This is a genomic window from Paraburkholderia sp. (assembly GCF_049581445.1).
GTDB lineage: Bacteria > Pseudomonadota > Gammaproteobacteria > Burkholderiales > Burkholderiaceae > Paraburkholderia.
The window spans coordinates 1-45,737 of sequence record NZ_JBAURZ010000062.1; the positions used below are offsets into that span (position 1 = coordinate 1).

Annotated in this window: 42 protein-coding genes, 1 tRNA gene and 1 pseudogene; 32 read left to right on the forward strand and 12 right to left on the reverse strand. The window is 57.7% G+C overall.

The genetic code is table 11. The features are described 5' to 3' along the window. A partial coding sequence (locus tag WCA85_RS04570; RefSeq protein WP_424061985.1) for a septal ring lytic transglycosylase RlpA family protein occupies positions 1-421 on the forward strand: 421 nt, incomplete at its 5' end. A 116-nt stretch (positions 422-537) separates the two neighbouring features. Here WCA85_RS04570 and rsmI read toward each other — a convergent pair. Then, positions 538-1,410, reverse strand: coding sequence for a 16S rRNA (cytidine(1402)-2'-O)-methyltransferase (gene rsmI / locus WCA85_RS04575; protein WP_424061986.1), 873 nt, complete (start codon positions 1,408-1,410; stop codon positions 538-540). Positions 1,411-1,645: 235 nt separating this feature from the next. Between rsmI and WCA85_RS04580 the strand changes: the two genes are divergently transcribed. The 6 genes from WCA85_RS04580 (at position 1,646) to WCA85_RS04605 (ending at position 5,656) form a co-directional block, all read left to right on the forward strand. Then, on the forward strand, positions 1,646-2,077 hold the full coding sequence (locus WCA85_RS04580) for a YraN family protein (protein WP_424062019.1): 432 nt from the start codon (positions 1,646-1,648) through the stop codon (positions 2,075-2,077). A 189-nt stretch (positions 2,078-2,266) separates the two neighbouring features. Then, positions 2,267-2,854 (forward strand): phosphoheptose isomerase, encoded by a 588-nt coding sequence (locus tag WCA85_RS04585; RefSeq protein WP_424061987.1) that lies wholly within the window; start codon positions 2,267-2,269, stop codon positions 2,852-2,854. A 20-nt stretch (positions 2,855-2,874) separates the two neighbouring features. Then, on the forward strand, positions 2,875-3,666 hold the full coding sequence (locus tag WCA85_RS04590) for a BON domain-containing protein (protein ID WP_424061988.1): 792 nt from the start codon (positions 2,875-2,877) through the stop codon (positions 3,664-3,666). Continuing rightward, the gene (locus WCA85_RS04595; protein WP_424061989.1) at positions 3,663-4,028 is read left to right on the forward strand and encodes a c-type cytochrome; all 366 of its coding nucleotides are present in this window, start codon (positions 3,663-3,665) and stop codon (positions 4,026-4,028) included. Before WCA85_RS04590 ends, WCA85_RS04595 begins: the two co-directional genes overlap by 4 nt. A gap of 65 nt (positions 4,029-4,093) precedes the next feature. Beyond that, positions 4,094-4,169, forward strand: a tRNA-Ala gene (locus WCA85_RS04600). Between the two features lie 668 nt (positions 4,170-4,837). Beyond that, positions 4,838-5,656: a replication initiator protein A gene (locus tag WCA85_RS04605; RefSeq protein WP_424062020.1), complete on the forward strand. Its 819-nt coding sequence runs from the start codon at positions 4,838-4,840 to the stop codon at positions 5,654-5,656. A gap of 271 nt (positions 5,657-5,927) precedes the next feature. On the opposite strand, the gene WCA85_RS04610 is transcribed toward WCA85_RS04605, so the two are convergent. Further along, positions 5,928-6,815: a hypothetical protein gene (locus WCA85_RS04610; RefSeq protein ID WP_424061990.1), complete on the reverse strand. Its 888-nt coding sequence runs from the start codon at positions 6,813-6,815 to the stop codon at positions 5,928-5,930. An 801-nt stretch (positions 6,816-7,616) separates the two neighbouring features. Between WCA85_RS04610 and WCA85_RS04615 the strand changes: the two genes are divergently transcribed. Continuing rightward, positions 7,617-8,051, forward strand: a complete 435-nt coding sequence (locus tag WCA85_RS04615) for an antitoxin Xre/MbcA/ParS toxin-binding domain-containing protein (RefSeq protein WP_424061991.1) — start codon at positions 7,617-7,619, stop codon at positions 8,049-8,051. A gap of 106 nt (positions 8,052-8,157) precedes the next feature. Here the strand turns inward: WCA85_RS04615 and WCA85_RS04620 are convergent, their stop codons facing one another. Beyond that, on the reverse strand, positions 8,158-8,571 hold the full coding sequence (locus WCA85_RS04620; protein ID WP_424061992.1) for a hypothetical protein: 414 nt from the start codon (positions 8,569-8,571) through the stop codon (positions 8,158-8,160). A 923-nt stretch (positions 8,572-9,494) separates the two neighbouring features. Between WCA85_RS04620 and WCA85_RS04625 the strand changes: the two genes are divergently transcribed. From WCA85_RS04625 to WCA85_RS04690, 14 genes and pseudogenes are all read left to right on the forward strand, one after another. Further along, positions 9,495-10,499 carry an HAD family hydrolase gene (locus tag WCA85_RS04625; RefSeq protein ID WP_424061993.1) on the forward strand — a complete coding sequence of 335 codons (1,005 nt, stop codon included), beginning with the start codon at positions 9,495-9,497 and terminating at the stop codon, positions 10,497-10,499. 593 nt (positions 10,500-11,092) lie between these two features. Next, positions 11,093-12,193 carry a DUF262 domain-containing protein gene (locus tag WCA85_RS04630; protein WP_424061994.1) on the forward strand — a complete coding sequence of 367 codons (1,101 nt, stop codon included), beginning with the start codon at positions 11,093-11,095 and terminating at the stop codon, positions 12,191-12,193. After that, a complete protein-coding gene (locus WCA85_RS04635) occupies positions 12,190-12,891 on the forward strand; it encodes an MAE_28990/MAE_18760 family HEPN-like nuclease (RefSeq protein WP_424061995.1) in 702 nt (233 codons plus the stop codon). Before WCA85_RS04630 ends, WCA85_RS04635 begins: the two co-directional genes overlap by 4 nt. Before the next feature lie 393 nt (positions 12,892-13,284). After that, entirely contained in the window at positions 13,285-13,539 is a 255-nt protein-coding gene (locus WCA85_RS04640) for a hypothetical protein (protein ID WP_424061996.1), read from the forward strand. A 243-nt stretch (positions 13,540-13,782) separates the two neighbouring features. Next, complete coding sequence (locus WCA85_RS04645) at positions 13,783-14,604, forward strand: TIGR04255 family protein (protein WP_424061997.1); 822 nt, start codon at positions 13,783-13,785, stop codon at positions 14,602-14,604. A gap of 118 nt (positions 14,605-14,722) precedes the next feature. Then, positions 14,723-15,286 carry a hypothetical protein gene (locus tag WCA85_RS04650; protein ID WP_424061998.1) on the forward strand — a complete coding sequence of 188 codons (564 nt, stop codon included), beginning with the start codon at positions 14,723-14,725 and terminating at the stop codon, positions 15,284-15,286. Positions 15,287-15,407: 121 nt separating this feature from the next. Next, a complete protein-coding gene (locus tag WCA85_RS04655; protein ID WP_424061999.1) occupies positions 15,408-16,187 on the forward strand; it encodes a hypothetical protein in 780 nt (259 codons plus the stop codon). 15 nt (positions 16,188-16,202) lie between these two features. Then, positions 16,203-16,437: pseudogene (locus WCA85_RS04660) on the forward strand (tyrosine-type recombinase/integrase); the annotation flags it as partial. Positions 16,438-16,678: 241 nt separating this feature from the next. Beyond that, positions 16,679-16,969, forward strand: coding sequence for a hypothetical protein (locus tag WCA85_RS04665; RefSeq protein ID WP_424062000.1), 291 nt, complete (start codon positions 16,679-16,681; stop codon positions 16,967-16,969). A 369-nt stretch (positions 16,970-17,338) separates the two neighbouring features. Further along, a complete protein-coding gene (locus WCA85_RS04670; protein ID WP_424062021.1) occupies positions 17,339-17,971 on the forward strand; it encodes a recombinase family protein in 633 nt (210 codons plus the stop codon). 52 nt (positions 17,972-18,023) lie between these two features. Further along, positions 18,024-21,221 (forward strand): helicase-related protein, encoded by a 3,198-nt coding sequence (locus tag WCA85_RS04675; RefSeq protein WP_424062001.1) that lies wholly within the window; start codon positions 18,024-18,026, stop codon positions 21,219-21,221. Further along, positions 21,218-22,006 (forward strand): DUF4391 domain-containing protein, encoded by a 789-nt coding sequence (locus tag WCA85_RS04680; protein WP_424062002.1) that lies wholly within the window; start codon positions 21,218-21,220, stop codon positions 22,004-22,006. Before WCA85_RS04675 ends, WCA85_RS04680 begins: the two co-directional genes overlap by 4 nt. Before the next feature lie 138 nt (positions 22,007-22,144). After that, complete coding sequence (locus tag WCA85_RS04685) at positions 22,145-24,031, forward strand: site-specific DNA-methyltransferase (protein ID WP_424062003.1); 1,887 nt, start codon at positions 22,145-22,147, stop codon at positions 24,029-24,031. A 9-nt stretch (positions 24,032-24,040) separates the two neighbouring features. Further along, a complete protein-coding gene (locus tag WCA85_RS04690) occupies positions 24,041-27,058 on the forward strand; it encodes a type III restriction-modification system endonuclease (RefSeq protein ID WP_424062004.1) in 3,018 nt (1,005 codons plus the stop codon). Between the two features lie 452 nt (positions 27,059-27,510). Here WCA85_RS04690 and rplI read toward each other — a convergent pair whose 3' ends face one another. The 7 genes from rplI to WCA85_RS04725 all read right to left on the reverse strand — a co-directional run bounded on the left by rplI (position 27,511) and on the right by WCA85_RS04725 (position 33,210). After that, the gene (rplI, locus tag WCA85_RS04695; RefSeq protein ID WP_424062005.1) at positions 27,511-27,963 is read right to left on the reverse strand and encodes a 50S ribosomal protein L9; all 453 of its coding nucleotides are present in this window, start codon (positions 27,961-27,963) and stop codon (positions 27,511-27,513) included. A gap of 27 nt (positions 27,964-27,990) precedes the next feature. After that, positions 27,991-28,266 carry a 30S ribosomal protein S18 gene (gene rpsR / locus WCA85_RS04700; RefSeq protein WP_035550554.1) on the reverse strand — a complete coding sequence of 92 codons (276 nt, stop codon included), beginning with the start codon at positions 28,264-28,266 and terminating at the stop codon, positions 27,991-27,993. A 2-nt stretch (positions 28,267-28,268) separates the two neighbouring features. Continuing rightward, positions 28,269-28,568, reverse strand: a complete 300-nt coding sequence (gene priB / locus WCA85_RS04705; protein ID WP_007182110.1) for a primosomal replication protein N — start codon at positions 28,566-28,568, stop codon at positions 28,269-28,271. Between the two features lie 50 nt (positions 28,569-28,618). Then, positions 28,619-28,993: a 30S ribosomal protein S6 gene (gene rpsF / locus WCA85_RS04710; RefSeq protein ID WP_074763847.1), complete on the reverse strand. Its 375-nt coding sequence runs from the start codon at positions 28,991-28,993 to the stop codon at positions 28,619-28,621. A 144-nt stretch (positions 28,994-29,137) separates the two neighbouring features. Further along, complete coding sequence (locus WCA85_RS04715; protein WP_424062022.1) at positions 29,138-30,277, reverse strand: site-specific integrase; 1,140 nt, start codon at positions 30,275-30,277, stop codon at positions 29,138-29,140. A gap of 273 nt (positions 30,278-30,550) precedes the next feature. Further along, positions 30,551-31,366 carry a restriction endonuclease subunit S gene (locus WCA85_RS04720; protein ID WP_424062006.1) on the reverse strand — a complete coding sequence of 272 codons (816 nt, stop codon included), beginning with the start codon at positions 31,364-31,366 and terminating at the stop codon, positions 30,551-30,553. Beyond that, complete coding sequence (locus WCA85_RS04725) at positions 31,363-33,210, reverse strand: restriction endonuclease subunit M (RefSeq protein ID WP_424062007.1); 1,848 nt, start codon at positions 33,208-33,210, stop codon at positions 31,363-31,365. Before WCA85_RS04725 ends, WCA85_RS04720 begins: the two co-directional genes overlap by 4 nt. Before the next feature lie 169 nt (positions 33,211-33,379). Between WCA85_RS04725 and tnpB the strand changes: the two genes are divergently transcribed. After that, positions 33,380-33,571 carry an IS66 family insertion sequence element accessory protein TnpB gene (tnpB, locus tag WCA85_RS04730; protein ID WP_424062023.1) on the forward strand — a complete coding sequence of 64 codons (192 nt, stop codon included), beginning with the start codon at positions 33,380-33,382 and terminating at the stop codon, positions 33,569-33,571. 145 nt (positions 33,572-33,716) lie between these two features. Continuing rightward, positions 33,717-34,898 (forward strand): GNAT family N-acetyltransferase, encoded by a 1,182-nt coding sequence (locus WCA85_RS04735; RefSeq protein ID WP_424062008.1) that lies wholly within the window; start codon positions 33,717-33,719, stop codon positions 34,896-34,898. Between the two features lie 152 nt (positions 34,899-35,050). On the opposite strand, the gene WCA85_RS04740 is transcribed toward WCA85_RS04735, so the two are convergent. Next, entirely contained in the window at positions 35,051-35,863 is an 813-nt protein-coding gene (locus WCA85_RS04740) for a mechanosensitive ion channel family protein (protein ID WP_424062009.1), read from the reverse strand. A gap of 447 nt (positions 35,864-36,310) precedes the next feature. Here WCA85_RS04740 and WCA85_RS04745 point away from each other — a divergent pair, with 447 nt between their 5' ends. Together WCA85_RS04745 and WCA85_RS04750 are read left to right on the forward strand one after the other, a co-directional pair. Next, complete coding sequence (locus tag WCA85_RS04745) at positions 36,311-36,649, forward strand: DUF190 domain-containing protein (protein WP_424062010.1); 339 nt, start codon at positions 36,311-36,313, stop codon at positions 36,647-36,649. A gap of 38 nt (positions 36,650-36,687) precedes the next feature. Continuing rightward, positions 36,688-37,071 (forward strand): hypothetical protein, encoded by a 384-nt coding sequence (locus WCA85_RS04750; RefSeq protein ID WP_424062011.1) that lies wholly within the window; start codon positions 36,688-36,690, stop codon positions 37,069-37,071. A 108-nt stretch (positions 37,072-37,179) separates the two neighbouring features. Here WCA85_RS04750 and WCA85_RS04755 read toward each other — a convergent pair whose 3' ends face one another. Further along, on the reverse strand, positions 37,180-38,847 hold the full coding sequence (locus WCA85_RS04755; RefSeq protein ID WP_424062012.1) for a hypothetical protein: 1,668 nt from the start codon (positions 38,845-38,847) through the stop codon (positions 37,180-37,182). Between WCA85_RS04755 and WCA85_RS04760 the strand changes: the two genes are divergently transcribed. The 6 genes from WCA85_RS04760 to WCA85_RS04785 form a co-directional block, all read left to right on the forward strand. Next, the gene (locus tag WCA85_RS04760; protein WP_424062013.1) at positions 38,846-39,166 is read left to right on the forward strand and encodes a hypothetical protein; all 321 of its coding nucleotides are present in this window, start codon (positions 38,846-38,848) and stop codon (positions 39,164-39,166) included. The genes WCA85_RS04755 and WCA85_RS04760 overlap by 2 nt on opposite strands. A 736-nt stretch (positions 39,167-39,902) precedes the next feature. Further along, positions 39,903-40,475, forward strand: a complete 573-nt coding sequence (locus tag WCA85_RS04765) for a TetR/AcrR family transcriptional regulator (RefSeq protein ID WP_424062014.1) — start codon at positions 39,903-39,905, stop codon at positions 40,473-40,475. A gap of 85 nt (positions 40,476-40,560) precedes the next feature. Further along, positions 40,561-41,511 carry an oxidoreductase gene (locus tag WCA85_RS04770; protein WP_424062015.1) on the forward strand — a complete coding sequence of 317 codons (951 nt, stop codon included), beginning with the start codon at positions 40,561-40,563 and terminating at the stop codon, positions 41,509-41,511. Beyond that, positions 41,508-42,221 carry an epimerase gene (locus WCA85_RS04775; protein WP_424062016.1) on the forward strand — a complete coding sequence of 238 codons (714 nt, stop codon included), beginning with the start codon at positions 41,508-41,510 and terminating at the stop codon, positions 42,219-42,221. The genes WCA85_RS04770 and WCA85_RS04775 overlap by 4 nt, the downstream gene beginning before the upstream one ends. 209 nt (positions 42,222-42,430) lie before the next feature. Continuing rightward, a complete protein-coding gene (locus tag WCA85_RS04780) occupies positions 42,431-43,942 on the forward strand; it encodes a sensor domain-containing diguanylate cyclase (RefSeq protein WP_424062017.1) in 1,512 nt (503 codons plus the stop codon). A gap of 571 nt (positions 43,943-44,513) precedes the next feature. Then, the coding region (locus WCA85_RS04785; protein WP_424062018.1) for a methyl-accepting chemotaxis protein at positions 44,514-45,737 on the forward strand (1,224 nt) is incomplete at its 3' end.

Sequence of the window (45,737 nt, forward strand, 5' to 3'; positions counted from 1 at the left end):
GTCTGACACGGCAGGCACCTCGCTCGCCGACGCCCAGCCGCTGTCGGATGGCAGCCCGAACGCGTCAGGTTTCCACGAAACCGGCCGCGCCTCCTGGTACGGCAGGTTCTTCCACGGCCGCCGCACCGCGAACGGCGAGCGCTATGACATGCACGCGCTCACCGCGGCGCACCGCACCTTGCCGCTCGGTTCATATGTTCGTGTGACGAATCCGTCCACTGACCGCTCCGTGATCGTACGAATCAACGACCGTGGGCCATTCGCGCGCGGTCGGATCATCGATCTGTCCATGGCCGCTGCTCACTTACTGGGCATGCAGCACGCCGGCACGGCAAGCGTGCAGATCGAGGGTTTGACCCAGCAGCAAGCCAAGGCTGAACAAGCCGAAATGGTGGCGTCGAACTCGGACGACAACAAATAATGTGACGGCGAAGGCGTCGCGCGTGCTGACGCGCCTGGCGCCGTTGCTCAAAGACGGTCCGGATTTCCGGGTCGCTCATACTGAAGGGCCGCTCTGTGCGGCCCTTTGACGTTTCTTTACTCTTCCTTCAGCGCCAAGGCTCGCGTGTACAACGCGTTACGCGAGGCTCCCGTTATCGCGGCCGCCACCTTTGCGGCGCTGCTCACCGTCAGTTCCTGCAGCAGGATGCCCAGCAGCGCGTCGTGATCGTGCTCGCCTGCGGCTTGCGCCTGCGCGCCTTCCACCACCAGCACAAACTCGCCGCGTTGCCGGTTTGGATCAGCGGCTAACCACGTTGGCCCTTCGGCCAGGGTGCATTGATGGATTGCCTCATGTAACTTCGTCAACTCCCGTGCGATTAACAACTTGCGGGGAGGGCCGAACGCTTCGGCTAGCGCCTCGACCGTTTCGACGATCCGGTGCGGCGCTTCGTAAAACACCATCGCATGAGGATGCGTCGCGAGCGCCTGGAGCGTCGCAGCGCGCTGTTTGGACTTGGGCGGCAAAAAGCCGAGAAAGGAGAAGGTCGCGACCCAGTCACCTGCGGCACTCAGAGCCGTGGCCAATGCGCTTGCGCCAGGCAGCGGAATGACAGGGAGCCCGGCTTCGCGTACGGCGTCGACGAGTTTGGCGCCGGGGTCTGAGATGCCTGGGGTGCCGGCATCGGAGACATACGCTACCCGTTCTCCCGCCTGCAGATGTTCGACGATGCGTAGTGCCGCAGCGCGTTCGTTGTGCTGATGCACCGCGACCAGCGGCTTTGAGATGCCAAAGCGCGCGAGCAGTTGGCCCGTGTTGCGAGTGTCTTCGGCGGCGATGCGGTCCACTAGTCCGAGAACATGCAACGCGCGCAGCGTAATGTCTGCGACGTTGCCGATCGGCGTTGCCACCACATAGAGCGCGGCAGCAGGGTATTGCTGTCCTTGCGCAAGTTCGGAGAGAGGGGTCATGAGGCAGAAGACGCAGACAGACAGGACAAGGCCGACATTGTGCCACGCGAGGGAGCGGGGTTTCGGTGGTGAGGGTGGTACGAGCAGCGATCGCTGCGACGGTGCTGGCAGTGACGCCGTTCGCGAGGGTGCCGCGAGGCGAACGCGTGAAGCGCAAGCCCCGAGCGGCCTACATGGCGTGAAAGAAGCGCTTGGCGAAGGAGCCGCGGCTAGGGCTAACGACGCGCCTCGCGCGGTGGACAACCGAGCGACCCCGCGAACGCCCGTCCGTGCATCGCCGTGGCCAGGCGCCGACAACTTTTCAGGACGGGGAGGGTCCAAAGACGTCGGAGCTGCATTCGAAACTCGTGCGCTGGTGTTTCTGCAGCGCCAACGCTTGCGCTTCGTTGCGCGCAACGTGGCTTGCCGCGGCGGCGAAATCGACCTCGTGATGCGCGATCGCGACGGCGCACTGGTGTTTGTCGAAGTGCGGGCCCGGGCGCGGCGACAGTTTGGCGGAGCGGCAGCGAGCATTGGCTGGCAAAAGCGGCAACGTCTGGTGCGCGCCGCACAGTACTACCTGTTGACGCGAGTCAGCGACGTCCCGGCCTGCCGGTTCGATGTCATTGCGTTCGAAGGCGGTCGGCTGGTGTGGTTGCGCGATGCCTTTCGGGTCGACGAAGTCTGATAGAGCGTGCGGAGATGGCGCTTGAGTGCGATAAACTTGCGCTCGCGTGCGGCTTGCGTGGCCTTGGGCACCTGGTGGTGCCGTCGGTCCGCGAACGCATAGGCGTTAGCTGTACCACTTGCCAACACAACTTGTCTTCACAACGCGGCCGCGCGCAGCGGCCCATACGCGGTAAAAGATAGAGAGTCGATGTCAGTCGAACGTATTCAACAGCACTTCCGCGACAGCGCGGCAGTGAAACTGGAAGCCCTCGAAACCCTGTCGATGCCGATTGCCGCTGCAATCGACACGATGTTCATGGCCCTCGCCAACGGCAACCGGATTCTTGCCTGCGGCAATGGCGGCTCAGCCGCCGACGCACAACATTTTGCGGCCGAGTTGATCGGCCGCTTCGAGCGCGAACGGCCGGGTCTCCCCGCCATTGCGTTGACGACGGATAGCTCTGTGCTCACCGCGATCGCCAACGACTACGGGTTCGAGCAGATTTTCTCGAAGCAGGTATGGGCGCTCGGGCAACCTGGCGACGTGCTGCTGGCCATTACGACCTCTGGAAATTCGGCGAACGTGCTGGCCGCGATCGAGGCTGCGCACGAGCGCGAGATGATTGTCGTAGCACTGACCGGCAAGAGCGGCGGAAAGGCGCACGAGGTTCTGAGCGACACTGACATCCATATTTGCGTGCCATCCGATCGCACCGCGCGTATCCAGGAAGTGCATTTGCTGACCATCCACTGTCTGTGCGACGGCATCGATGCCATGTTGCTGGGCGAAGACTGATTCCGAAGGAGAGCTAGTTGATGAGCGTATTTCGCATCAAGACGACGTTGGTGAGGACCACACTGGTGGTGGGGCTAGCGGCAGGGCTGTCCGCGACATTGCAGGGTTGCTTTTTGCTGGTGGCGGGCGCGGCCGGCGGCGGCGCGTTAGTGGCGACCGACAGGCGCACGGTTGGTGCGCAGACCGAAGACCGCGAGATCCAGGTCAAGTCGATCGCGCAGATCAACCAGAATTTGCCTGACGCGGCGCACGTCAACGTGTCCGTGTTTAACCGCCGCGTGCTGTTGACTGGCGAAGTGCCGAATGATGCGTCGAAGCAGCGGGCTGAGCAGATTGTGCGTCAACTGAATAATGTAAATGCGATCGTCAACGAGCTGACCATCCAACCGGCGAGCGATCTGTCGTCGCGCACCAACGACTCGTATCTTGAGACGCGCGTTAAGACCGCGCTGATCGCTGAGAAGAATATTTCGGCGAACAACTTCAAGGTGATTAGTGAGAACGGGTCGGTGTATTTGATGGGTCTTGTTACCCGTGATGAAGGTGCGACGGGGGCTGATGTGGCGAGCCGTGTGCCGGGCGTCGTGCAGGTGGTGAAGGTGTTCCAGTACATCCTGCCGCAAGATGTCGCCACGGCGAATGCGGCCGCGGCTAGCGCGTCGGCTGCGGCTGCGCCGCCGCCGACTACTGATGCGACGGTTGGGGCGGTGCCGGATGCTTCGGTGACGTCGCGTCCGTTGGATCAGCAAGCGCCGGCGCCCGTGACGAATTCGAACTCGGTGCATTCGGGTAATCCGGCGGCGCCGCAATGATTTCGGGTTTAGGTACCGGGCGCGGTTTGTTTGTTGGATTGGGTTTCAGCTTCGCGCTTGTTTTGTGCGGGCTGGTTTCGACCGCGCAGGCTGATGAGGCGCCGCGCGGTCCGACGATTGCGCGGGCTAATGCTTGTATGGGCTGTCACGCAGTTGACCGGAAATTGGTCGGGCCGTCGTTTCAGCAAATTGCTGCGAAGTACAAGGGTGACGCGCAGGCGCCAGTGAAACTTGCTCGCAAAGTGAAGGACGGTGGGTCGGGCGTTTGGGGGGCTATTCCGATGCCCTCGCATCCCGCTATGAGCGATGCGGATATTCGGACTGTTGTGGATTGGGTGCTGGCAGGGGCGCCTTCTAAATGACGGTTTTGGTGGCTTGGGCCGCTTGGTAATTTAGAAAAACCTTGTGCTAGAATCTTTTCGTCGTTGGGGGGGTAGCTCAGCTGGGAGAGCGTCGCGTTCGCAATGCGAAGGTCGGGAGTTCGATCCTCCTCCTCTCCACCAAGTTTTTCTTTAGAAACAACGCACTACGTCTTGCGATGTAGTGCGTTGTTTTGCATTTGGCTGCAGAGTTTTGCACTCTGGTTGTGGCAAATTTGTGGCGGACAGGGGCTTCTGCGCAGCGCGGCACTAGGTGGAAAAAAAACGATCGGAAAATACCGTGATCAGAACGGTCGAACCGACGAACCTTGCATGCATTCGCAACTCACTGCGGTCAAGTGCATGAATCGCCTTGGCCGAACCCTGCCCGCATGCAAGCGCTTCTAACCGTCGACCAGCTATCTGAATGCCTGCGAAAATCTGTCGCCAGCATTCGTAGTGACGCCACCCGCAATCCGGCTGCACTTCCTCCCATCTGTCGAATTCCAGGCACGAAGCGGCTTTTATGGCGAGTTGAAGATGTCGAACAATGGCTGGCGAGTCACGTAGCAGTCCACGGCGCTCTGCGCGGGACGCAGCCACCGGTAGAGCATGTGCGGCGGGGCCGGCCTACGAAGGCAGAGCAACTCGCAAGGAATAAGCGGCTCTCCGAAACGAAGTCCACGGATTTACTTCCCGCGGCGAGGGCCTAAAATTTGGGCCTGCGTCACGACACAATCGATCGTACAGAGCGACCAACCAGTCCCCGCGGTCCTCGCAATTTCTTTCTGGCCGATCTTCTCGCTTTTGCATTGAAAGCCGACGCGACCAGCATGGAAGTGCCAATCTTCTCGCTTTCCACTCGACCTGACCTTTCAATAGAACGATGGACGAGTCAAGACGGAAAACGTCAGATTACCGTCACGCCGAGCGTCTTGGGTCGTGCGACGCAACACGACAAGGATGTTCTCATTTATTTGACCTCGCAGCTTACCGCGGCAGTGGACCGCAAGTTGCCGGACGCGAACTACCGAACGATTCGCTTCATGGCGTACGATTTCCTCAAAACCACTGGCCGTGGAACGAGCGGCGCTGAGTACAGAGCACTGAAACTGTCATTGGGGAGACTGCACGGCACCACGATAACGACCAACATCTCCGCGGGTGGGGTCCAGATCGACGAAGGATTCGGGCTAATTGACGGATGGAGGACCATAGCGAGTAACGACCGACCACGGACGATGGTGTCTGTGGAGGTGACGTTGTCGGTCTGGCTATTCAACGCTATCCGCAACTTTGAGGTGTTCACGCTGCACAAGGATTACTTTCGGCTGCGAAAGCCCATCGAGCGGCGTCTTTACGAACTCGCACGCAAGCACTGTGGTCACCAGCGAACCGCGCTAATTGGACTGGATCTTCTGCGACAAAAAGCTGGTAGCAAGGCGACTTCGAAGGAATTTCGGCGGATGGTCCGCCAGGTGATGGTCGCGGACTCTTTGCCAGAATACCGGTTGCTATTGAGCCAAAACGACACGGTCACTATTTACCCCAAGGATCATCGCAAGTTAGCCCGTGCGCTTACCGGACATCTAGTGACTAGCACCCCTATCGTGTTATCACCCACCAAATAGGAACATGTCATTGTAAGGCACGTGTTTTCATCCACTGTTGCCTGTGGATAGGCACGTGTTTTCGCCCACCGGTGCATCGTGGCTTCACCCACCGGGCTAATTGAACGAAGGCCGACTACGCAAGGCGTTCGGGGCAGCCTTCTGCCCCGTAACGCGCGCGCGCGTTTATTAACTTTTATAATCTTTAACGAGCGCGAGCTTGTTGGGGTGTGCATGAGCGCATGACCGACTCATCCCCCTCCGGTTGAAGCTTGCCTGCGACTCTTTGAATCTATTGACTCTGGTTGACATATTTTCCAGCGGTTGGCCAGGTTTGCAGCGAGCGGTACCGTGGAGGAAGGTCGATTTGCAAGATTTCCATTCGCTGTCGGTCAGAGTAAAAGGTGCGCGGCCAGTTTGCGTATCGTTCAATGTCGCCGACACTGACGCCAACTGATTCGCGATACGAGGGTTCACCTTTCAGACGGCGAATCTCTGCTTCGGTGAGTTCGCGATTGATCGCTTCATACACGCAGAACGAGCTGAAGGTGTTGAACGCATCAAATTGATCCCACAGCGCCACAACGTCCATGCATAAACGAACGCATCTATATGCGCCGACACCGTCAGTTTTGGCGATTGAGTTGGCCGCTTGATGCAGCCGGTACATCGCGATCGCACAAGACAGGTCGAATAGATCGAGTTCTTTGTCGAAGTCGTCATAGGGCCGCAAAAGAAGGCCACGCTCGAAGTTATACAGTGATTCGGCGAAATTCAGACTAGGGCCGGTGTACGTTTTACCGACCAATGTCACTCCGGAATCAGGATCGCAATTTGGCCAAAAAGGGGTATCGTAGGTAGTGTTTTCACAGATGTCCCAAAGACCTTGAATCGGCCCCCAAAGCGCCTCGAACAATCGATCAGGTCCCTTGGCGAAATAGTGATACACATCGGGAAACAGCCGTGCCAGCTGCCCTAACGCCTTTTCAGAAAGGGCTTGCTGTCCCCTTACAATTCGATACCATTTTTTTTGCTCTTTTGTTGCCGTAAGCTGCTTGGTTTTTTTGTCCGGCCTGCGGTCTTGCGGATCCTCCCAAGTCCATGAAGCAGTTGCGTCATCAAACCATTGGGCGAACTGATTTGGATTTGCCGCGCCCGTCCGTCTCATCAGCTCATGCATCAGAACAACAGTCCTGATGCAGTCTCGCCGGGTGCGTTCCGTAGCAGATGGCCGAATATCGAATGACATATGAAGAAACGTCCCGTGGTTACAAAAGATGAATTCTTTTTGGGAGAGAGTCTACAGCGTGTCGCATCAGTCGACTGATCAGCGCATTCATGACTCATCCCTTAATGAGACCATCCGAGTTCCGTTCTGAGCGTCCAGACTGCTTGTCTTGTCGCCAGCATATAGCCCGCTCCAGTCTGCCGCGACGACACGATTTGCGAGACCGCATGTTCGCGGTAGTATGTAGTCAGGATAACTGAATTTCCTGCCCCAAAAACACAGCGATTTCTTGAACATGAATAATCGACAACGATCATTACTTGAGCTGCCGATCGACCTCGACGCGCTAGAGCAACAGGAGGAGCCAATTGACCTAAGTGCGCTAGAGCGAGAAGTGTTGAATCGAGGGCCGGAAGCGGCGTTACCGCAGAATCTATCAGACTGGTGGCTCCGAATTATCGTAAGGCGGCTGCTTCAGGGGGTATACGACGAGGAATGGGCGAAAGCCTACGGATTTTGCGCAGGCGCCGCACTTTTGGTCCGTGCAATCATGGATGCACAAGACTCGGCTGACGCAACGCCATCCGCGCGGAAACTGATCGACTGCTTCGTACGTTATAGGACGGCTCTGATCGAGGAGTTACTCGGGCGTCAAACGGGGGTTTTTCGACGGGAATACTCGGTAGCCGACATCTTTGCGTGACCCGATCGTCGTTTTGCGAAAATGGCCGCACACCCACTCAGGACGCCAACATGCTGACCGAACGTGAACTTGCCGAGCGCCGCTTAACGGTATCCAACGCGATTGCCACCCAGCGGCTCGAGGGGCTTGAGGTCGATCCCGCGACGATTGCTGATCTCGAGCGTTGGGCGCGCGGTGAACTTGAACTGACAACTGCACGTGAGCAGGCATTGGCCCGCATTGAAGCAACCCGGCTGCGCGACCTGGCAGAGACCGGGAAGCTCTCCGTTGAGAATGCATTTGCTGAGCATGCGAGGCACATTCTCAACGTCCAGACGCTGGCCGCAGAGACCTTCGGCGATCCCCTGCTTGCGATGCAATGGATGCTGCGCCCCAACGGAACGCTGAAGGGTGGCGGCCGCCCACTGGACGTCCTGACCACTCAAGCGGGCTTTGACCGCGTGTGCGATGTTCTCACTCGCCTGGAACATGGCATTGGCCCATGAACGAAGGCCACCGCAGAGCGTGAAGCGACGGCCTGGCACGGTCGTGTGCCGCCTCGTTGGCGCGTACCTTGCTGATCGCCGTTGCTGCCCGCAATTGTGCCCCGTTCTATTCGTCGAGATTGATTCGCTTACGGATATCTCGGGTAAATGTCGGCGGCGGATCCCTGAATCCATCCTCAGAAAAGACGGACGCCGGTCGAACAGCTGTTGGCCCCGGGGATGTTTGCACTGGCGTGCCACCTGTTGCGGAGGCTTTATTTTTTGGTGCAATCCCGGCTGGCCGCGTCGTCGACGCGGTTGAATCCTGCTTCCGTTCCGACCGAATGCGACCCAAAGCGTTTTTAAGGTAATCGACGCTCAGCTCCAACGATTGCCCGCGCAGGGCTTCCACGATGTTTTCCTGCCGCCAGCCCCTTGCCTGCGCCTGCTCGATCTGATTGAACAGCTCACGAAGACGTCCTACTTTCGTGCGCGCAGGGGAGGTGGCAGTGAAGACGAGCAAATCGGCAGACGAGGTCATGATTGTAGAGTGTTGCGGCTTGGCACTCAGCGGAGGTGTTGATAATCATACCCACGTCCCGACGAAATGGTCCCATTTTGCTCACTGAATGGTCACAGGATGCTCACGCCTTTATGCAATGGTCACAAAATGGTCCTGTTTTGCTCACGATATGGTCACGGCATGGTCACAGCATGGTCACAACCAAGGGCAGTGGAGAGACAGGGTAACGGAGTTCCGTCTTTTGGTCCCGATAAGCCATCGTCGAGCGCCTGATGACCCTACAAGCTGGGCAAATCCCGCACGTTTCCCCGGAAAACGGCGTAGATGCTCCGAAAACTATTTCTAGTGGAACATAAAGAGCGTATTACGCTAGAGGTGTGAGATTGGCTAATGTAGCTTCCGCGCAGGGGATTCCGCGTATTACGATACGGCTCGAAAACGGAGAAACGTATTACAAAGAGGCCTGCATGAAATCACTGACCGCCGCACGGTGCGGACGACGTCAAGGAGCAACTTGGGGGTGGCAACGGCGCGCCGCACCACGGTGTCGGCCATAATTGCAGTGCCTTGCGATCGCCTCCTTCGGAACGAGACTTTGCGTAGCGAGCTGGCAGAAATGGAAGGGTGGCAGGCCGCAACCACGGTTCGTACGCCGGAGGAAACGGCTCGCGTGGGGATGACGTCGACCTGGTGATCGCACAGGTGGATCAACTCATCCGCTCCATGTTTCAAGCCACCCCGGAGATATTTGACAAGGAAGCGGCAGCCATCGTTGGCTCACGCCGATATAGTGAATTCTTGGAATCGTTCGCGAAGGATTTTGTGGGGCGGAAGCGCCGGGCAGGTTGACGATGCCGTCGCCGGCGAGGACGGAAGCGACGAATAGGGGGCGATTGGTCCGCCGCAGTAGTCGACAAGGCCATTGATGGGGTACGCATGCCATGACAGTCAACACCGTTCTCTTCGACGCCTTCGGAACACTCTGCGACATCCGCATCAAACGTCGCCCGTTTGCCCGACTCGCTCGGTTTCATCCGGACCGTCGACGCGCGCGCGAATTGATCATGACCCGGGTGCTCTCGCTGCGGGAGGCCGCGCACGAACTGCAGGTGCAGGAAGTTGATCTGGCCATGCTGGACGCTGACCTTGCAACCGAATCGGCCAGCATCTGCCTGTACCCGGAGGTGCCCGAGGTACTTGGAACATTGCGCAGGCAGGGGTTCAGGATCGGCATCGTGTCGAATCTGGCCGCACCGTACGCCGAACCCCTGTTACGCCTGCTGCCGTTCGAGCCGGATGCCTGTGCGTGGTCCTTTGAAGTCGGCCATCTGAAGCCGGATCCGCGCATTTTTGCGTGGATCTGTGAACGGCTCGATGTTGCTCCGCTTGAAGCGCTGATGGTGGGGGACACGTTCGCCGACGACTATGTCGGCGCATTGGCAAGTGGCTTGAACATTGCATCTGGATCGACGGGCAGAGGTTCGCTCCAAGGCTGCCGCGACCATCCGGACGCTGGACGAGATTCTTCCCGCACTCCGCGTTCAGTCGGATTCCGTTTCCACGGGCCAAACGGGGTCGGTCGGGTTGCCGTAACGAAGGACCGAACCACGCAGCTTCTCGAGCCGCCTGTCGGCAGGGCTCGCGGGAGAGTCATATTCCTGCCCGAGCGGTTGCACGGCGGAGCACTCTTCGCCGGCAGAGGGCGCGGTCGGATCGCATTGCGCGAACACGTCATCTTGTTCGATTTTTCTGCGTGTCATCGGGAATCCATCACGCTGTCGAGCGTTTGTATTGCCACTTCAACCTTGCGGCGTTCCGATCTTGAAAAGACGATGCGCGCGAGCCACAAGGCCGCCCCCATGACGGTCGCTAGGTGGATCAGCTTGCGTTCAATCATGGCGCCAGCACCTATTACTTGTCGTCGCATGCGCCCTCCAACTGGTTGAGTGACACGCTGGTATGTAGCCCGAGCTGCTTCGCCGTTGCGACCGGCAGGCGCAGCACGACATCGCGCCACATTGCTCCCGCGTGCGCAGCTCAACGCTGACACCTTGCAGTTCCAGATACACCACGCCCGCTTCGAACACTTCTTCATAGAAGTGCCAAGATGGTTCACCGGTCTCGGAATGATGATGTGCGAGAGTCGCTTTGGTGCTCATGGCGGGCCTGTGAGCGTCTGGGGGGACTGCGGTCAGTGTAGCGGGCAACGCAGCGATCGTGTAACACCAAACGTTATTTCAGACACAGGCGACGTTGGAACGGCGCAAATGCGTCTAATCGGGCACGCTTCTGCGGTCGACTGAAGCTAGTTCGGGGACATTAAACGTCCGCAAGACATTGGCCAGGGACGTCTATCGCTGATGTAAGGCGTTTCGATGTCGGCCGGTTGCGATCGCTCGCACAATCGGCCAACTTGCTCAATATTTACCGAGTCACGGCGCGCAAGCGCAACGCCGGTGGCTTGACAATACAGTACTGAGTCTTGCTTGCGGGTGCTCAGTTAGAATAGCTGCGTCCGAAATGGAATCTAGGAAAACGCATGAATGATGAACGCCCACTGTTCGAGATCGATGCCGATGACGAGACCCCAGACCCGGATGAAATACCTGTCCGGGATCGCCGCGTCTTTACGCAGCCTTATGATTTGGTAGTTGAATCTTTAATGGAGCAAATCAAAGGGGAAACGATCTTTCTTCGACCTATCTCAGAGCGCCCGAATTTTCAGCGAAGATACGTTTGGTCGAATACGTTGGCGTCGAAATTGATTGAATCCATCCTCTTAAATGTTCCCATTCCGCCGTGCTACCTGTCGCAAAACGAAGAATTTGAACTTGACGTGATTGACGGGCAGCAGCGACTATTTTCAATCTATAGATTTTTGAATAATCAATTCCCTCTTTCCGGGCTTGAAGTTCTTACTGAACTCAATCAATCTCGATTTCACGAGATGCCGCTAAAAATGCAGCGTCAACTAAAAACGCATACGTTACGTTGCATTCTTATTACAAACGAGTCTCATCCGGAAATTAAATTCGACGTTTTCGAGAGGCTCAATACAAATACCGTTCCACTAAACTCTCAGGAACTCAGAAACTGCATTTATCGTGGAGCACTGAATGATCTTCTGGCCAATGTTGTCGCGTATCAACCTTGGCTTAAGATTTTGGGGAAAGTAAAGCCCGACATAAGGATGCGTGACGAAGAATTAGCTTTGCGATTCTTTGCATTTCACCTTCACGGTGTGGAGTCGTATCGCACGCCTCAAAAACATTGGCTGAACGAGGTGGCTAAAGCTGGCGCACGGTACTCGCCAGAAAAAATTCAGGACCTATCTGAGGTGTGGTACCGATCAATCGATACATCTCTTCAATTGTTTGAACCGAAGGAATGCTTTCGACGTGATCAAGGTGCAAAAGCCAAGGCGGTTAACCGCGCCCTCTTTGATTTGATTATGCATTTCGCCACGCAGGCTTCAGCTAAAAATGTTGCAACTATCAGGGATTCATTTCGCGAGCGGTATTATGCTTTATTGGAAAATGGAGAGTTCAGCGATTTGATCAATCGAGCCGTAGATCACACCAAGAGGACGAAACGGCGATTCGAGTTGTGGAATGATGCAATGGTGGATCTCCTTATATGACGGCACGCTATACCGCTGCATATCAAGCGCTACAGGGGCGGCTCGTTGAGGTGGAAATTCTGCTGCGATCGGCGGCCAGAAAGGAGCGGCGCTCGCCTATAAATTCCCGACACGAGATAAATGCGCTCTGCCGAGGCGCGATTGTTCTCTTGTGTGCACATCTTGAGGCTTATGTTAAGGAACTTGGTGAGTTGGCGATCGATTCGCTTCACGTTAATTCCGTGCCGAGAAAAAAAATAGCTTCGCAGTTTTTCTTTCATATATCAAAGAATTTTATCGAAGAATTGCGCGAGACGGGAGATCCAGAAAAGTCGGCGGAAAAAATTTTTCTGTTTCTTGAGAGCGATGCAGACCTTTGGTCGCGAGATGCACCATTTCCACGGCCAGTGCCTGTCGATCGATTCAATCGTGGCTTTGCAAACCCGGCTTTTTCAAAGATCCAGTCATATTTCGGCCGATTCGGATATGTAGTCTACGGCAATCAATTAGCGGCCCGGATGCGCGCGCACTACATGCCGACTAGGAACATGGTGGACCATCTTGTAGATACGCGGAACAAGATTGCTCATGGCGACCCTCTCGCAACCAAGACGCCGTCTGATGTGACCACCATGATAAAAATCGTTAAGGATTTTTGTCGAGCAACCGATTTCATTTTTTCGATTTGGTGGAGACAACATTTCTGCCCAATAAGGTGAATACCCGGCAGGCTTGGGCATACATTTTCGATATCAAAGTAATCCTTGCCATTTGAACAGGTACGTTGTCATTGGAAGTGCGGCAACTCTCAGAATGACGGCGTTCTCGCGAGAAGCTGTCAGATTCGACGACTTGCCACGCCTCGACGCGTCACGGGCCGTTCTCCCTCGGGGGCGGTCGCTGAGGCCAATCGGGTCGAACGGGTGCACCGACGATCTGACCGAGCTTGGACTACGTACGCAAGTTGCCCAAGGAAGGAGCGCACCATGGCGATCCTATCCGTTCGAGCGGTACGACAATCGATGAGATAGCGGACCGTATCTATCGCATCTCCACTCCAGTTGATATCGTCGGTGGGGGCGAATTTTCGTTCAACCAGTACGTGATCGACGATGAGCCGCTGCTATTTTCATACCGGTCTGCGCAGGCTGTTTCCGGTCGTCGGGGAAGCAGTCGAGCGGATAATACCGATCGATCGTTTGCGTTATCTCGGTTTGTTGCATCTCGGGGCCGACGAATGCGGCGCACGCAACGAGTTTCTGGCGGCCGCGCCGCGTGCAAAGCCACTGTGCGGCCAGATCGCGGCCATGGTTTGGGTTAGTGATTCCGGCGACCGGCGCCACGCGCGCTGGATGATGACGAGATGATGTCGCTCGGGCGGATAGATCCAGAAGAGACAGCTGCGGCGCCGCCAGAGTGCTAAGAGTTTTTCGCGATATGGGCCTTAGGCGCGACGCGCCTCCATCAGCGCCATAGGATCGACGGCTGCGAAAGGATGAAACTCAACGGGGGCTGGGTGACACTTTTCCCTTGCTTGAACAATCTCCCGGTGTATAGTTTGGTGTATAGTTTCGCGGTTTACTCCAAACTCGGGCAGAGAGACAAGTTAAATGAACGACCGCAGCGGGATCCTGAAGAACTCGCCTCTGAAGTACGCGCTTGCGTCCGTTCGGTTTGCGCCTCTGGCGTTGTTACCGAACCAAATACCGGAAATACATGGTCGGCTGCGCGAGACTTTGCCACTTTTGCAGCAGGTCCAACAGCAGATCCAAATCGTCGGCCTTATGGCGCCAAATTTTCCCCAAGCGTCGCACGCATGGCTCATCATGTCCAGCGACCGCTCTCTCGGGGCTCAGATCGGAACCGAACAGATCCTGTTCTTCACTACGACGTACAAGCGGTTCACAGACTTCCAAACGTTGATTCTCCAATGCCTTGAAGTTCTCTTTGACGTCGTGAAATTTCTGGACATCACCGCGGTCGGCGTGCGATACGTCGACCGGTTCAAGGCTGGAGATAGCGAAGAACTATCAAACTATATGTCGCCGTCCTTCTTGACTCCACGTGTCTCGTCGTTCGAGCCCGCGGGGGGGCTATCGCAGTATGCCTATCGCATCAATGATGAAAGGTTGGCTGTGCGCTTCGCGTATACCGCGGGAATACCATCGATTCCAGTCGACTTGATGGGCTTGATTGCAACGATACAAGGCCCTGCGCAGCCACTGCAGATCAAGGCGCTGGAAGAGAAAGAGATGCTCCTCGATATGGATGCGAGCAGGAACTTCCTTATCCCTCAGCGAGTGAACTCCGTAGTTGAAATCGATAAATTGCTCGATAGCTTGCACAAACGAGCCAATGCGTTCTTCCGGCACGATGAGGTGTTCACTGAACATGCCTTTTCAGTCTGGAAGGGGGAAAAACATGTGGCCTAGTCTCCCGCCCCTGTATGACGTCGCTCCAACCTATGCGCCGCTAGCAAGCTCGATGCCGATAGAACAGCCGGAATTCTACGGGTTGAGCGCTGGTAGTCAGAGTGCCGTGGAATCCGCCATGTGGATGCAAGTTGAAGGTGCATTTGCAACGAGTCCGGGCAGCTCCGCGCAAGGCCTTGTCTGGTATGTCAATGGGCGTCCGGTTGTTGTCGTGCGCCAGCCTTCAGAGTCGGATCGTCCCTCGGACGCTTCAACGGTTGAATCGGCGGTTCCTGGGCAGTTGGATTTAATCAAATCGCAGTTAGACATCTCCGTTACGCAACTGGCAGAGCTTTTCTCTGTAACGAGAAAGACGGTCTACGATTGGTATGAAGGACAAAGTCCGCGGAACGCGAAGAGCGATCAGATACAGGCGCTCGTCGACGCGCTCAATCAACATCACAAAATTGATCTCAAGCGGCTTAAAGCCTTCTGGAACATCGCGCTTCCCGGTGGCTCATTCCGATCGACGCTCCAAAGTGATACCCTCTCAGGCCCGGAACTAACGGCCGCACTGACGGCGAAACTTGATGAGCTTTCTGCGGAAATGTCTGCAAGTAGTAGGATTCCCCGCCGGGGGGGGGCACCTTTCGCCGGCGAGTCCACCCTCGCAGACATCGAACGCCGAAGCGATTCCTACTAAAGACCCCGCTACCATCGTTGCCCAGATAAGGGCGAAGGGATGGTGGCAGGGCTCGGTCATTTCCGCCGCGGATGTCGCCGTAGCCGGTCATGCATGTGACGGAGTCGATCACTGGATCGTCGTGTCCCAGACATGCAACCTCTACAACCAGTCCCTTGACCGCGTGCCCGTGTTTGAGGTGGTTGGAGCGGCGCTGCTGGATAGCTGCAGCTCTGCAAAGACCAGCGGGCATGATCCGCGCGTGCTCCATGTTCAGGCACAGGATGTAAACGGCAACGGCACGATATCGCTAAGCGTGAACATTCAGGTCCGCAAGTGGTTGCCACGCCCTTTTCTTTCAGACATCCCGAAGCCGCAGTATGCGGTCGTAGATCCGCCCAGACCAGACTGGTCCTCCAAGCCGACCTGGCTTGATAATTTGTCTGGTTGGATTGCGCGCGGCTACACGCGGGTTGCATTGCCGGATGAATTCAACACTGCGCTGGAGAACTCGAAACTGAAAACCGTTCTCGAAGACAAGGTGCCGAAGGACAAAGGCGATATTTACGGCATCTATCTCTCGATCCAGCAGGATTCGGAGAAACTCTGGGAAGATGCTTTGGGACTCATGCCGCCGCCTTACAACCTCGAGATCGTAATCATAGTGCAGGACGACCAACTGCGCATTCCGCTGAAAGAGCGGGTTGTTAAGCAGATCTTCGAGGACAAGGTCGAAGATCCAGAGAATCGGGGTGGAAAAATCACGCGCGCTGAGCTCGCGCGGCGCTATCAGCTTCGGCTTTCGCGTCACGGCATCCATGTGCGGGGGATGGCCGAAATCGATTTGCAGGAACTCAGGCAGCTGGTTCGATACTCGATGGTGGACCATCTGTCGAACTCCGAGTTTTCGGCGTTGGAATGAGGGTGAGCTAAAGAGACGCCCTTAACGCCGGCGAACGACCCACGCGATGGTCCGGCGCCGAGCTGCCGCAGCGAGCATCGCGACGAAAATCGGCCACCACACGTTTCGCGCGACCGGTATCACGACGTACGTGAAGAACGGCGGTATGCTGAAGAACGCGGCGGCGATGGCCAACCACGCGTCAACGCGCACCACGCAGCTCCATGACAGGCGTCACGAAGGCATCAGCTTGGACGAGGTGGCGCGTATTCAACGGTGTTCTGCGACGCGATCACTAGCTATGATGACTCTCGCGAGATACGCCAATCGCGTCTGGGTCTCGGGCGGACCCTGAGTGTCCCGTCATGGACGGCAGACTCCAACTGTACCTACATCACGCCGCCTGTCCTGAATTTGTGTTGGCGTTTTCACATGCTTTGAAGATGGATTGAAGACGTTCTTGAGCTGTGAACGAGTCCACCAAGCAATCGAGCCGTGCGCGCAAAAGGCCCATGATGAATTCCGAATTGGCCGCCGAATTGGCAGATGAGGCACAACTGAAAGCCGCTATACGCGAGTTGCGCAAGCTGAGAAAAGAAAGCCAGCCTCTTAGCCGTGCATGGTCCGATACACGGATTGCTAGACAGAGGTATGAGCGGGAATATGCGTTCGCGGTCAAGCAACTACAGCAACGGGAGGACCGTATTATGGATGAGCTATGGCCCTATCTCGCCAAGATCGACACACTAGAGAAGCAGGTGAGGAAGTTGGACCGCAAGATGCGGAAAACGCAGTCCGGCTAAGCTCACCCGACAGCTGTAAGAAGGCCGCGCGGCAGACGTTGCCTTTCAGAGCCTCACACACCGCCTTATTGAGATCAGCGCCGACGACCATACCGCTTAGCTGCGCAAGGACGCGGCCTGCCCGTGTCGAATCGGCGTCCAATGTCAGCGGGAGGATGGAGACCAATGAGAATAGGGACGCGGGCAGCCGCGCACCTGTTGGCGTCCAACAAACGGTGGTTTTCCGAACACAGACCACCCTCATGCGGAACTATGTTGGGAAAGTCGCCCGACTGTTAAAATTCGCGTCAATTTTTCCCCGTCGCGAAATCGTCCATGAATCAACCGATTGGCTATGCACGAACTTCGACGGATGACTAGAATTTGAACTTGCAGCGCGATGGGCTAAACGTCGCAGGGGTTCCCTCCATCTCTGAAGAAAAAGTGAGCGATAAGGCTGCTGGCCGCCCGGAACTTGGCCACTGCCTTAAGGCCTTGCGCGCGGGTGGTACCCTCGCGGTGTGGCGACTGGCTCGGCTTGAGCGCAGCTTGCCCGATTTGGTGCGAATCGTCGCCGAGCGGGAAGACGGGCCCATCGGCTTCGAGAGCATCACCGAAAAGATCGAGACCTCCAGCGCGGTTGGCAGGCGAATAGTCCATGTCATGGCGGCGTTGGCGGAGTTCGAGCGCAATCTGATTCGGGAACGCACGCAGGTCTCTTGTCGCAGCGCGCGCACGAGGCCGGGCTGGAGATCAAAAGCCGAAGCTGGATGCGTGACAAAAAGAGAGATCAAGCGACCAATGTCTGACCCGATCATCCCAGGCAATCAGATCGCGCAACGCTACAAGGTCTCACGGACAACCATTTACAAGGTGGCACCCCGGAGCCTAAAGGCGGCTGTCGGCGCGCAAGCGGGGTGCAGTTACACCGGCGAGATACCTAATGAACGCGGTAGAAATCGAATCCGCAACTCAGACACGCGCCCCATCCTTTTGCAAAATTGGTTCCGACGCCGGTGTTGATTGAGGTCGCATCGGGTCAAGGTCGCGCGATGTCACAGGGGAGTTAGAAGTCATGAAACTCGTAAAAAACAGCGGCTCAGACCGGGTCATTGACCTGATGCGCCCGCATCTGGAGCCGGGGCGGCAATTGGGATGCGTCACACCGTTATTCTCGTTGTTCGCTTTCGCTGAACTGCGCGATGTGCTCGCGAGGTTGGGACGGGTGCAGCTCATCCTTCCCCCGGCTGATGACGCACTGGACTTCCTTGGCGGTGAGGGCGACCGCGCTGCACGCAATCGGCTGCAAGCCCGTTGGCTGGCTACCCAGTGCGCCAGGTGGCTGGATGACCGTGTTGAGTTGCGACGCGCGCACGGCCGCGTGCCGCAGGGCGCCGCTGTCATGCGTGCACCCGACGGCACGGCTGGCCAGGGAGTGATGGGTTCGTTTGCGTTCAGTACAGATGGCTTGGGCCTGACGCCCGGCAACCCGCTGAATCTCATCCAAGCGTCTGAATCGGCCGACGAAGCGGCACAACTCTCCCGATGGTTCGATCAGCAATGGTCCACGCTACAGGCGCAGCCTGACAGCCGGGCGGCCCTGATCAAACTTCTGCATGGGATGGGGCATCACCGCGCGCCATCCACGCTCTACGCCCTGATCCTGAATCATCTGTTCGGCAATCGTGGCGAAGAGATGGACGAGGAGCGCATCGTCAAATCGGCCACGGGGATCCGCAACACCGTCGTCTGGAAGAAATTGTTCAAGTTTCAGCGCGACGGTGTTGTCGGCGCCATTGACAAGCTGGCACGCTTTGGTGGTTGCATCATTGCAGATAGCGTCGGACTTGGAAAAACCTTCGAGGCCCTGGCCGTCATCAAGTACCACGAACTGCGCAACGATCGCGTGCTGGTGCTGGCGCCCAAGCGTCTGCGCGACAACTGGACGCTCTACAAGGCCAATGACAAGCGCAACGCGCTCGCGGCCGACCGGTTTAACTACGACGTACTTAACCATACCGACCTGTCGCGTGACGGTGGCCACTCCGGCGATATGGATCTGAACCATGTGAACTGGGGCAACTACGACCTTGTGGTCATCGACGAGAGCCATAACTTCCGCAACAAGAAATCGCCACGCCAAGGTACGGAGACCCGGTACGACCGGCTAATGCGCAAGATCATCAAGGAAGGGGTCAAGACCCGCGTGCTGATGTTATCGGCCACGCCGGTCAACAACCGCCTGGCTGATCTGAAAAATCAGATCGCCTTTGTCACCGAGGGCGACGACACCGCGTTGGTTGATCACGGCATCGACAGCATCGAGCAGACTACGCGCAAGGCACAAGCCCAATTCAACCGCTGGCTGGACATGGACGAGGCTGAGCGCACACCCGGCCACCTGGTCGAGATGTTGGGCTTTGATTACTTCACGCTGCTTGATCATCTGACCATCGCGCGTTCACGCCGACACATCGAGAAGTACTACGGCACGGCCGAGACCGGCAAATTCCCGGGCCGCCTGCCGCCTATCAATATTAAGGCCGACGTGGATCTGGCAGGCCAGTTCAGCGCTATCAGGGACATCAACCTTGAGATCCGGCGCCTGAACTTGGCCAGCTACGCGCCGCTGCGCTACGTGCTGCCGAACAGGCAGGCCGCCTACGATGCCAAATACAGCACTGAAATCCGGGGGGGCGAGAGCTTCTTCCGCCAAGTTGACCGCGAAGAGAGCTTGATCCACCTGCTTCGGGTCAACGTGCTCAAGCGCATGGAGAGCGCGGTGTCCTCGTTCTCGCTGACTGTGCAGCGGCAACTCAAAGACGTTGACGCTGTGCTGGCTCGCATCGAGAATCACGCCGAGGGCATCGAGGAAATTGACATTGCTGATGTGGATATCGACGACCCGGCATTCGAATCACTGCTGGTAGGGCGCAAGGTTAAGGTGTTGCTAGGCGACGTGGACCTGATCCGGTGGAAGCAGGACCTCGTCGAAGACCGCAATCGCCTGGCCACGTTGCTGGCCGCCGCCCAACAGGTAGACGCAGCGCGTGACGCCAAGCTAGCCGAACTGCGCGATATGATCGGGCGGAAGTGCCGCGCGCCCATTAATGCTGGCAACCGCAAGATCATCATCTTCACCGCGTTCTCAGATACGGCGCAATACCTGTATGCCAACCTCGCGCCGTGGGCTAGGTCCGTTCTTGGTGTGGATGCCGGGTTGATCACTGGTAGTGCCGGCATCCAGACCACCTTGCCTGGCTTGCGCAAGAATATGAGCAGCGTGCTGTCGGCCTTCGCACCGCGCGCCAAGGAGCGCCCGGCAGATATGGCGGCGGAGGGAGAAATCGACTTGCTCATCGCCACAGATTGCATCTCCGAAGGTCAGAACCTGCAGGACTGCGACTGGCTGATTAACTACGATATCCACTGGAATCCGGTGCGGATCATCCAGCGCTTCGGTCGTATCGACCGTATCGGCTCGCCTAACCAGAACATCCAGCTGGTGAACTTCTGGCCCAATATGGAATTGGAGGAGTACATCAACCTGGAACAGCGCGTGAGCGGGCGCATGGTGCTCCTCGATATCTCCGCTACCGGTGAGGAAAACCTTATTGAGCAGCAATCCGGTAACCCGATGAACGATCTGGAATACCGACGCAAGCAACTGCTCAAGCTGCAGGATACGGTCATCGATATTGAAGACCTGTCCACTGGCGTCTCCATCACTGACCTGACGCTAACCGATTTCCGTATCGACCTCGCACAACACAGCAAGGCTTATCCTGACCAGCTGGAACTTGAGCCTCTTGGTGCTTGCGCGGTTACGACGAGCATCGATGCCGACACCCCGCCTGGAATCATTTTTTGCCTGCGGGCTGAGGGGGCGTCGGCGGTTGAGGCCAAGGATTCAGACTATCCGCTCGCGCCACACTATCTCGTTCACGTGGCTGACGATGGCGCTGTGCTGCTGCCCTACACCCAGGCAAAGCGCATTCTTGACCGACTGAAGCGCCTCGCCATGGGCCACGACCTGCCCAACTCCGACGCGTGTGCCTGTTTCGACAGAACGACGCGACAAGGAGAGGACATGCGTCACGCGCAGCAGCTGCTTGCGGCTGCAGTGGCTTCAGTGGTTGGAAAGAATCAGGAGCGGGCCGTGGCGAGTCTGTTTAGTCCCGGTGGTACCCATGCCATGAAGGGTGAATTTGCGGGCAACGATGATTTTGAGGTGGTGGCGTTCATGGTCGTCCTGCCCGAAGGCTTCGCGTGACAGCACAGGATCTCATCACCTCGCTCGATCTCCCTGGCGGTTGCCGGGTCGATCAACGCGTACCGAAGAAAATGCTTATCGACAACGGCGCGAGCACCGCCTCCGATAAACGTCAAATCAATGAAGGTATTGAAGAGATCCAGTGGGTGGCCGTGCTTAAACCCAACACCATCGGTATTTCCGCATATCGGGACGAACAGCGGGAATATACGGAAATCGCAGTGCTGGTTGTTTTGTTGCGGGGTACGAGCGAAAAACCGGTGCAATCTGCGAGACTGGGCGAACTGGTGCATCGGGCGGTGCCTTATCCCGTGATACTGCTGCTGGAGGCGAAGCAGTCGGTAGTGCTTTCGCTGGGGCACAAGCGTCATGCGCAGAATGAGACCGGCAAGGCGGTACTGGATGATGGCGTGGTAAGCATCGTTCTGCCCGACGACGCGCCGTCGCCGTCAATGCTGCAGGCATTCATGCATGGTTTGGCGTTAACGCGTCAGAGCCGGACAAATCTCTTTGCGCTCTACGATGGGCTCGTAAGCGGTGTGGAGGCATTGCAGGCAGCGAAGTTAACGGGCCTCTTCGAGAGGGCCAGCTCTCCAGAAGAGGTGGCCGCTCGCCGGTTAGGACTGGTTGCATGCCAGCACCTTAAAATGCACGTTGCGCGCGTGCGCGCGCAAGCGTCCAAGGAAAAGCAACTGTCCCGGAAAGTGGCGCTGAACCTTGAGCTCAAACGCCTGGAAGCCGCGTTGGCAGCAGCTTTAACAGGTTTGAGCGGGCGAGCGCCATGATAGGCCCTGAGGGTTTTGATCGCGTCGGTCGCGGCGGAGTAATCACGTCGGTTTCCGTCACATTTTTTTCGAGAGCTCATCGTGACAGGATTCCTGTTACAGGCGAGACCTTCTGATTTTCTGAATCATCCTATCCCCATGAAAAAAATCGACGCAGCCTCTGAACAAGCCCAATCGGTGGACTTCAAGGCTCACAACATCGCCACGCTCAAGGCGCTGTTCCCGGAGCTCCTGACGGAAGGCGCAGACGGTCCGGTCATCGACATCGAAGTGCTGAAAGAACTTGTTGGTGATGCCACTGCCATCCACACAGACGAAAAATATGGCCTCAACTGGCACGGAAAGCGCCGCGCACGGCAACTAGCACTGACGCCCTCTGTCGGTACCCTGCGACCCTGTCGGGAAGACAGCGTCGAATGGGATGCTACCCAGAACATGATGATCGAAGGTGACAACCTCGAAGTTTTGAAACTGCTGCAAAAGAGCTACGCGGGCAAGGTCAAGCTCATCTACATCGACCCACCGTACAACACAGGGAAGGACTTCGTATATCCGGACAACTTTCAAGACAACATTCGCAACTACCTTGAGCTGACCGGGCAGATGGAAGGTGGCAGGAAGATCGGCAGTAACACGGAAGCCAATGGGAGATTTCATACCGACTGGCTAAACATGATGTATCCACGCCTCAAACTCGCACGCGGTCTATTGCGCGAGGATGGCGTGATATTTGTCAGCATCGATGACGGAGAATTTGATAGTTCTCGTCGGATTCTTTCGGAGATATTCGGTGAAGAAAATTACCTTGCCACCTTCATATGGAAGAGAAAGGCGGGCGGCGGCGACGACAGCGGACACGTTGCCGCGGAACATGAATATGTAATCTGCTTTGCCCGAAACGCCGCGAAGGCGGGAATCGCATCGGTTCTACATGAAAGTCCCGCCATGACGGCGAAATACAATCGCGTAGAGAATGGCAGGAGGTTTTATCTCGAGAGGCTGGACAAAACAAGCCTCACCTATAACGAATCAATGGATTTTCCGATTGAATGTCCCGACGGAAGCTGGATCAACCCGCCCCAGCCCGACCCCTCCAACCCGACCACGAGCTGGCGGTGGGGGCGCAAGACTGTGGCTGAGCGACGAGACGAACTAACGTTTCAGAAAGACAAGTCGGGGGAATGGAGAATCTATTCGCGCACATGGGAATCGCTGGACGGCGTTACGCCGAGAAGCCTCCTCGTCGACAAGGCACATGCACGCAATCGTGATGGCACGCAGGAATTGGATGCGTTGCTGGGACCGAAGGTTTTCAACAATCCGAAACCAACAAAATTCTTGACACACCTTTTGAACATCGGTGCGAAAGAAACGGATGCGATCGTACTTGATTTCTTTGCGGGGTCCGGGTCGACCGGGCATGCACTTATGCAGATGAACGCAACGGACAATGGCCAGCGGCGCTTTATCCTTGTTCAATTCCCAGAGCCCGTAGGGCGCGAAGATTATCGTGACATAGCTTCAATCACGAAGGAGCGGTTGCGCAGGGCAGGCGCCAAGGTCAAAGCCGACAACCCGAATTACCTGGGAGAGGTGGGCTTCAGGGCGTTCAAACTGGATACGTCGAATATTCGCGCGTGGAACCCAGATCGCAACGATCTGGCACGCACACTGCACGACCATATTGAACATATTCTGCCCGGACGGTCCGAAGATGACATCCTCTACGAGCTGCTGCTTAAGCTGGGCCTTGACTTGTGCGTACCCATCGACGAGCGCCAGTTAGCGGGAAAGGCAGTGCATAGCATTGGCGCAGGCGTGTTGTTCGCCTGCCTTGCGTCCCACATTGACTGTGATGAAGCGGAACCTCTCGCGCAAGGCATCATTGGATGGCGCAATCAGCTTGCTCCCGCGGGCGACATAACCTGTGTGTTTCGCGACAGCGCCTTCGCCGATGATGTAACCAAGACCAATCTGTCGGCGATCCTCGCGCAATCTGGCATCCAGAATGTGCGCAGCCTTTAAGGAGCGGGTATGAAACTACACTTCGAGCCAAACCTCGACTACCAGCTTCAGGCCATCGAGGCAGTCTGCGACCTGTTCCGTGGCCAGGAGGTATGTCGAACAGAATTCACAGTGACGATGAAGGCGCTAGGCGGCGTATCCGATGACCCGTTTTCCGAAACCTCGCCGCAACTGACGCTGGGCATCGCAGAGTCGGATCTGGGCGTCGGCAACCGGTTGACCCTGCTGGATGAAGAACTGTACAAGAATCTCGCCGATATCCAGTTGCGTAGTGGCTTGCCCCCGTCCTCTAGCCTGGCTTCTGGCGATTTCACTGTCGAAATGGAGACCGGAACGGGAAAAACCTACGTCTATTTGCGCTCGATATTCGAGCTGAACAAGCGCTATGGTTTTACCAAGTTCGTGATCGTGGTTCCGTCGGTGGCGATCAAGGAAGGCGTCTACAAGTCCTTGCAGATTACTGAGGATCACTTCAAGGGGCTGTACGCGGGAGCACCCTTTGAGTATTTTCTATACGATTCCGGCAGGCTGGACCAGGTACGGACCTTCGCCATTAGCGCTACGATCCAGATTATGGTGGTCACTGTTGGCGCCATTAATAAGCGCGACGTCAATAACCTGTATAAGGACAGCGAGAGGACAGGCGGTGAGAAGCCCATCGACCTAATCAAGGCCACGCAGCCGATTGTTATTGTTGATGAACCGCAGACAGTGGATGGCGGACTGACAGGCGCGGGAAAGAAGGCACTGGAAGCCATGAATCCGCTCTGCACGCTGCGCTATTCGGCGACTCACATCGACAAGCACCACATGTTGTTTCGCCTCGATGCCGTGGACGCCTACGAGCGCAAACTTGTAAAACAGATAGAAGTTGCATCGGCCAGCGTGGAGGATGCACACAACATGCCGTTCGTGCGTCTGGTGTCAGTGAGCAACAAACGCGGAACAGTCACAGCCAATGTCGAGCTGGACCTGGCCACGCCAAGCGGTATCAAGCGGCAGGAAGTTACCGTTTATGACGGGGACGACCTCGAGCAGACCACCCGGCGCGCTACGTATGCAGATATTCGTATTGGTGAAATTAGCGCGGCCAGAGGCCAGGAGTTTGTCGAGTTGCGCTATCCCGGGGGCGAGATGTACCTGCAGAAGGGGCAAGCTCATGGTGACATCGATGCGCTGTCACTGCAGCGGGAGATGATCCGCCGCACGATCAGGGAGCACCTGGACAAGGAAAAACGCCTGCGTCCGCTTGGCATAAAAGTCCTCTCGCTGTTCTTCGTCGATGCCGTCGAAAGGTATCGCTGCTACGACGCTGAGGGCAGTCCCGTGAAGAGCGAGTACGCGCGCATTTTCGAGGAAGAATACCAGCGCGGGGCGCGCCTGCCCGCCTATACGAGCCTTTTTGCCGGGATCGACCTCGCGAGTGCGGCGGAGCAGGCGCACGACGGCTATTTTTCTGTCGACAGGAGCGGAGGCTGGTCGAATACGAGTGAAAACAACGCGGGCAACCGGGAAAATGCCGAACGTGCCTACAACCTGATCATGAAAGACAAGGAACGTCTACTTTCTCTCGACACGCCCCTCAAGTTCATTTTTTCTCATTCGGCGCTGAAAGAAGGCTGGGATAACCCCAACGTATTCCAGATCTGCTCGCTGCGGGACATCCGGAGTGAGCGAGAGCGCCGCCAGACTATTGGACGAGGATTGCGCCTATGCGTGAATCAACAAGGCGATCGCGTTCGTGGTTTCGAGGTTAATACGCTGACCATCATTGCCACCGAGAACTATGAGCAGTTTGCCGAAAATCTGCAAAGGGAGATCGAAGACGATACGGGCATTCGTTTTGGGGTCGTGGAGCAACACCAGTTCGCGGCCATCGCGATAGGCAGCACGGGTGGGCAGACGGTCGCTCTCGGACTCGAACGGTCAAAGGCACTCTGGGAATATCTCAGAGGCGGGAACTACATTGACAGGAACGGGAAGGTACAAGATTCGCTGAGGACTGCGTTGAAATCCGGAGCATTGGAACTGCCGGTGGCGTTCAAAGAGCAAAGCGGTCAGATCCTGGAATTGCTGCGCAAGGTGTCTGGGCGCCTGGACATCAAGAACGCCGACGAGCGCACACCCGTGCCCGTCCGCAAGGCCATCTACCTCAGCCCCGAATTTAAGAGTCTGTGGGACCGGATAAAACATAAAACCACCTATCGCGTGGATTTTGACAACGCGAAGCTCATCGCGGACTGCGTTGTAGCTCTAGAAAAGGCGCCGCCAATCGTCAAAGCTCGCCTGCGATGGCGCAAGGCCGACATCGGCATCGGCAAGGCGGGCGTCGAAGCCACAGAGAAAGCTGGGGCATCAACTGTCGTCCTGGAAGAGTTCGACATCGAGTTGCCGGACCTGCTCACCGATCTGCAGGATCGCACTCAGCTCACCCGCCGCACTATTGTCGAGATTTTGACCGCCAGCGGACGGCTCGATGACGTGAAGCGCAACCCACAGCAGTTCATTGAGCTTGCAGCTGAGATCATCAATCGTTGCAAGCGGCTCGCGCTGGTCTACGGTATCAAATACCAGAGGCTCGGCGACGAACATTTCTATGCACAAGAGTTGTTCGATCAGGAAGAACTGATGGGCTATCTCAAGAACATGCTGATGGATACAACGAAATCCGTCTATGAGCATGTGGTATACGACTCCAACACCGAGCGAGACTTCGCCGACGCTCTGGAGAAAAACGATGCGATCAAGTTGTATGCCAAACTGCCCGCCTGGTTCAAGGTGCCTACACCCTTGGGCACCTACAACCCTGACTGGGCGGTGTTGATTGAGCAGGATGGCGCGGAGCGTTTATATTTCGTCGTCGAAACGAAGAGCAGCCTGTTCACCGATGAACTACGCGACGGGGAAAATGCCAAGATCATCTGTGGCGGGGCGCACTTCCTAGCATTGGAGCGGGATGAATCTCCAGCTCGATATGTCAAGGCGCGTTCAGTTGATGGCGTATTGGCGGAGGTCTCGAAGGCCTAAGCGCACGCACGTAGCACGTAAAGCCTTCGCTTACGAAACCTGTGTTGGATCTGGCGCCAAGGCGACCAGCGGTTCAACTGGCGGTCGGGACGGACCACGAATGGGAGCGTCTCCGTGGAAGATGACGGATCATGCAACAGTCAACCTGCACGCTGAACACCTGAACATCGGACGTTCTTGCTCCAGACCTTCTGGACACCATTCCGTGCTATTCGTCATGTCCAGCGACGTCTACCGCGTTGCTCACCTGGTTTGCTAACGCAGGTCATCGCGATGAGATGGATATCAAGTGAACAACGACGCGGGCGAAGCATCGCAAGACGACAAAACGTGACTCCATATCGCTCGGTGACGGCGATTGCGGACAAAAAAAGGCAGAGGCCAGTTGCCTGGCCCCTGCCCCTCGTCGCCGGAAATACCCCGGCGACCTGACTTCTTTTGATGCCTGATGCTTAGACGTGTTCGCCGATCACAGCCACCGTCACATCGACGAGAACGTCGGTGTGCAGCGAGATCTGGACTGCGTGCTCGCCAACCAGCTTCAGCGGGCCTTCCGGCAGACGCACTTGCGCCTTTTCCACTGCGAAGCCTTGCTTGGCCAGTGCTTCAGCGATGTCAGCGTTCGTCACCGAGCCGAACAGACGGCCGTCAACGCCAGCCTTCTGAGCGATCTGCACCGTCGAACCGGCCAGCTTTTCGCCTTGGGCTTGAGCAGCTGCCAGCTTTTCAGCAGCGACCTTTTCGAGGTCAGCGCGGCGAACTTCGAATTCAGCGATCGCGTCTTTCGTTGCGCGGCGAGCGCGCTTGTTCGGGATCAGGAAGTTACGTGCGTAACCGTCCTTCACCTTGACGATATCGCCCAGGTTGCCCAGATTGACGACTTTTTCCAGAAGAATGATTTGCATTCAGATGCTCCTTATCGCGTCGTCGGGTTAGGCCTTGTGCTGGTCGGTGTACGGCACCAGCGCGAGGAAACGTGCGCGCTTGATTGCCGTATCCAGCTGGCGTTGATAATGCGACTTCGTACCCGTGAGACGCGCCGGCGTGATCTTGCCGTTTTCGCCGATGAAGTCCTTCAGCGTATCGAGGTCTTTGTAGTCGATGTGATCGACATTAGCGGCCGTGAAACGGCAGAACTTCTTGCGCTTGAAGAGCGGATTTTGTTGCTGACGACGCTTGTCGAATTTTTTACCAGTCGGGCGGGGCATGTTCAGTCCTTTCCAATGTCCTGCAATGCTGTGATGTGAAATACCAGAGTTCTTGCGTTGCGGTGCTTTTTAGCCAGGAAGCCTGTGAAGAGCGTTTCCACGCCCATCTGACAGCTTTCCAGCTTACCGCTCGCCTCGCCTGCGGCTACCGCCTGCATGGTCAGTTCGACTTGCCGGGCAATGCCGGCTTCGACGACTTCCGTGCGGTGGTGCAACGTGCAGCCTGCAATCGGAACGCCGGCGGGTGTGTACCGCACCGGTTCGCGTTCGACGACGCTGGCCGTGAGTTGCAGCCGATTCATGTAGCCTTTGGCGAGAACGACGCTTTTTCTGGCAGCTTAAATAATGTGTCTTAAGCCTGCGCTTCGGACGGTTGCGTAGCAGCCGACTTCTTGGCTTCTTCGCGCTGCACTTCCTTCATCATCGGCGACGGGGCCGTTTCGGCCTTCTTCAGCTTGACGATGAGGTGACGCAGAACTGCGTCGTTGAACTTGAATGCGTGTTCCAGCTCGTCGAGCGTGGTCTGGTCGCATTCGATGTTCATGCAGACGTAGTGAGCCTTCGCGAGTTTCTCGATCATGTAGGCCAGCTGGCGGCGGCCCCAGTCTTCGATACGATGGATCTGGCCACCGTGCGAGGTGATCGTGGACTTGTAACGCTCGATCATTGCGGGCACTTGCTCGCTTTGATCCGGATGCACGATAAATACGATTTCGTAATGACGCATATTCACTCCTTGTGGATTAAAGCCACCCGGGCGTCGGAACCGGTGTGGCAAGTGTGCAACCCTATATTATAGGCAGTGGTGGTTTGGCGCGCAATAGCTCGCGGTCGCTTCAGCGAGTCGTAAACTGCGCCACGCAAATCGGTTTCATGGAAGTTTTTTCGCCAAATCTTCGGCGCGTGGGTGGTAATAGCGCATCAGCATGCGCGGATCTTTGTGGCCCGTGATCTTTGTTAGCTCATGTAATGGAAAGATCGACGCTAAGCGCGACGTGGCTTCGTGCCGGAGATCATGGAAGCGGAGGTCTGTTAGAAATTTGACGTCCGGCCGTCGGCTAACTTTTCTGCACTCTTCAATGTAGCTTTTGCGCGCACGCGCTACCGCACGCTCGAAAGCTCTCGTAACGGCGTCGCTGCGAATTTCAAACACTCTTTGCTTATCGTCGCCTACACCCTCGTTCATGGGGGCGACTTTTGAGTCGCGCTCCGCGCAACTGTCTAGCAAGGCTTGGAGAACTGCGATGGCTCGGGAGGATAACGGAACGTCCCGGGCGTTACCGTTTTTCGTGGCTGGCAGGTGGGCGACTCGGCGCTTGAGATCCACATGCTCCCATCGCAGCGATACGATTTCTCCCCGTCGCATGGCCGTTTCAACGGCCATCCAGATGATGGGGGGCAGAAGCGCAGAGTTGCTAGCCGTCACAACACGCTTGAGTTCGCCGTCAGGCGCGCCGCGCGCTGATTCAGCGTCGTCGGCGTTTGGAATTCCTACTGGAGGCTCCCCGAGAGCAATGCGTCGCGTCCGTGCATTGTTCGGCAGCGGCTTCCGAATTAGCTCGACCGGATTCGACAGGCTCTCCATGCCCCATTCCTTGCGGGCAACGTTGAACACATGCGAAAGAACAGCCAGGCGACGCAGTACCGTGGCAGGCTTGTAGTCCTTCAGCCAGACGTCCCGAAGTCTCGCAATGTCGGCGCTCCGTATCGTGGCTAGCGGCCGTCTCGCCAAGTGAGCGGCTTGGAAGGTCTTCAAGACGGAAGCCTCTTGTGCCGCTCCCTTCTTTGAGAGCGAGATGTCTTCCTCGTACCGTTTCAGCGCTTCATAGAGCGTTGTTGCCTCCGCTTCGCTCCGGCTAACCCATACCCCGCGCGACATTTCCGATTCGATCATGTTGGCCCAGGCGTCCGCCTCGGCCTTGGTAGTGAAGGTCTTGCTTTGTGCGGGGTAGCCGCGCCGGCGTACCTGCGCCTCCCATTGGTACTGCCCACGCTTTCGAATGGTCGGCATGTTGCAACGCTCGCTTGAATGAGGTGTGGCAATATTGTGGCAAATAATCACACAGGGCGCCAGAAGCACGATATTAGTTGGGTTGGTTTTTACATTCGCAATGCGAAGGTCGGGAGTTCGATCCTCCTCCTCTCGATCACGCGGCATCGCATACGATACCTTCGTCGTCCGCTCGCTTATGCCCAAGACGTAACTAACAGGACGCAGCCGGGGATCAGCGAACGCGCCCGAGGCGCCTGTCGATCCCGTCGCCCCCTAAGCTTGATCTACACACTAGAGCAACGCCAACGTTCTAACGTCGCGCTCCCTGTCCGTCGTTAGAGGCGGAAGTTCCTTTAGTAGCGCTGTTATCGCTGCCACGCTGCGATCAAGCGCTTCCTCCTCTATTTGCAGCATGTCCACAGCGGCGGTGTTCACCGCAGAGTTGCCGAGTCGCGCGGCGACTCCATCCAGGACTTTGTGCCACGCATCATTTGCTATCTCAAGCGCCTGCTCGCGTTCCTGTAACGCACGTACGATCTGTTGCGCGATTTCGTCTTGTTCGGTCGACGTCGGAACGGGGATCAACGTCTTGGCAACATCCTCATCGAGTATCGCCGGGTAACTTGACCCGGTACTCCATTTTCGAAACTGCTCCAAGGTGCTCGGTAGCCGCAATGCATAGTGGAGATAAAACGGATTTATTCCCGGCTTAGCGCGAACAACCGAAAATCCAGTCGAAGCTATTTGGTTGTGAAGCTTTGGCGGCACCACGGCTACCGCGCCTCGCGTGGGGCGGCAGGTCGATATCAGGATGTCGAACGCGCAGACAACCTTTCGCGCCCGTGAAGGTGCGTCTGAGCCCTCGACCTCTTGGGCAGTAGTTATGCCGCCCACCATTACGTCGACACTCGATATGTCGATGTATTGGAAAACATCGTCCGGGTTTCTTGAAGGATCTCGCTTGTCCTTTGTGATCGTCGCCACTTCATCCACGCGTTTAAGCAACGCTGCAGGAAACTTGCTGATTTCCTCAGGCGGCAAATGGAAATCAATATCCCATCGGCCTGCGGTTTGGAGCTCGGAGCGCTTTTTAATCAGAGTCTTCATTGCCAGCTCACCTCGCCCAGGAACGCTTCGACAGCCTCTTGCACATCGCTTCCAGGCTTTGCTCTGCCGGTTGCGTCGTACCCAAGATTAGACACTTCGCAAAGAAGCGTCTGATCATTTACGTGCGGCGTCTCTCCGGTAGCGAGCTTCTGGAAGATGCATAGGCACGTTTTGACAAGTGCACCGTACGGTGCAAAAGCGTCTTCAGGAAAAAAGAAGAGCGCTTTCACCTTTACGACATTTTCGAGCCACTTTCGCACAAACAGGCCGCTCTTACCCTTCATCATATGCTCCGGCAAAACAATAGCCATTCGCCCTCCAGGGCGAAGGAATTGTATGCTTCGCTCTAGCCCAAGGACTTCCAATGGGAGAGACTTTTTCTTATGACCGAGTTCAAATCGACCCATGATTTCCATGGTCTCCTGGCGCATGATGCTACCAAACGGCGGATTGGTAAGTATCACGTCAAACACGGCCGGATCATGTTTTCCATCATCCCGTAGCGCCGTGATATCGGGATAATTCTCGAAGCTCAGCAATGCGTCCAGATTCCGGATATTCGTATGGCCGTCGTCATTCAGCATCATATCGGTCATCGCAATACGGACCATCCGATCGGATTTCTCAATCCCATGTAGATGGAAGAATTTGAATTCGCGTAGGTCGCGATCGGTGATCGTGTTACCTTGATGTTCGGTCACATATTGCGACGCTTTCGTCAAGAAGTGCCCTGAGCCGCAAAACGGATCAAGAATATGCTCGCTTGCCTTCGGTTGAATAATGGCAACAGCGAGCTCAACGATTGGGTCAGGGGTGAAGTACTGCCCCATTCCAGCTCGAATGGCTGGACCCAAAATCTTTTGAAATGCCCGGCCTTTAATGTCTGCGTTGCTGTCGATAAGGGAAAATTCTTGTAGCCGTTCTACGACCCTAAACAGAGCAGCATCTGATAAACGGATCTGCGTTTTGAATACGCCTCGCGAGCGCTCGTAACCCGGGATTTTTTTTGTGTATGCTTCGATATCCACCAGTCGAGCCTCTTCATACAAGACGCGAATGTTGGAAGCGACTTCGGATGCGTTACTTGCACCGTAGGCTTGAAATCGGAATGCTGCGCCTACCGGAAGCCCTGTCGTTTGCCGTTCGTCATATATTTTCGTGTAGATGACTTTGCAGATTTCATCTAGTGCCTCGTCGGCGTGAAGCCCGTCGATGTCGCGGGCAATGCTGTGACAATCGAAAAGAACGCGGTCGTATTCGTTGTCCAGGAGCTTCAGTCCAGCTGCTCTGCCGCTCCCGTCCGCGGGCAGCTCGCGAACGAGCTGAACGCGAACGCGTGTTTCCAGCCCGTACGCAGGCAGGTCCGGTATGTACTCAAAATCATTGGGGGCGATCTTTTTGCGGATTGTTTTGACCCGGTCTCCATCCGTAACTAGTCCAATCGTGGCAGTGTGCGTCGACGCAAGATAAGTTTCGAGTTGACGTTCTGCTTCTTTGAATTCGTCCTCGGATGAGCCTCGTTTTTTTGTTTCAACGTAAAGAAACGTGCGCCTACTCGCATTCTTTATGGATATGTCTGCTTGGTTTTCCGTTGACCCCATTTTTACGGGCTCTTCAATAATTATCCGCTCGCCCAACCATTCAGAAGGGTAGCTATAGGCGTCAAGCAGTTGCGCTAGAGACCACTGGCGAACGAATTCCTCAATCGTGTACTCTGCGCCTTCATAGGTTCCTCTTGTGGCGAACCACGCTTGGGCGCGCCGGCGTGCCTCAGTCACATCGCCGTGAGTGGCCATAAGCCATTGATCGGGAGGGATGAGGCGAAACTTTCCGAGTAGGGCCATTGAGTAACTTGCACCTGCATAGAAGAGGGATCGTATTTTGTCACGACTCGCTCGCATGCAGACTGGATCGGGCGGTGCGTGCTAGATAGTTCAAAAATTTCACTCTAAGGCGCTGAGCAAAACACTGGACGCGACACCTTGTGGCAGCAAGGAGTGTCGATGTTTCGGGCTGACGTGGCTAGCCGCAGGCGTGACGGACATGCGTCCCAGATTCAACGGTCTCGCGGCGAAAGTGCAAACGGTATTCGAACGCGATTCATTCTTCGATCACGTGATTGTGTTTCGCGGCAAACGCGGTGATCGCCGAGGAGATGTCGTAACCGCATCAACAACCCCGCAGGACTTAATGACGACCGTATGAACACCTCAAAGATGTGCGTCTGAACCACATCAAATCGGTCTCCCAAAACGCGCTACTTTTGGCTACACCTCGGCCAATGGTAGTCTTACCCTGACGGGTAAACAGCGTTGCGCGGGTTTACGACCCGTGATGCGGGGGTAACGATATGTCGGTCCCATTGCCACACCCGGCCCAGTGCGGGCTAGAGGTGCGCGGGTTGCAGCACGACGTCAAAACGATCACGGATCTGGACGCTTTCAAGGCTATGCGTCGCGAGTGGGATCAGCTCATCGCCACTGCTCACGCGTATTCGTTTTGCATCACCTATTCCTACTGCGAAGTGGCGGCTTCACGCGTGTTATCGGCGGGTGGCATCGTCAACGTCATTCGGGTGTATGACGAGCGCGGATTGTGCGCGCTATGGCCCGTGGCGATTCAACGCAAGGGCCTGTTTCGTGTCGCCAGGGCACTGAGTTGTGGCGCTGACGAGGAGTACGGCGGCCCGCTTATTCGCGACGAAACCAACTTCGAGGTGTTGACGCTTCTGATGCAGGCGACCGCTGAAATCCGTGCGGACGTTCTGCGGGTGCGATTTGTCGTGCGCGATAGCACGTTGCATCGGGCGCTCAACTCGCGACGGCAATCCTGGTTTCTGCCGATCGTTCCCAAAGGACTGCGGGACGACGTGCCAGGATACTCGATCAACTTGCGTCAATATCCACGCTGGGATGACTTTGCGGCGACGCGCTCAAAGTCGCTATTCAGCGACTCGCGTCGCAATCTGAAACGGCTCAATACCAAGGGCCAAACAGAATTCGGATGGTGCAAGACGGCCGAGGATGCCGAAGCGGTCCTAAGTTGGCTTTTCGCCAACAAGCGGCGCTGGGCCGAGTCACGCCAGTTCGATACGAAATACCTGATGGGCGACGAGGTCCGCGACTTTTTTATCGAACTGGCTCGTCGAGTTGATTTGCCTACGACGCCACTTGTCACCTTTCTGAAGGTCGATGGTGTGCCGGTCGCGGCGTCGGTCAACCTGGTGGGGCAAGCATACTTCGAGGGCTTCATCACGACTTATGATGAAGCCTTCGGCGCTTGCACTCCCGGCAACCTGATGCACGAATTTTGCATGAAGTGGGCGCATGAAAATGGCCGTGATTTCGATTTCCGTCCCGTTCACACCGCGTACAAAGCTCGTTGGGCAAACCGCGAAACCAGCCACAGTACGGTTTCCATTTTTCTGACTGTACGTGGCCGACTCGCGGAATTTGCGCTGCTGGCCGGCTACTGGGCTCGTGTGAAGGGAAGGCTCCGTGAGAGTCTGGCTCGCCGGCGACGCGAGAAATGACTCGCCGTTGGTACGCGATTGGTACACGGTGCCAATCGTGCCAACCGTAACATCAGGTATCTAAACGGAAAACACTCTTTTCCATCGGTTACTTGCAGACCTGCCAGGCCCAGACCTGGGTTGATCGAGCCCATCCGAAAACACACAGTCCATCACTGCACGGCCACCGCACAACCTGCTTGCGTCAACGCATCCCGCGCATGACTGCGCAGATCGTCACGAGCCAGGGGCGCATCCGGACTGCGCACCCACGCTGCGATCCTGAGTTTCACGCCGCCTGACTTCGGATAGCTCGTCACCGACACCACCGGCGCCAGCGTCGTGCCCGTCAATACGCGCGGTTCATCTGCGACCAGCTTTTTCAACTCGCCAATTGCCGCATCGACATCCTTGCGTTGCGCCAGGTCGACGTCGACTTCAATTCGCTCGGTGCCGCCGCTGCTGTAATTGATAACCGGATTGCTCCAGATCAGGCTGTTCGGCACGTACACGGCGTTGCCGTCGCTACGTTCGATATGCGTCGTAAAGAGGCCAACCTCGCGCACGATGCCTGCGGCAGCGCCGCTACCTTCGATAATGTCGCCGGCGCGAAACGGCCGCAGCATCAGTAGCATGATGCCCGCCGCGATGTTCTGCAGCGTGCCCTGCAACGCCAGTCCAATGGCGAGGCCGGCGGCGCCGAGCACGGCGAGCACGCTGGCAGTCGCAATGCCGACTTCGCTGAGCGCGGCGATGAATACCACTGCGCGTACCGCCCATGTGCCCATCGCCTGGAGCATCGGCCCGAGCGTGGGATCGGCACGGGTGTGCGCAAACGCTTTGGCAAACACCACGCCGATCCGGTTGGAGAGCCACCAACCCACGGCCAGGATGGCGGCGGCGACGATCAGATGCAAGACATCGTGCGCCACGGTCGCGAGCAGGGCCGGCTGGAAGTGCAGGAGTCGTGTCAACAGGTCGTCCATCGTTGGATCTCGCTTTCTTTATGCGGGGATATCCCTACGGACGCTCTGCAGACGAATATGTTCCCGCGTATTCGCAACGGTGTGCAAACAAGGGCCAGGTTGCGGGTGCGTGCATCGTGTATCGCCCGAGAGATGCGGCGACCGAACGCACCGGGCCGGTTAGAAAGTTCCAGCCGGTAGGTATTGCGCGTCAAAATGACCGCACGGTAAATCCGTCGGATTATCCCGGTTTCTTTTGAATCTCCGCCGAATGATGCAGCACAGCACAGAGATTTACCCCGTAGCGGGGACGATTTCCTATGCTTATCATCAGCAGCACGAGCCAGTTAGCGCTCAACATGAAGCACGCTATTCCGTGCCCGGTTTCCATGCCCTGTTGCTGGATATGTCGAGTGGGCAATGAGCGTGCTGATCCATGCCTGATTCGTGGATTAGCTGGAGGTCTTCATGAAAGGCAGTCAGTTGATGCTGTTCGCCGACAACCCGAGTCACCGTAAGGGTCACCGGACCCTCGTTGATTGGATTCTGGACGAGACGAAACGGGCGGGCATCGAGGGCGCGACGGTCACTAAAGTCAGCGAGAGTATCGACAACCGCGGGAAGTATCACGCAGCGCGCTTTTTCGAACTGGTGGATCAGCCGGTGGTCGTGACGGTGGCCTCAGAAGATGAACGCATCGACGCCCTGGTCGACATGTTGCGACACGCTGGCGTGCGTCTCTTCTATACCCGCAGTCCGGTCGAATATGAAGTGCTTGGGACGAGCGATGTCGAGGACGGCGTTTAAGCGCTACCGGCCCGCGCGTTAGGTTCAGGAGAACATCCATGGAGACGGTCCCCAGGCTGTTGCATGATCGGGGCTTGTTTGATGTCGCTTTTGCGCAGGTCCACGATCGCGATCCTTCGGTCCACGAGGGGGCGATGTTCGGCTGCCCGGCCGCGTTTGTCGGGGCGCATATGGCGTTTTGCGTCTATGGCAGCGGCATCGGCATCAAACTGCCGGCTGAGCGAGCCGCATCGCTCGTCAAGGCGGGCCGCGCCTTCGCCTTTCAGCCTTATGGCAGATCGCCGATGCGTGAATGGGTGGAGATCCGCATTTCCCGCGACCGAATCGGCGAAATTGTCGGTGTGCTCGTCGAGGCGATCGACTATGCGCGGCTGAACGTGGTCCCCACTGCGGCCGCGCGGCCAATGCATCCCAGCAGCTAGCTCGCGGCGCGCCGGGACCCCTCCACGAGGGCCGGCTTGCCTGTTAGCACCGGCTTTAGACAGCCGGGAGCATTGTGCTGCGTGTCATCCTTCGTATATCAATCTGGCTTAGTTCGCGACGTACCCGGTCGGCGTCGTCACGTCGGCCTTGGCGACCGTGGCGTTATTCGACACCACGTACACAGGAGCTTCCGTGAGATTCAGCGTCAGCGTTCCGTTGGTGTAGTTCACCGTCGAGGGATTGCCCATCATGTCGATCACCTTGACCGTGCCGCTGGTACCCGGTGCATCCACGGCAAGGCTGTACGGCACGCTGTAGGTCGAACTGAAGCCCGTGCTGGCACCCCACACATTGTTGTTGTGAGTCCAGAGTGCGGTGATCACCGCGCCGTTGCCGAGCTGCTGGAACGCGTAGGCGTAGACGCCGGAAGGCGTGCCGTTCACCGGACCCAATGTGTTCGTGCCATCGAGCACATGCGTGAGCGCGCTAACCGCCATCGCCGCTGGTTTCGGACTGATGTTGGTCGCGCCGAATGCGCCTTGCGGATCGGCCAGATCGAAGAACGTGCCGTAGCCGACATCGCTCGGATAGTCCGCGCCGTAGAACACGTAGGTCTGATCCACCCCTTCGCCAAGCAGAATGATGTGGGTTCGTGCGACCACCGCGGCCTGTGCAAACAACACGTTGGCAGTCGGATAGTTCGGTCCGTATGAGCTGCCGAGGTCGTAGCTGATACCCACTTCGGTCTGGAACAGTTTCATCCCCGGACGATAGTCCGTCACCATTTCCGTACGCAGCAAGCGAATTTCGTTCATCAGCGCGTTGGCGGCGTTGGCCGGACTAGGATCGGTGGCGAGGCGCTCAGGCGGATGCGAAGGCGAAGTGCCGGCATCGTAGTAGCCATGCGTGGAAATGCCGTCGATATAGTTTCCAAAGCCCAGCGACGCGATGCGCTTCAGGCGCGTCGTGGTCAGCGAGGGGAACGCATCGGTGGGTCCCATGACGACCGCGTGCGGGTCAGTGGAGTGGATACCCTGATACACGGCTTGATACATGGCGACGAAATTGGCGTCGGTATCGACCCAGAACTGATTCGGTTCCCACGTCACCTGATAGTAGTCGTTCGATTGCGTCGGAAAATACGTTGTACGAATCGTATTTGATTCCGTCCCTACGCGGCTCATGTAGTTCTGATAGTACGAGAGGCTGGTCGGCGGATTGGTGTCGTCCTGGAACGCACCCGTCGGGCTGGCCCAGGCAGGGATGCCGTCGAGGCGGATCAGCCGCATCACCTTGCCCGACGTGTAGAACGGATCGAGGTTGTTGGCGGCCGGGTTAAAGGTGTTGGCGGCGTTCGGCTCCATCGCCGAAAGCTGGCGGTTGTCGATGGTCGAAGAAATGCCGAGATCGGCCAGCAATGCGCCGTTGTCGTTCTCGCCTTGCATGCCGAAGCGATGCTCGTCCTGATGCGCATACGTGACGGCCGGCACGACGCCGGACAGATTCGGCAGCACGCCGAAGCTGGCAATACCGCTCGGACGTGTGCCGGCCGAAGGCAGCGTGCCCCCGTTGGCGGCCAGCGTGGCCGAGGCCGCGAAATAGCCCGCCAGCGTCGAGGTGCAACTGAGCGTGCTGGTGACAGGGCCGGTTGCCACCGGGAAGGTGCCGCTCGCGGCGACGTTGCCTAGCTGGTCGCTGACGGCCCAGTTGAGCTTGTCTGCAGAGGGCGCGTTCGTGGTGAAGGCGATCTGGAACGTGCTGCCCGAGGCAAACATGCGGGTGGCATCGGCGCTGGGCGTATCGGCGGAAATCAGTGCACTGCCGGCAGCCGCGCTCGACGTAGCCGGCGACTGGCAACTCATCGTCTCGGTGGCGCTGGCCTTGACTGCGGTGCTGGTGTTGCTGCCGCCGCTGCTGCTGCCTGCGGCGCTCGAGCCATTCGCGGCCGAACCGGTCCCGCTGTTGGAGGTTGCGCTGCCGCTATTGGACGCGCTGCCGCTCGATCCTCCACCGCCGCCACAGCCGGCGAGTATGAGTAGCAGGGAGGAAAGCAGTAACGGTTGGAATTTCATCGATCAGGCGGAAAAAGTATGAACATTCGTCCTACCTTGCCATGACGTCGTAGCGCTCATGGCGTCAGCGCATCGCTGCGCGGACCGAATGTTGGGTTTGACGTCAGGCGCGCGGTGCAGAGGCATGAGCCTCATGCTGTGCGGGCCCGGAGAGGGCGGCTGTCAACGATGCGAAGGTGCCTGACATTCAGCGTGCCGAACTTCAGGCTGCAAAGGCGTTGGTGAATCGTCCTGGGCAGGCCGCATGTGCGGCACCGAAACATTCCGCAAGGGCGGAATGCAGTAGGCGTGGTATCGGCGCCGTCACGTGAAATGGGTGAGGGCGGAACCTGAGCGCGCGTACACCGGGGAGATCAAATTTGCCGATGCTCGGTGGTCGATCGCTTTGAGCCGGGTGAATCCTACCGAATCAGTTTCATTAGGTCTGCATAAAAGACGTAACGACCTGTAACGTATGAACAAATAGATGCGTCGCGTGCGCACGCCGTTTTAATCATATGAAAAAGGCTAAAAATAGCGCCGCATGAGGGTCGTTTTCGCGCGCTTCCCACATGGCAGGGGATACAGCTAAATCAACATGGATAACTAACTATTAAGGATCAGTGCGAGGAGCGATTCATCATATTTCAATGCCCTTTCAGACTGGAGTTTCCACCACTGACATGCCACGGCCGTATGTCGCAAATTTCGCTTGATCAAGTCACGGTCCGTCATTATGATTGAGTAATCACTCATTAATAAACCTGATTCGAGTCCGCATGGCCCGTCCTAAAAGCGAAGACAAACGTAATGCCATTCTTGCCGCCGCGACCCAGGTGATCGCCGAGCAAGGGTTGGGCGCACCCACGGCGCGCATCGCCAAGGTCGCTGGTGTCGCGGAAGGCACGGTTTTCACGTACTTCGAAAGCAAGGACGAGTTGCTGAATACGCTGTATCTGGACATCAAGTCTGACATGCGGGAAGTGATGATGGACGGCTACCCGAACAATGCGACAGTCCAGACCCGCGCGCGGCACGTTTGGCAAAGGTACGTCAATTGGGGTGTGGCTTATCCGCACAAGCGGCGGGCAATGGCACAACTGGCCGTCTCCGACCGCCTGACCGACCAGACCCGTGCGACAGGCATGAACGCGTTCGCGGACGTCAACGAGATGGTGCAAACCAGCATCGCCAGCGGCGTGTTGCGTGATCATCCACCGGCTTTTGCAGCGGCGATCATGGGCGCGATTGCCGACACTACGATGGAATTCATCGAACGTGACCCGAGTCAGGCTGAGCGTTATCGCAATGCAGGCTTCGAAGCATTCTGGAGCGCCGTCGCCAGACACTGACGGCATGGCAAACCGTGAGCCGCGCGACCGACTTCAGCGCGCCCGCGCGGTTGCCCGCTTTCCTACAATCGTAAGGACGCACGCGATGGCTCACTGGACTACTAACGACATTCAATCCCAAAGCGGGCGGCGCGTCGTTATCACAGGCGCGACCGGCGGCCTGGGCTACGAGACGGCGCTCGCGTTGGCCTCCGCCGGTGCCGAGGTTGTGCTGACCGGGCGCAACGAGACCAAGGGAAACGCCGCGCTAGCGGCAATCCGGGCGAGGTATCCGCGCGCATCGATCAGCTATCAACACCTCGATCTGGCGAGCCTTGCCTCGGTACGCGAGTTCGCCGAGCGTTTCACGCGCGCGCATGACGCGCTCGACCTGCTTGTGAATAACGCGGGCGTCATGATGCCGCCGATGCGCAAAGAAACCATGGATGGTTTCGAATTGCAGTTCGGCACTAACTATCTGGGACACTTTGCCTTGACGGCGCAGTTGTTGCCCGTGTTGCGCAACGCAAGCGCACCGCGCGTCGTCAATCTGAGCAGCATTGCGCACAAGATGCGCGCTGCCATCCATTTCGACGATCTCCAATTTACCCGGCGCTACGATCCCTGGACCGCTTACGCACAATCAAAGCTCGCCATGCTGATGTTCGCGCTTGAATTGCAGCGCCGCAGCGATACGCATGGGTGGGGAATCCTGAGCAATGCAGCACACCCGGGTTTCGCGCGCACCGATCTGATCGCTAACGGTCCCGGCGAACACTCGCTCGCCAACATGGTGGGACGCTGGACGGTGCAGCCTTTGATGAGCCAGTCCGCCGCCGCGGGCGCGCTTCCTACCCTGTTCGCTGCCACCGCGCCGGAGGCGAAGCCCGGCGGTTACTACGGCCCCACCGGTCTGTTCGAGACGAAAGGTCCGGCAGGTGTGGCCGCGATAGCGCCGCGCGCGCAAGACAAGTCGGTAGCCGCCCGTTTGTGGGAGGTGTCCGAGGCGTTGACCAACCTGCGCTGGCCGCGCACTGAGCCGGAGCATGTGGCATGAGAGTCTTGTTGTTTGGCGCGACCGGCATGGTCGGACAGGGTGTGTTGCGCGAATGTCTGCGTGCGCCCGACGTGGAGTTTGTGCAGACGGTCGGGCGCTCGGCCACGGGCCAGCTTGATCCGCGACTGCACGAGATCACCCTGCCGGACATGCTGGACTATCAGGCGACCGAGGCGTCGTTACAGGGCTTCGACGCCTGCTTCTTTTGTCTTGGCATTTCCTCAGCGGGGATGACGGAGGACAACTACACACGCGTGACCTACGACCTGACGCTCGCGGCAGCCGGCACGCTTTCCCGGCTCAATCCGCAGATGGTGTTCATCTATGTTTCGGGTGCCGGTACCGACAGCACTGCGCAGGGACGCAGCATGTGGGCGCGAGTGAAAGGCAAGACCGAGAACGCGCTGAAGCGCCTGCCGTTCAAGGCGGTTTATCTGTTCCGCCCTGGCGTGATCCAGCCGCTGCATGGCATCCAGTCGAAAACCCGGTTGTACCGGCTGGTCTATGCGGCGGCGCGTCCGCTGTTCACACTAATACGCATGCTGATGCCGAACCAGATCGTGACCACCGAAGGCGTCGGCCGGGCGATGCTGGCGCTGGCCCGCCACCCTCGCGGCAAGGAAGTGCTGGACCCGGTTGATATCAACGCGATCTGCCGCGCCGAGGCCGCTGCGGATGCGTCACCCCCACTGACACCCCACGCAGGGTAGCGGCGCGCACGGGGCCTCGCGGTAAGAATCGCATTGGCCCGACCGCCCGGACGGCCTATTACCGCTGGGGTCTGGTACCCTACCGCTTTCAGGTAGCGCGCGTGCTTGCCGGACGTTCGATTTCTGTCCGCCGCGCTTCCCGGCTTCGGCTATGATCGCAGTTCCCATAACGCGCGTTGGCCAACGCGCACCAAAAATCTCCGAACGACATGGTGACGCGCCGCCCGAACGTCGTTATTGTGATCAGCTTCCTGCTAGCCGGCGCGATCGCCGCGATCGCGATCTGGGTGCTGGCGCAAATGCGCGACGACGCCCTGCGGCGCGCGCAGGACTCTGCCCTCAACGTCACCCTGCTGGTTCAACGCGACGTCTCGCGCAACCTCGAACTCTACGATCTGTCGCTGCGTGCGGTCATTGAAGGGCTGCAACAGCCTGGCGTGGTGTCGTTGCCGCCGGCCATCCGTCAGATGCTGTTGTTCGACGGCGCAGCGAGCGCCAAAGACATGGGTTCGATGCTCGTCCTCGATCAGGCGGGCAACGTCAGATTTGATTCGCAATCCGTGACCCCGCGGCAAATCAATGTCGCCGACCGGGACTACTTTGTCGCGCACCGGAACGCTTCTAATCTCGGCTTGTACATCAGCCGACCGTACATGTCTCACCAGAAAGGCGCCGGGGAAAGCATTGCCTTGAGCCGCCGCCTCTCAAATCCGGATGGCAGTTTCGCTGGCGTCGTGGTTGGCACGTTGCGGCTGACTTACTTCAGGCGCCTTTTTGCCGGGATGAATCTCGGCAACAGCGGCTCGATGGCGTTGCTGTTGAGCGACGGCACCATGCTGATGCGGCGTCCGTACGACCCGAAAATCATCGGCATCAACCTGACCGGCACGCCCAACTACACGCGCTTCACGCAGCAGGACAGCGGCGATTTCTTCGGGACAGCGGCCATCGACGGTGTGGAGCGCTGGTACGCTTTCCGTCATATCGACGGCTTCCCGCTACTGCTCGATGTGGCGATTTCAACAAGCGACATCTACGCCGGATGGCGACACCGGGCGTGGATCATTGGCTCGCTGATCGCCGCACTCGATCTGACGATCATCGCGCTAGCTCGGCTGTTCTCTGAACAGCTCAAACGACGTCTCGAAGTCGAGGAGGCGCTGCGCGTCCTCGCGCGCACTGACGGCCTGACGGGCTTGAACAACCGCCGCACCTTCGAGGAGCACGCGGAGCGGGAGTGGCTCATCACCCAGCGAACCGGACGGTCGTTGTCGATTTTGCTGATCGATGTGGACAACTTCAAAGGCTTCAACGACCTGTACGGCCACTCCGCTGGAGACGATGCCCTGATGGCCGTGGCGTCCTGCATCGACGGGAATGTCAGACGGCCTGGCGATATCGCTGCGCGTTACGGTGGCGAGGAGTTCGCCGTGCTGCTGCCCGACACCAACGAGCTAGGTGCAGCGATGATCGCCGAGCACATTCGCGCGGCGGTGCAGGCGTTGGAGTTGCGCCATGTCGCGAGTGCGCATCATGTGCTGACGATCAGCGTGGGCATTGCCAGTACTGCGATCCAACGGTTCGCTGGCTACCGCGCGTTCGTCAACGCTGCGGATACCACCCTCTACGAGGCCAAGGACGCCGGGCGCAATTGCATCCTCTGCTACCCGGTTGCGGCGCGTGCCGACACACCCGGGCTCGTGACGCAGCCTATCAGGTAGTGCTGCGGGGAGCGGCGCTTCCCCTGTTTCCTGTTTATTTCCGACATGTTCAATACATCAGCCGGCTGGGCCTAAGCGCCTGGCCGATTTTTGCGTTGGCGCGTTCCCGCGTTGATCTCGTTGCGACGACTGATAAATTTTACCCGGATGATATTGCGCGGGAATCGGCGGAGGCGTTTCACCCTGGGCCGATGTCAGGCGTCGAACACAGAGAGCTGACCCGGAAATCGCGGGCAGAGCCAGGCGGCCAAACAAAGGCAAAAAAAAACCGCTCACACCGGGGAGGCGTGAGCGGAAAGTCGGAGAGTTACAACATCGCATGCGCAAGTCATGGAGTCACGCAGCCATTCAACTTTAGCGAGCGCATCGGACCCTTTGAATCGGACAAGTCCCAATCGCTTCGTGCCTGAGCGAGGCGCGCGTCTTTCAACATCCATTCCAGCTTATTCCCACGATTTGCACATCAAGTCTGCGTCGAGACAGCCGTAAATGAACAGGACGCGTGGGCAAGCGCGCACCCTCGATGCCGCGTCGGCGCGAAGGTCCGTCGGGAATCGTTGAGGATGCAGAGATGAAATGGTTTGAGCGCATGACCGTATTGAAGAGTCTGGTGCTGGCGTTTTCCATTGTGATCGGGTTTTGCGCGGTGCTTGGTGTCACCGGCCTGATGACCTTGTCGTCGATGCACGATCTGACCAATGAAATCAGCAGTCGTCACATGGATGGCCTCTACTGGATGGAGGAGGCCAACCGCAACAAGATCGACGCCGACCTCGCTGCGGCCAACCTTGGCTATGCAGAGGATGAGGCGGGCCGTCAGCGTCTCGACAGCAACATTGTTGCGTCTCTCAAGACCATGCACGACGCCTACGACCGCTATCGGGCCACGATCTCCACGCCCCAAGGTGAGCAACTGTTCGACGAGACGCTAAGCAAATCCGCCGCCTGGGAAGAGATTGTGCATCAGCAGATCGGCGCGGAGCCGGTCCCGGCGGCCGTGGATAACAAGGAACTGGTACGGCGCGCGATTGCCGCAAGCGAAGCGCTGCGCGACCGGATCGTGCAGGTGATCGACTATCGCCGCCAGCAGGCGAGCGACGCACAGCAGCAAGCGGCGGCGAGTTATCGGCAGATGCGTATTGTTCTGTCCGCGCTGGTGATGGGCGCATTGGTGGTGGGCATGCTGCTGGCGTGGCTGATCGCGCGGCGCCTTGCCCGGCAGCTCGGCGGTGAGCCGACCTACGCGGTTGAGATCGCCAATCAAATTGCGGATGGTGATCTGAGCGTGCAGGTTCTCACTCGTGCAAGCGATACCGGCAGCGTGCTGTACGCGTTGGGCAACATGCGCGAGCGGCTCGCGGGGATCGTCACGGGTATCAGTCAATCGAGCCAGTCGATTCTGCTCGCGTCTGGCGAGATCGCCCAAGGCAATACGGATTTGTCGCAGCGCACCGAAGAGCAGGCGGCCTCGCTCGAAGAGACCGCGTCGAGCATGGAGCAGCTGACGGCCACGGTGCGCCAGAACGCCGACAATGCCCAGCAGGCGAGCGGCTTGGCACATGGCGCCTCCGAGGTGGCGGTGCGCGGTAGCGGCCTCGTGGATGACGTCGTCAACACGATGCGCGATCTGGCGGCGGGCTCCAGGCGCATGACCGACATCATCGCGGTGATCGAAGGCATCGCCTTCCAGACCAATATCCTCGCGCTCAATGCAGCGGTCGAAGCGGCGCGTGCGGGCGAGCAGGGCCGCGGCTTCGCGGTCGTGGCCGGTGAAGTGCGCTCGCTCGCGCAACGC

What these genes read in the sequence shown, in the direction of transcription:
- rsmI (WP_424061986.1), bottom strand. Translation starts at nt 1,410, where the DNA reads ATGACCCCTCTCTCCGAACTTGCGCAAGGACAGCAATACCCTGCTGCC.
- WCA85_RS04585 (WP_424061987.1), top strand. Translation starts at nt 2,267, where the DNA reads ATGTCAGTCGAACGTATTCAACAGCACTTCCGCGACAGCGCGGCAGTG.
- WCA85_RS04590 (WP_424061988.1), top strand. Translation starts at nt 2,875, where the DNA reads ATGAGCGTATTTCGCATCAAGACGACGTTGGTGAGGACCACACTGGTG.
- WCA85_RS04595 (WP_424061989.1), top strand. Translation starts at nt 3,663, where the DNA reads ATGATTTCGGGTTTAGGTACCGGGCGCGGTTTGTTTGTTGGATTGGGT.
- WCA85_RS04610 (WP_424061990.1), bottom strand. Translation starts at nt 6,815, where the DNA reads ATGCATGAGCTGATGAGACGGACGGGCGCGGCAAATCCAAATCAGTTC.
- WCA85_RS04615 (WP_424061991.1), top strand. Translation starts at nt 7,617, where the DNA reads ATGCTGACCGAACGTGAACTTGCCGAGCGCCGCTTAACGGTATCCAAC.
- WCA85_RS04620 (WP_424061992.1), bottom strand. Translation starts at nt 8,571, where the DNA reads ATGACCTCGTCTGCCGATTTGCTCGTCTTCACTGCCACCTCCCCTGCG.
- WCA85_RS04625 (WP_424061993.1), top strand. Translation starts at nt 9,495, where the DNA reads ATGACAGTCAACACCGTTCTCTTCGACGCCTTCGGAACACTCTGCGAC.
- WCA85_RS04630 (WP_424061994.1), top strand. Translation starts at nt 11,093, where the DNA reads ATGAATGATGAACGCCCACTGTTCGAGATCGATGCCGATGACGAGACC.
- WCA85_RS04635 (WP_424061995.1), top strand. Translation starts at nt 12,190, where the DNA reads ATGACGGCACGCTATACCGCTGCATATCAAGCGCTACAGGGGCGGCTC.
- WCA85_RS04640 (WP_424061996.1), top strand. Translation starts at nt 13,285, where the DNA reads ATGAGCCGCTGCTATTTTCATACCGGTCTGCGCAGGCTGTTTCCGGTC.
- WCA85_RS04645 (WP_424061997.1), top strand. Translation starts at nt 13,783, where the DNA reads ATGAACGACCGCAGCGGGATCCTGAAGAACTCGCCTCTGAAGTACGCG.
- WCA85_RS04650 (WP_424061998.1), top strand. Translation starts at nt 14,723, where the DNA reads ATGTGGATGCAAGTTGAAGGTGCATTTGCAACGAGTCCGGGCAGCTCC.
- WCA85_RS04665 (WP_424062000.1), top strand. Translation starts at nt 16,679, where the DNA reads ATGATGAATTCCGAATTGGCCGCCGAATTGGCAGATGAGGCACAACTG.
- WCA85_RS04675 (WP_424062001.1), top strand. Translation starts at nt 18,024, where the DNA reads ATGAAACTCGTAAAAAACAGCGGCTCAGACCGGGTCATTGACCTGATG.
- WCA85_RS04685 (WP_424062003.1), top strand. Translation starts at nt 22,145, where the DNA reads ATGAAAAAAATCGACGCAGCCTCTGAACAAGCCCAATCGGTGGACTTC.
- WCA85_RS04690 (WP_424062004.1), top strand. Translation starts at nt 24,041, where the DNA reads ATGAAACTACACTTCGAGCCAAACCTCGACTACCAGCTTCAGGCCATC.
- rplI (WP_424062005.1), bottom strand. Translation starts at nt 27,963, where the DNA reads ATGCAAATCATTCTTCTGGAAAAAGTCGTCAATCTGGGCAACCTGGGC.
- rpsR (WP_035550554.1), bottom strand. Translation starts at nt 28,266, where the DNA reads ATGCCCCGCCCGACTGGTAAAAAATTCGACAAGCGTCGTCAGCAACAA.
- priB (WP_007182110.1), bottom strand. Translation starts at nt 28,568, where the DNA reads ATGAATCGGCTGCAACTCACGGCCAGCGTCGTCGAACGCGAACCGGTG.
- rpsF (WP_074763847.1), bottom strand. Translation starts at nt 28,993, where the DNA reads ATGCGTCATTACGAAATCGTATTTATCGTGCATCCGGATCAAAGCGAG.
- WCA85_RS04715 (WP_424062022.1), bottom strand. Translation starts at nt 30,277, where the DNA reads ATGCCGACCATTCGAAAGCGTGGGCAGTACCAATGGGAGGCGCAGGTA.
- WCA85_RS04720 (WP_424062006.1), bottom strand. Translation starts at nt 31,366, where the DNA reads ATGAAGACTCTGATTAAAAAGCGCTCCGAGCTCCAAACCGCAGGCCGA.
- WCA85_RS04725 (WP_424062007.1), bottom strand. Translation starts at nt 33,210, where the DNA reads ATGGCCCTACTCGGAAAGTTTCGCCTCATCCCTCCCGATCAATGGCTT.
- WCA85_RS04735 (WP_424062008.1), top strand. Translation starts at nt 33,717, where the DNA reads ATGTCGGTCCCATTGCCACACCCGGCCCAGTGCGGGCTAGAGGTGCGC.
- WCA85_RS04740 (WP_424062009.1), bottom strand. Translation starts at nt 35,863, where the DNA reads ATGGACGACCTGTTGACACGACTCCTGCACTTCCAGCCGGCCCTGCTC.
- WCA85_RS04745 (WP_424062010.1), top strand. Translation starts at nt 36,311, where the DNA reads ATGAAAGGCAGTCAGTTGATGCTGTTCGCCGACAACCCGAGTCACCGT.
- WCA85_RS04750 (WP_424062011.1), top strand. Translation starts at nt 36,688, where the DNA reads ATGGAGACGGTCCCCAGGCTGTTGCATGATCGGGGCTTGTTTGATGTC.
- WCA85_RS04760 (WP_424062013.1), top strand. Translation starts at nt 38,846, where the DNA reads ATGCGGGTGGCATCGGCGCTGGGCGTATCGGCGGAAATCAGTGCACTG.
- WCA85_RS04755 (WP_424062012.1), bottom strand. Translation starts at nt 38,847, where the DNA reads ATGTTTGCCTCGGGCAGCACGTTCCAGATCGCCTTCACCACGAACGCG.
- WCA85_RS04765 (WP_424062014.1), top strand. Translation starts at nt 39,903, where the DNA reads ATGGCCCGTCCTAAAAGCGAAGACAAACGTAATGCCATTCTTGCCGCC.
- WCA85_RS04770 (WP_424062015.1), top strand. Translation starts at nt 40,561, where the DNA reads ATGGCTCACTGGACTACTAACGACATTCAATCCCAAAGCGGGCGGCGC.
- WCA85_RS04775 (WP_424062016.1), top strand. Translation starts at nt 41,508, where the DNA reads ATGAGAGTCTTGTTGTTTGGCGCGACCGGCATGGTCGGACAGGGTGTG.
- WCA85_RS04780 (WP_424062017.1), top strand. Translation starts at nt 42,431, where the DNA reads ATGGTGACGCGCCGCCCGAACGTCGTTATTGTGATCAGCTTCCTGCTA.